The 45,841-nt window shown below is 58.7% G+C and carries 63 protein-coding genes and 1 other RNA gene; 16 read left to right on the top strand and 48 right to left on the bottom strand.

Annotation, left to right across the window (positions count from 1 at the left end; translation table 11 throughout):
• From ACIGDJ_RS14770 to ACIGDJ_RS14740, 7 genes are all read left to right on the top strand, one after another.
• On the top strand, window positions 1-949 hold a 949-nt coding region (locus ACIGDJ_RS14770; protein WP_397504566.1), incomplete at its 5' end, for an LUD domain-containing protein.
• Window positions 946-1,617 (top strand): lactate utilization protein C, encoded by a 672-nt coding sequence (locus ACIGDJ_RS14765; RefSeq protein ID WP_397479538.1) that lies wholly within the window; start codon window positions 946-948, stop codon window positions 1,615-1,617. The genes ACIGDJ_RS14770 and ACIGDJ_RS14765, both read left to right, overlap by 4 nt.
• A complete protein-coding gene (locus ACIGDJ_RS14760) occupies window positions 1,614-4,445 on the top strand; it encodes an FAD-binding and (Fe-S)-binding domain-containing protein (protein WP_397479537.1) in 2,832 nt (943 codons plus the stop codon). The genes ACIGDJ_RS14765 and ACIGDJ_RS14760 overlap by 4 nt, the downstream gene beginning before the upstream one ends.
• A 91-nt stretch (window positions 4,446-4,536) precedes the next feature.
• A complete protein-coding gene (locus tag ACIGDJ_RS14755) occupies window positions 4,537-4,818 on the top strand; it encodes a hypothetical protein (RefSeq protein WP_101158107.1) in 282 nt (93 codons plus the stop codon).
• Between the two features lie 206 nt (window positions 4,819-5,024).
• Window positions 5,025-5,300 carry a hypothetical protein gene (locus ACIGDJ_RS14750; protein WP_101158109.1) on the top strand — a complete coding sequence of 92 codons (276 nt, stop codon included), beginning with the start codon at window positions 5,025-5,027 and terminating at the stop codon, window positions 5,298-5,300.
• 95 nt (window positions 5,301-5,395) lie between these two features.
• Window positions 5,396-5,784: a transfer-messenger RNA gene (gene ssrA, locus ACIGDJ_RS14745) on the top strand.
• A 277-nt stretch (window positions 5,785-6,061) separates the two neighbouring features.
• Window positions 6,062-6,868, top strand: a complete 807-nt coding sequence (locus ACIGDJ_RS14740) for a tetratricopeptide repeat protein (RefSeq protein ID WP_397478857.1) — start codon at window positions 6,062-6,064, stop codon at window positions 6,866-6,868.
• A 445-nt stretch (window positions 6,869-7,313) separates the two neighbouring features.
• On the opposite strand, the gene ACIGDJ_RS14735 is transcribed toward ACIGDJ_RS14740, so the two are convergent.
• The 30 genes from ACIGDJ_RS14735 to ACIGDJ_RS14590 all read right to left on the bottom strand — a co-directional run bounded on the left by ACIGDJ_RS14735 (window position 7,314) and on the right by ACIGDJ_RS14590 (window position 30,391).
• Window positions 7,314-7,817: a lysis system i-spanin subunit Rz gene (locus ACIGDJ_RS14735; RefSeq protein WP_397478856.1), complete on the bottom strand. Its 504-nt coding sequence runs from the start codon at window positions 7,815-7,817 to the stop codon at window positions 7,314-7,316.
• Window positions 7,817-8,239, bottom strand: a complete 423-nt coding sequence (locus ACIGDJ_RS14730; protein WP_397478855.1) for a cell wall hydrolase — start codon at window positions 8,237-8,239, stop codon at window positions 7,817-7,819. The genes ACIGDJ_RS14735 and ACIGDJ_RS14730 overlap by 1 nt, the downstream gene beginning before the upstream one ends.
• A gap of 59 nt (window positions 8,240-8,298) precedes the next feature.
• Window positions 8,299-8,628 (bottom strand): phage tail protein, encoded by a 330-nt coding sequence (locus ACIGDJ_RS14725; RefSeq protein WP_397478858.1) that lies wholly within the window; start codon window positions 8,626-8,628, stop codon window positions 8,299-8,301.
• Window positions 8,629-8,660: 32 nt separating this feature from the next.
• Window positions 8,661-8,990: a hypothetical protein gene (locus tag ACIGDJ_RS14720; RefSeq protein ID WP_101158940.1), complete on the bottom strand. Its 330-nt coding sequence runs from the start codon at window positions 8,988-8,990 to the stop codon at window positions 8,661-8,663.
• Window positions 8,990-9,943, bottom strand: coding sequence for a hypothetical protein (locus tag ACIGDJ_RS14715; RefSeq protein ID WP_397478854.1), 954 nt, complete (start codon window positions 9,941-9,943; stop codon window positions 8,990-8,992). Before ACIGDJ_RS14715 ends, ACIGDJ_RS14720 begins: the two co-directional genes overlap by 1 nt.
• Window positions 9,944-9,997: 54 nt before the next feature.
• Window positions 9,998-10,723 carry a hypothetical protein gene (locus ACIGDJ_RS14710; RefSeq protein ID WP_397478853.1) on the bottom strand — a complete coding sequence of 242 codons (726 nt, stop codon included), beginning with the start codon at window positions 10,721-10,723 and terminating at the stop codon, window positions 9,998-10,000.
• 8 nt (window positions 10,724-10,731) lie between these two features.
• On the bottom strand, window positions 10,732-11,028 hold the full coding sequence (locus ACIGDJ_RS14705; RefSeq protein ID WP_397478852.1) for a hypothetical protein: 297 nt from the start codon (window positions 11,026-11,028) through the stop codon (window positions 10,732-10,734).
• Complete coding sequence (locus ACIGDJ_RS14700; RefSeq protein ID WP_397478851.1) at window positions 11,028-14,669, bottom strand: host specificity protein J; 3,642 nt, start codon at window positions 14,667-14,669, stop codon at window positions 11,028-11,030. The genes ACIGDJ_RS14705 and ACIGDJ_RS14700 overlap by 1 nt, the downstream gene beginning before the upstream one ends.
• 55 nt (window positions 14,670-14,724) lie before the next feature.
• The gene (locus tag ACIGDJ_RS14695) at window positions 14,725-15,312 is read right to left on the bottom strand and encodes a tail assembly protein (protein WP_397478850.1); all 588 of its coding nucleotides are present in this window, start codon (window positions 15,310-15,312) and stop codon (window positions 14,725-14,727) included.
• Window positions 15,309-16,091 carry a C40 family peptidase gene (locus tag ACIGDJ_RS14690; RefSeq protein ID WP_397478849.1) on the bottom strand — a complete coding sequence of 261 codons (783 nt, stop codon included), beginning with the start codon at window positions 16,089-16,091 and terminating at the stop codon, window positions 15,309-15,311. The genes ACIGDJ_RS14695 and ACIGDJ_RS14690 overlap by 4 nt, the downstream gene beginning before the upstream one ends.
• Window positions 16,092-16,094: 3 nt before the next feature.
• Window positions 16,095-16,796 carry a phage minor tail protein L gene (locus tag ACIGDJ_RS14685; protein WP_397478848.1) on the bottom strand — a complete coding sequence of 234 codons (702 nt, stop codon included), beginning with the start codon at window positions 16,794-16,796 and terminating at the stop codon, window positions 16,095-16,097.
• 53 nt (window positions 16,797-16,849) lie between these two features.
• Entirely contained in the window at window positions 16,850-17,194 is a 345-nt protein-coding gene (locus ACIGDJ_RS14680; RefSeq protein WP_397478847.1) for a phage tail protein, read from the bottom strand.
• Entirely contained in the window at window positions 17,194-20,601 is a 3,408-nt protein-coding gene (locus tag ACIGDJ_RS14675) for a tape measure protein (RefSeq protein ID WP_397478846.1), read from the bottom strand. The genes ACIGDJ_RS14680 and ACIGDJ_RS14675 overlap by 1 nt, the downstream gene beginning before the upstream one ends.
• 54 nt (window positions 20,602-20,655) lie before the next feature.
• Window positions 20,656-20,991 (bottom strand): hypothetical protein, encoded by a 336-nt coding sequence (locus ACIGDJ_RS14670; protein WP_397478845.1) that lies wholly within the window; start codon window positions 20,989-20,991, stop codon window positions 20,656-20,658.
• A 42-nt stretch (window positions 20,992-21,033) separates the two neighbouring features.
• Window positions 21,034-21,189 carry a hypothetical protein gene (locus ACIGDJ_RS14665; protein ID WP_397478844.1) on the bottom strand — a complete coding sequence of 52 codons (156 nt, stop codon included), beginning with the start codon at window positions 21,187-21,189 and terminating at the stop codon, window positions 21,034-21,036.
• A 92-nt stretch (window positions 21,190-21,281) separates the two neighbouring features.
• Entirely contained in the window at window positions 21,282-21,611 is a 330-nt protein-coding gene (locus ACIGDJ_RS14660) for a hypothetical protein (protein WP_397478843.1), read from the bottom strand.
• 39 nt (window positions 21,612-21,650) lie between these two features.
• Entirely contained in the window at window positions 21,651-22,151 is a 501-nt protein-coding gene (locus ACIGDJ_RS14655) for a phage tail protein (protein WP_258450320.1), read from the bottom strand.
• A gap of 54 nt (window positions 22,152-22,205) precedes the next feature.
• Window positions 22,206-22,592 carry a DUF3168 domain-containing protein gene (locus ACIGDJ_RS14650; RefSeq protein ID WP_252885332.1) on the bottom strand — a complete coding sequence of 129 codons (387 nt, stop codon included), beginning with the start codon at window positions 22,590-22,592 and terminating at the stop codon, window positions 22,206-22,208.
• Complete coding sequence (locus ACIGDJ_RS14645) at window positions 22,585-23,163, bottom strand: HK97-gp10 family putative phage morphogenesis protein (protein ID WP_258450322.1); 579 nt, start codon at window positions 23,161-23,163, stop codon at window positions 22,585-22,587. Before ACIGDJ_RS14645 ends, ACIGDJ_RS14650 begins: the two co-directional genes overlap by 8 nt.
• A 3-nt stretch (window positions 23,164-23,166) precedes the next feature.
• Complete coding sequence (locus ACIGDJ_RS14640) at window positions 23,167-23,334, bottom strand: hypothetical protein (RefSeq protein ID WP_397478842.1); 168 nt, start codon at window positions 23,332-23,334, stop codon at window positions 23,167-23,169.
• A 10-nt stretch (window positions 23,335-23,344) separates the two neighbouring features.
• Complete coding sequence (locus ACIGDJ_RS14635) at window positions 23,345-23,677, bottom strand: head-tail adaptor protein (RefSeq protein ID WP_076565740.1); 333 nt, start codon at window positions 23,675-23,677, stop codon at window positions 23,345-23,347.
• On the bottom strand, window positions 23,677-23,976 hold the full coding sequence (locus ACIGDJ_RS14630; RefSeq protein WP_397478841.1) for a head-tail connector protein: 300 nt from the start codon (window positions 23,974-23,976) through the stop codon (window positions 23,677-23,679). Before ACIGDJ_RS14630 ends, ACIGDJ_RS14635 begins: the two co-directional genes overlap by 1 nt.
• On the bottom strand, window positions 23,977-24,165 hold the full coding sequence (locus ACIGDJ_RS14625; protein ID WP_353188540.1) for a hypothetical protein: 189 nt from the start codon (window positions 24,163-24,165) through the stop codon (window positions 23,977-23,979).
• Window positions 24,166-24,201: 36 nt separating this feature from the next.
• Window positions 24,202-25,365, bottom strand: coding sequence for a phage major capsid protein (locus tag ACIGDJ_RS14620; RefSeq protein ID WP_397478840.1), 1,164 nt, complete (start codon window positions 25,363-25,365; stop codon window positions 24,202-24,204).
• A gap of 3 nt (window positions 25,366-25,368) precedes the next feature.
• Window positions 25,369-26,031 (bottom strand): HK97 family phage prohead protease, encoded by a 663-nt coding sequence (locus tag ACIGDJ_RS14615; RefSeq protein ID WP_252885325.1) that lies wholly within the window; start codon window positions 26,029-26,031, stop codon window positions 25,369-25,371.
• 18 nt (window positions 26,032-26,049) lie between these two features.
• Window positions 26,050-27,321 carry a phage portal protein gene (locus ACIGDJ_RS14610; protein WP_397478839.1) on the bottom strand — a complete coding sequence of 424 codons (1,272 nt, stop codon included), beginning with the start codon at window positions 27,319-27,321 and terminating at the stop codon, window positions 26,050-26,052.
• A complete protein-coding gene (locus ACIGDJ_RS14605; RefSeq protein WP_353188537.1) occupies window positions 27,321-29,108 on the bottom strand; it encodes a terminase TerL endonuclease subunit in 1,788 nt (595 codons plus the stop codon). The genes ACIGDJ_RS14610 and ACIGDJ_RS14605 overlap by 1 nt, the downstream gene beginning before the upstream one ends.
• Window positions 29,062-29,520, bottom strand: a complete 459-nt coding sequence (locus ACIGDJ_RS14600) for a phage terminase small subunit P27 family (RefSeq protein ID WP_353188536.1) — start codon at window positions 29,518-29,520, stop codon at window positions 29,062-29,064. The genes ACIGDJ_RS14605 and ACIGDJ_RS14600 overlap by 47 nt, the downstream gene beginning before the upstream one ends.
• Window positions 29,521-29,664: 144 nt before the next feature.
• On the bottom strand, window positions 29,665-29,985 hold the full coding sequence (locus ACIGDJ_RS14595) for an HNH endonuclease (protein WP_353188535.1): 321 nt from the start codon (window positions 29,983-29,985) through the stop codon (window positions 29,665-29,667).
• Between the two features lie 229 nt (window positions 29,986-30,214).
• Window positions 30,215-30,391, bottom strand: a complete 177-nt coding sequence (locus tag ACIGDJ_RS14590) for a hypothetical protein (protein ID WP_397478838.1) — start codon at window positions 30,389-30,391, stop codon at window positions 30,215-30,217.
• Between the two features lie 70 nt (window positions 30,392-30,461).
• On the opposite strand from ACIGDJ_RS14590, the gene ACIGDJ_RS14585 reads away from it, so the two are divergent.
• Window positions 30,462-30,650, top strand: coding sequence for a hypothetical protein (locus tag ACIGDJ_RS14585; protein ID WP_353188533.1), 189 nt, complete (start codon window positions 30,462-30,464; stop codon window positions 30,648-30,650).
• Between the two features lie 49 nt (window positions 30,651-30,699).
• Here the strand turns inward: ACIGDJ_RS14585 and ACIGDJ_RS14580 are convergent, their stop codons facing one another.
• From ACIGDJ_RS14580 to ACIGDJ_RS14505, 16 genes are all read right to left on the bottom strand, one after another.
• Window positions 30,700-31,038, bottom strand: coding sequence for a hypothetical protein (locus tag ACIGDJ_RS14580; RefSeq protein ID WP_397478837.1), 339 nt, complete (start codon window positions 31,036-31,038; stop codon window positions 30,700-30,702).
• Window positions 31,038-31,409: a hypothetical protein gene (locus tag ACIGDJ_RS14575; protein ID WP_042559985.1), complete on the bottom strand. Its 372-nt coding sequence runs from the start codon at window positions 31,407-31,409 to the stop codon at window positions 31,038-31,040. Before ACIGDJ_RS14575 ends, ACIGDJ_RS14580 begins: the two co-directional genes overlap by 1 nt.
• Window positions 31,410-31,489: 80 nt before the next feature.
• Window positions 31,490-31,957 (bottom strand): hypothetical protein, encoded by a 468-nt coding sequence (locus tag ACIGDJ_RS14570; protein WP_397478836.1) that lies wholly within the window; start codon window positions 31,955-31,957, stop codon window positions 31,490-31,492.
• A 159-nt stretch (window positions 31,958-32,116) separates the two neighbouring features.
• Window positions 32,117-32,506 carry an antiterminator Q family protein gene (locus tag ACIGDJ_RS14565; protein ID WP_353188529.1) on the bottom strand — a complete coding sequence of 130 codons (390 nt, stop codon included), beginning with the start codon at window positions 32,504-32,506 and terminating at the stop codon, window positions 32,117-32,119.
• On the bottom strand, window positions 32,503-32,787 hold the full coding sequence (locus tag ACIGDJ_RS14560) for a hypothetical protein (protein WP_397478835.1): 285 nt from the start codon (window positions 32,785-32,787) through the stop codon (window positions 32,503-32,505). Before ACIGDJ_RS14560 ends, ACIGDJ_RS14565 begins: the two co-directional genes overlap by 4 nt.
• Window positions 32,784-34,157 (bottom strand): replicative DNA helicase, encoded by a 1,374-nt coding sequence (locus ACIGDJ_RS14555; protein WP_397478834.1) that lies wholly within the window; start codon window positions 34,155-34,157, stop codon window positions 32,784-32,786. The genes ACIGDJ_RS14560 and ACIGDJ_RS14555 overlap by 4 nt, the downstream gene beginning before the upstream one ends.
• Window positions 34,154-34,957, bottom strand: coding sequence for an ATP-binding protein (locus ACIGDJ_RS14550; protein ID WP_397478833.1), 804 nt, complete (start codon window positions 34,955-34,957; stop codon window positions 34,154-34,156). Before ACIGDJ_RS14550 ends, ACIGDJ_RS14555 begins: the two co-directional genes overlap by 4 nt.
• Window positions 34,938-35,744: a helix-turn-helix domain-containing protein gene (locus tag ACIGDJ_RS14545; protein ID WP_397478832.1), complete on the bottom strand. Its 807-nt coding sequence runs from the start codon at window positions 35,742-35,744 to the stop codon at window positions 34,938-34,940. The genes ACIGDJ_RS14550 and ACIGDJ_RS14545 overlap by 20 nt, the downstream gene beginning before the upstream one ends.
• Window positions 35,741-35,977, bottom strand: a complete 237-nt coding sequence (locus ACIGDJ_RS14540; protein ID WP_397478831.1) for a hypothetical protein — start codon at window positions 35,975-35,977, stop codon at window positions 35,741-35,743. Before ACIGDJ_RS14540 ends, ACIGDJ_RS14545 begins: the two co-directional genes overlap by 4 nt.
• A complete protein-coding gene (locus tag ACIGDJ_RS14535) occupies window positions 35,974-36,261 on the bottom strand; it encodes a hypothetical protein (protein WP_397478830.1) in 288 nt (95 codons plus the stop codon). The genes ACIGDJ_RS14540 and ACIGDJ_RS14535 overlap by 4 nt, the downstream gene beginning before the upstream one ends.
• Window positions 36,258-36,590, bottom strand: a complete 333-nt coding sequence (locus ACIGDJ_RS14530) for a hypothetical protein (protein ID WP_397478829.1) — start codon at window positions 36,588-36,590, stop codon at window positions 36,258-36,260. The genes ACIGDJ_RS14535 and ACIGDJ_RS14530 overlap by 4 nt, the downstream gene beginning before the upstream one ends.
• Entirely contained in the window at window positions 36,587-37,321 is a 735-nt protein-coding gene (locus ACIGDJ_RS14525; protein WP_397478828.1) for a Rha family transcriptional regulator, read from the bottom strand. Before ACIGDJ_RS14525 ends, ACIGDJ_RS14530 begins: the two co-directional genes overlap by 4 nt.
• Entirely contained in the window at window positions 37,318-37,821 is a 504-nt protein-coding gene (locus tag ACIGDJ_RS14520) for a helix-turn-helix domain-containing protein (RefSeq protein ID WP_397478827.1), read from the bottom strand. The genes ACIGDJ_RS14525 and ACIGDJ_RS14520 overlap by 4 nt, the downstream gene beginning before the upstream one ends.
• Entirely contained in the window at window positions 37,818-38,156 is a 339-nt protein-coding gene (locus ACIGDJ_RS14515) for a hypothetical protein (RefSeq protein WP_147282600.1), read from the bottom strand. The genes ACIGDJ_RS14520 and ACIGDJ_RS14515 overlap by 4 nt, the downstream gene beginning before the upstream one ends.
• A complete protein-coding gene (locus tag ACIGDJ_RS14510) occupies window positions 38,153-38,506 on the bottom strand; it encodes a hypothetical protein (protein WP_397478826.1) in 354 nt (117 codons plus the stop codon). The genes ACIGDJ_RS14515 and ACIGDJ_RS14510 overlap by 4 nt, the downstream gene beginning before the upstream one ends.
• 225 nt (window positions 38,507-38,731) lie before the next feature.
• Window positions 38,732-39,043, bottom strand: coding sequence for a Cro/CI family transcriptional regulator (locus tag ACIGDJ_RS14505; RefSeq protein ID WP_397478825.1), 312 nt, complete (start codon window positions 39,041-39,043; stop codon window positions 38,732-38,734).
• Between the two features lie 108 nt (window positions 39,044-39,151).
• Between ACIGDJ_RS14505 and ACIGDJ_RS14500 the strand changes: the two genes are divergently transcribed.
• From ACIGDJ_RS14500 to ACIGDJ_RS14465, 8 genes are all read left to right on the top strand, one after another.
• Complete coding sequence (locus tag ACIGDJ_RS14500) at window positions 39,152-39,907, top strand: LexA family transcriptional regulator (RefSeq protein ID WP_397478824.1); 756 nt, start codon at window positions 39,152-39,154, stop codon at window positions 39,905-39,907.
• A gap of 85 nt (window positions 39,908-39,992) precedes the next feature.
• Complete coding sequence (locus ACIGDJ_RS14495; protein ID WP_397478823.1) at window positions 39,993-40,370, top strand: LuxR C-terminal-related transcriptional regulator; 378 nt, start codon at window positions 39,993-39,995, stop codon at window positions 40,368-40,370.
• 91 nt (window positions 40,371-40,461) lie between these two features.
• A complete protein-coding gene (locus tag ACIGDJ_RS14490; RefSeq protein ID WP_397478822.1) occupies window positions 40,462-40,899 on the top strand; it encodes a tellurite resistance TerB family protein in 438 nt (145 codons plus the stop codon).
• A gap of 269 nt (window positions 40,900-41,168) precedes the next feature.
• The gene (locus ACIGDJ_RS14485; RefSeq protein ID WP_397478821.1) at window positions 41,169-41,582 is read left to right on the top strand and encodes an Arc family DNA-binding protein; all 414 of its coding nucleotides are present in this window, start codon (window positions 41,169-41,171) and stop codon (window positions 41,580-41,582) included.
• Between the two features lie 453 nt (window positions 41,583-42,035).
• Complete coding sequence (locus tag ACIGDJ_RS14480) at window positions 42,036-42,773, top strand: hypothetical protein (protein WP_397478820.1); 738 nt, start codon at window positions 42,036-42,038, stop codon at window positions 42,771-42,773.
• The gene (locus ACIGDJ_RS14475; RefSeq protein WP_397478819.1) at window positions 42,770-43,030 is read left to right on the top strand and encodes a helix-turn-helix domain-containing protein; all 261 of its coding nucleotides are present in this window, start codon (window positions 42,770-42,772) and stop codon (window positions 43,028-43,030) included. The genes ACIGDJ_RS14480 and ACIGDJ_RS14475 overlap by 4 nt, the downstream gene beginning before the upstream one ends.
• A gap of 159 nt (window positions 43,031-43,189) precedes the next feature.
• Window positions 43,190-44,386 (top strand): Arm DNA-binding domain-containing protein, encoded by a 1,197-nt coding sequence (locus ACIGDJ_RS14470; RefSeq protein WP_397478818.1) that lies wholly within the window; start codon window positions 43,190-43,192, stop codon window positions 44,384-44,386.
• Window positions 44,355-44,828 (top strand): HNH endonuclease, encoded by a 474-nt coding sequence (locus ACIGDJ_RS14465; protein WP_397478817.1) that lies wholly within the window; start codon window positions 44,355-44,357, stop codon window positions 44,826-44,828. The genes ACIGDJ_RS14470 and ACIGDJ_RS14465 overlap by 32 nt, the downstream gene beginning before the upstream one ends.
• Window positions 44,829-44,979: 151 nt before the next feature.
• Here the strand turns inward: ACIGDJ_RS14465 and ACIGDJ_RS14460 are convergent, their stop codons facing one another.
• Both ACIGDJ_RS14460 and ACIGDJ_RS14455 read right to left on the bottom strand, forming a co-directional pair.
• Window positions 44,980-45,150: a hypothetical protein gene (locus ACIGDJ_RS14460; protein ID WP_212544149.1), complete on the bottom strand. Its 171-nt coding sequence runs from the start codon at window positions 45,148-45,150 to the stop codon at window positions 44,980-44,982.
• A gap of 21 nt (window positions 45,151-45,171) precedes the next feature.
• The gene (locus tag ACIGDJ_RS14455; RefSeq protein WP_397478816.1) at window positions 45,172-45,810 is read right to left on the bottom strand and encodes a hypothetical protein; all 639 of its coding nucleotides are present in this window, start codon (window positions 45,808-45,810) and stop codon (window positions 45,172-45,174) included.
• Window positions 45,811-45,841 lie beyond the last annotated feature (31 nt).

Genomic DNA, 45,841 nt, shown 5'->3' with positions numbered 1-45,841 from the left:
GGTCGCGTCCTTGTTCCACGACAAACTTGGCGTGGAATACACCAAGGACGTTGAACAAATCATACAGATCGGTCGCAGGGTCCTGCGGCAGAAATTCTTCGAAGCCGACATCGGCGTCTCCGGCGTCAACTTCGCCGTCGCCGAAACCGGCACCCTGCTGCTGGTGGAAAACGAAGGCAACGGGCGCATGACCACCACCGTTCCCCCGGTGCACATCGCCGTCACCGGCATCGAAAAGGTCGTGGAAAACCTGCGCGACGTGGTGCCGCTGCTGTCACTGCTGACGCGCTCGGCGCTGGGCATTCCGATCACCACTTACGTCAACATGATCTCTGGCCCGCGCAAGGAACATGAACTCGACGGCCCGCAGGAAGTGCATCTGGTGTTGCTCGACAACGGTCGCAGCCAAGCCTTCGCCGACAGCGAATTGCGCCAGACCCTGAACTGCATCCGCTGCGGCGCCTGCATGAATCATTGCCCGGTTTACACCCGCGTCGGCGGCCACACCTATGGCGAGGTCTACCCGGGGCCGATCGGCAAAATAATCACCCCGCACATGGTCGGCCTGGCCAAAGTCCCCGACCACCCGAGCGCATCATCATTGTGCGGCGCCTGCGGTGAAGTCTGCCCGGTGAAGATTCCGATCCCGGCGATCCTGCGCCGCCTGCGCGAGGAAAACGTCAAAGCCCCGGACGCACCGAATCAGGTGATGCGCGGTCAGGGCAGCAAGTATTCGCGCAAGGAGCGCTTCATCTGGAACGCCTGGGCCAGACTCAACAGCTCGCCGACGCTGTACCGCTTGTTCGCTTTTTTCGCCACGCGCCTGCGCGCCCTTACGCCGAGCAATGTCGGCCCATGGACGCAAAACCACAGCGCACCAAAACCGGCCGCGCGTTCGTTGCATGACATGGCCCGCGAACATCTGGGCAAACAGGGAGAGCGTCGATGAGCGCCAAGCAAAACATCCTCGGCAAGCTGCGGAAAAGTCTGACCGGCACCACGCCAATTGCCGACAACTTCGATGTCGATCTGGTCACCCAGCCCTACACCTACAGCGCCGAGCAGCGCATCCCGCAACTGCGCAAACTGATGGAAGCGGTGCACACCGAAATCCACCTGACCTCGGGCGCCGAGTGGCCAGCATTGCTGGCGCAACTGCTGCGTGACCGCCAGTTGCCGAGCCTGCTGGTCGCTCCGACAACAACCCACGGACAACGCATCACACAGCACTGGGCGAACAAGCCCGAACTGCCAGCACTAAAGTCCTACGACCGGCCAATGGAAGAGTGGAAAGCCGAGCTGTTCAACGACACCCCGGCCAGCCTCACCGGCACCCTCGGTGCGATCGCCGCGACCGGCAGCCTGATCATCTGGCCAACCCGTGAAGAACCGCGCTTGATGAGCCTGGTGCCGCCGGTGCATTTCGCCCTGCTCAAGGCCAGCGAAATCCGCGACAACTTCTATCAGGTGCAAGAGGAATTCGAATGGGCGCAAGGCATGCCGACCAATGCGCTGCTGGTCTCCGGCCCGTCGAAGACTGCCGATATTGAACAGGTGCTGGCGTATGGCGCGCATGGCCCGAAAGATCTGGTCGTGCTGGTTCTGGAGGATCAATGAGTCTTCCTGCTGCTTTCCTGCGAGATGCCGAGCGACTGATTCCAGCAGACCGGCGCTTCGACGATCCGCTGTCGACCCTGGCCTTCGGCACCGACGCCAGTTTCTATCGACTGATTCCGAAACTGGTGATCCGCGTCGAGTCTGAAGACGAAGTCGTGGCGCTGCTGCAACTGGCCCAGCGCGACAAGGTGCCGGTGACCTTCCGCGCCGCCGGCACCAGCCTGTCCGGGCAGGCGATCAGCGACTCGGTGCTGATCGTGCTTGGGGATAACTGGAACGCCCGCGAAATTCGCGGCCAGGGCACGCAGATCCGCCTGCAACCAGGGGTGATCGGCGCGCAGGCCAATGCCTGGCTGGCACCGTTCGGGCGCAAGATCGGCCCGGATCCGGCGTCGATCAATGCCTGCAAGATCGGCGGCATCGTCGCCAACAACGCCAGCGGCATGTGCTGTGGCACCGCGCAAAACACCTACCACACGCTGGCCGGGATTCGCTTGGTGCTGGCCGACGGCACGCGCCTCGACAGCGAAGACCCTGCCAGCGTCGCGGCATTTCGTTCAAGCCACGGTGAACTGCTCGAACGCCTGGCGACATTGGGCCGCGAGACCCGCGCCAACGCCGTACTGGCCGCAAGAATCCGCCACAAATACCGTCTGAAAAATACCACCGGCCTGTCGCTCAACGCCCTTGTGGATTTCGACGAGCCTGTGGATATCCTGAGCCACCTGCTGGTCGGCTCCGAAGGCACGCTCGGCTTCATCAGCGCGGTGACTTACGACACCGTCATCGATCACCCGAACAAGGCCTCGGCGCTGATCGTGTTCCCCGATGTCGAGACCTGCTGCAACGCGGTCACCGTGCTGAAAAGCCAACCAGTGTCAGCGGTGGAGTTGCTCGACCGACGCAGTCTGCGCTCGGTGCAAGACAAAAAGGGTATGCCGGCTTTCGTACAGCGGCTGTCGGAAAATGCCTGCGCGCTGCTCATCGAATCCCGCGCCGCTTCGTCAACATTGCTGCAGGAACAACTGGCGCAAATCATGGCGTCCCTGCGCGATTTCCCCGTGGAGAAGCAGGTCGATTTCACTGAAGACCCAGCGGAAAACGCCCGACTCTGGGCCATCCGCAAAGACACCTTTCCCGCCGTCGGCGCCGTGCGCCAAACCGGCACCACGGTGATCATCGAAGACGTGACCTTCCCGGTCGAACAACTGGCCATCGGCGTCAATCGCCTGATCGAGCTGTTCGACAAACATGCCTACGACGAAGCGATCCTTTTCGGACACGCACTGGAAGGCAATCTGCACTTCGTCTTCACCCAAGGCTTCAACAGCCCGGAAGAAATCGCACGCTACCAAGCGTTCATGGACGACGTCGCGCAACTGGTCGCGGTGGAATTCGGCGGCTCGCTGAAGGCCGAACACGGCACCGGCCGCAACATGGCGCCGTTCGTTGAGCTGGAATGGGGCAGCGACGCCTATCAACTGATGTGGCAGCTCAAACGCCTGCTCGACCCCAACGGCATTCTCAATCCGGACGTGGTGCTCAGCGAAGATCCGCAGATCCACCTCAAGCACCTGAAACCGCTGCCGGCGGCTGACGAGATTGTGGACAAGTGCATCGAGTGCGGTTTCTGCGAACCGGTCTGCCCATCGAAAGGCCTGACCCTGAGCCCGCGCCAGCGCATCGTGATCTGGCGCGATATCCAGGCGAAAAAGCGCGCCGGCGTCGACACCACCGAACTGGAAAAAGCCTACGACTATCAAGGCATCGACACCTGCGCCGCGACCGGTCTGTGCGCGCAACGCTGTCCTGTAGGCATCAACACCGGCGAACTGGTTAAAAAGCTCCGTGGCCGACACGCCACGCACCAGAAAACCGCTGACTGGATCGAAGAAAATTTCGCCAAGACCCTGCAAGGCGCGCGCTTCACCCTGCACGTCGCCAACGGCGCGCGGATGATGCTCGGCGCGCCGCGTCTGGCGAAACTGTCGGCAACGCTGACGCGCTTGTCCAAAGGCCAGGTGCCGCTGTGGACCAACGCCATGCCACAACCGGAAAAAGCCATTCGCTTCAGCCCGAGCGTGGCGGACGAGCGCCCGCGCGTGGTTTATCTGGCAGCTTGCGTCTCGCGGGTCATGGGCCCGGCGGCAGGCGACAAAGAACAGATGTCGCTGTACGACAAAACCCGTGGCCTGCTGGAAAAAGCCGGCTATCAAGTAGTCTTTCCCGACAACCAGGACAACCTCTGCTGCGGTCAGCCGTTCGCCTCAAAAGGCTACGCCGAACAGGCCGAGCACAAACGCCAGGAGCTGATCAGCGCTCTGCTCCACGCCAGCCGCGGCGGCCTCGATCCGATCTATTGCGACACCAGCCCGTGTACGCTGCGGCTGGTTCAGGACATCGGCGAAACGCGCCTGGATCTGTACGATCCGGTGCGTTTCATCCGTACGCATCTGCTGGATCGTCTGGACTTCACACCCCAGGAAGCGCCGATTGCCGTGCACGTGACCTGCAGCACTCAGCACTTGGGCGAGAGCCAGGCACTGATCGATCTGGCACGCAAATGCAGCAACACCGTGGTGATTCCCGAAGGCATACATTGCTGCGGTTTTGCCGGCGATAAAGGCTTCACCACACCGGAGCTGAACAGCCATTCGCTGCGAACGCTCAAGGACGCCGTGCAGCACTGCAGCGAGGGTATTTCCACCAGCCGCACCTGCGAAATCGGCCTGACCCAGCACGGTGGCATTGACTATCACGGGCTGGTTTATCTGGTGGATCGGGTGACACGGGCAAAAGCCTGCAGAGGAAAAAATCAGAACCCTTGAGCGAGGCGGTAGTCCACTGCACATGCCCCGGACCATTCGGGGCCTGTTCAACGGTCAGCGAAGTCTGAACCCTCAGTTCAAGGAGATACACATGAACCGCTCTGTAATGTTAGGTCTGTTTGTCACTGCCTCGATGATGGCGTCCACTTCGTTCGCCGCTGAAAAACCTGCCGATTTGTGCGATGCCAATCTGCAGAGAATCGATAGCGCCAAGACGCAATATCAGACGTCATCGGATCTGAATGCGCGCGTCTCGGCCAGTGTCAGCAAAGCTCGCGCGCTGAAAGCACAAGGCAAGATTGACGACTGCCTCGCTGAAACCCAACAAACCCTGCTGGACATCCAGAACGCTACCGGTGACACCAAAAAATGATTCATGCGCCGACCTGTTACAGGTCGGCTGCATCGGCACCTGGCCGACCGATCTGGCCATTTGATATTCGTTGCAAATAAAACCGAATTCCTGCGCAGCGAAGCGGTCAACCAGACAGGTCCTATACTGACCTCGCTTGTCTTGACCTCGGCATCGCGGCCAGACCGTCCGGCAGCACCGAGCCCCCATCGTTCAAGGAGATACCCATGAAGCATTCTGCAATTGCTGGATTGTTTATCACTGGTGCACTTCTGGCCTCGCCGGTGTTCGCGGCCGACAAAGACCTCTGTGCCGGGAATCTTCAAAGCATCAAAGACTTCGTCACCAGCCAGCCGTCCCTTCCTGAAAGCTCCATGAATAACATCAAGGAAGCACAGGAAAAAGCCACTGCGGCCCAGGCGTCCGGCAACGACAAGGATTGCATCGAGATCACCAACGGCATCATCAGCAAGATGCAGATCCGTAACCCGACGCGTAACTGATGTCCCAAAGGCCAACCTGCGGGTTGGCCTGCAACCCTTTTTGACGTACACTGTGCACGCTTGTTGCCCGAACAGATTCACCGGGCAATGAGTTCGGGGCCGTTTAGGATTCGACGCCGGTTGCGAAACTCTAGGTGCATGCCGACTTGGTAACAGAAGTCGTAAATCCACTGTTGCAACTACTTATAGTTGCCAATGACGACCAATACGGTGTTGCTCTCGCTGCTTAATTGCAGCTGACAATGCTCCTGGTACCTTCGGGTCCAGCAATCATCAGGGGATGTCTGTAAACCCGAAATGATTGTCATATAGAACAGAATCGCCGTGCAGTACGTTGTGGACGAAGCGGCTAAAACTTACACAACTCGCCCAAAGCACCCTGCCCGTCGGGTCGCTGAGGGTTAACTTAATAGACACGGCTACGCATGTAGTACCGACAGCGGAGTACTGGCGGACGGGGGTTCAAATCCCCCCGGCTCCACCAAATAAGCATTACAAATCAGGCACTTAGCTACCACGCAAAGTGCCTTTTTTGTGCCTAAATGGGTTGTTTTGGCTCGGCTATGACAGGTTAATGACAGCTTCGGGCTGTACCTGCGAAGCTCAGCAGGAATCGTTTTGGAAAAAAAAAGGGCTTGGTCATTCGTACAGCATTGCTTGTTACGAGGGGCAAGGCTAACGTCGTACACACGGATGCTCGTTCACACGGACGAGAGTGGTGGAAAACGCCGTAGCGATGGATGCTTGCCAGGAGCACAGGAATGGTTTTACCGCAGACGCTGATGGGGACAATTCTAGACGAATTGAATGTCTACTCTCGCACAGAGCAGGACCCTGACCCGTTCACTAAGAATAGGCTGCGCCGCGAGATAAAAAAGCTGGCTAATGTCGACCTCGTTGGATCGATGCTATGCGAAGCAATCCTTTATACGCTCGAAAGAAACTATGTCGGGGTTGCGTCGAAGTTCAAAAGGATTTTGGAACTTTCGCCTAACGATGAAGATATGCACGAGAACTTTGCGAACTCTCTTAGCAGACTTCACAGATTGAACGAAGCTCAAGTCGAATACATGAAGGCAATGCGCTTAACTCGGGTGTCGGAAAGCCTGCTAAGAGAAGTGGCTAACAACGCGCAAATCACTTTCAAGCTTGATGATCTTGAAGAGGCTGTTGAACTTTTCGCTAAAGCGACGGGGAAGACTGATTATTCGGGCATGCCCGAGGTTCGATCCGGCCTTAAACTAATAAATCTTTTCGATTGGCACGAAATAGATTATCAAGATGCAAATAAATTTTATTCGGCAGCTGAAATAGTTTGCATTGAACACGGAATGTCGATTCATGATGGCCAGTTCAGACACACTGGAGCTTTTGGCGGATCTACTCTGACGTTTTATGCGGGCATCGACGCCTCTGCTGATCTGATTGCAGACATGAATTTCGCGTTGTGTGACAAGATTGTTGACGACGGTCTCTCCCCGCTGATGGCAGATCTGTCTTTCGTATTTGTCGCATCTGAAAAAGCCGAAGAGGTCGCCAAGGAGGAACATAATGCCTATAACGTCTGAATGCTTTCTTACTTGGTGCTCCAATCTTTTGAAGCAGCAGGACCTTGGCGAATTTGACTATAGAACGATCGTTAGCAGATCTTATTATAGCGCTTACCATGCGACCTTATCATTTGCCGAACAAACTCTTGAGCTGCCTATAAGCAACATAAAAGGCTCCACCCACCTTAAACTCTCTGAGTCTCTCGCAGAATTTATTTGCGAAAACAAAGATAGAGAGAAAATCATTCGGAGAATTGGAGCTAGAATCAACGCACTCCATACGCTGCGTATTAGAGCTGATTACTATTTGGACGACACATTGTCTGAAAGAGATGCTGTGGGCCTTGTGAAGAACACGAACGAATTGCTTAGCATTATAAATTCCATCCAACGAGAACTTGCGGCATAGGACTCTAAACCCCGCTGATGTCTGATATCTCATTTTCGTTACCGCAAGCGACGGTCACTGGGCCATCGTTTTTATATACGCCTGACAAGCCTGCAACGCGATCAGTCCTCGATCACCGGTGTCGGTTATGGCGATAATTCTTTGAGCATGCGCTGGGTCAAGTCGGGCTCGTACGGTTGCATGATCCACGCCGCCGGCGCCGGTGGCTTTTGGCACGTCACAGCCACTGGCTGAATCCGCGTCGATGAGGACTGACAGCCGGAGATCAGCAGTGGCAAGGCGATCGCGCAGACGATCTTGGTTCTTTTGAGCATCGGTCATTTTCTCGAAGTGGGTTTTCTCACTTGCCGCCAGCCTCTGCTCAAGCGCCAGGCGCCTGTCCTGCTCGGCCTTCTGCGCATTGGCGCCGGCTGTGGCAAGTTGGTTAAGCGCCTCGCCGTGCAACTTGGCCTGCACGGCTAACTGCCGGCCATAGCGCCAGTCCTGAAGCTGCCATGCGCTGCCGAAGCCAGCGAGCACCAGCGCCAGCACGCCGAGCGATTTCCACGGTGCGACCATCACGGTACGTCCTTGAAGAAGATGTGGTGCCCGAGCTTCAGTGTCTGTTTGGCCTTCGCCGCCCACGCCGGCGCCTTGATGCTGGTCGCGTAATAGTGGGTGGCGCCTCCGGTAGGGTCTGCCACCTTGCCGTCGATCACCTGGTCAGCAGCAATCCGACATTGCGCCAGCTCGCGGAACGGGATCTGCTTCACGCCGAGCAGGAACTGATAGTTCGGGTCGGTCTTGTTCCAGCAGCTGAACTGGTACTTCGCCTGGCAGACTCCGGCGTAACCCTCGCCCCACCACGACTTTTCCTTGCCGTCGAACACGCGATTTCGGATCGTCCAAGCGACGGCCACTTGGCCGGCCGTTCCTTCCCCGCGCGCCTCACCCCACAAGGTACGGGCGAGGATGTCGCGGTCTCTTTCGGTAACGGTCATAACTTTTCTCCAGGCAAAAATAAACCCGCTCGATGGCGGGTTTCGGTGTTCGATGAGGTTCAGGCTGCGTCGGGGCCGCTAAGCAAAGGCGCGGCGATGATTTCCGGAATCGACGGCTCAACGGGCCATACCGGCGCCTGATACCAAGTCGGCTGAACGGTCACCTTGCCCAGCGCGAACTTATAGGTTTTCCACGCTTTGAGCGTGACCAGCAACGCGGCCTGCTCTGCCTCATCCTCAGCCGTCGCCTCTCCCACTTCGATACCGAATCCGATCGTGTCGATTCGATCCTGAATGCGGGCAATTTGCGACACCGCTGCACTGTTGCGAGCGGCGAGCTCAGCTTTTGCCAGCGCCAGCGCTTCGGCAGCCTGAACAGCATCCTTCATCGCCTTGGTGATCAATTTGCTCCAATCGATATTCACTTGGCTGCCTCCGTGGGTTGCTCTGGATCCGCCAGTGGTTGCGGCAAACTCACCACACCCTCAGGAACACTCAGTAAAGGTTCCGGGTACGCCTGCTCTGGACTGAAATTGATGGGTAGCGGAAGGAAGATTGTGATCTCAAGCTCCCCGCTCTTTCGATCAACCTGTCCCGCGAACCAGGATGAGCTGATCGCCGTGGCCGGCAAGGTATCGCCCTCTTGAATGGGGGAAAAATCGAAGGTCTCGCCGTTTACCACAAGCGCGTCACCGATGCGGACAACGCTCAGTTCAGCATCACTACGGATGGGTTGCAGATCAATCCTCATCAGAACCATCTCCCAATCGAAAAAATATTGAATGCCACGCTCGAAGTAACAGTCGACGATGCCGGGGAGGCGAGAAACAGACTGAACGTGTTGCCGTTGGTGGCTTCTGCCAAGGGGCACCATGCTGCACGTCCCGCTGCAGCAGGGTCTCGCACTTGAACAAAAAGCAGCGGTGCGGCGGAAAACAATGCGGGCATATTGCCGACTATTGGCCCGGAAAAGCGGTTCGCTGCCACTGCCGACCAGCCGGGGGTTAGGCTGAGAGTTTGCGCAGTGATCATCAGACCTGACGCAAACTTCACCCATGATCCGGCGCTGCTCGAGCCGGATTCAAAAATTGCACCAGTAGGAACGCCGGCGTTTTGTGAGACCGTGCCAAGCACTGCCGCTACAGCAGCAGTTCCCAGCCCGAGCCCGGTGCGAGCGTCAGGAGCATTCTTACCGCCGGTTCCGCCTTGGGCGAGAGACAGTGCTGTCGTCAGATTTGACAAGGAAGTGATGTCACTGTTGGCGCCCGACTTCGCAGCGCCTAATGTTTGCCTAGCGGCACCATCATCAGCATCATTGAGTAATCCCTGCATGAATATCGACAGGTCTGTAATGCCTGTGCCGCCTTTTTGCGTGGGCAGGACGTCATAGTTGCCAGTGGTTCCGAGCGCGGAAAGAGTCGCGCCCCATTGCCGATTGATTTCGCTGAACGCGTCAGCGAGCGCCTTCGGATACCCTTGAACGGGCATGATCGCGTATGCCGCACCACTTGCTGTTGGCCCTTTATAAGCCGGAATGATGGAGATGACAGTGGCGCTGGCGACGTTGCCAATTTCATAGTTCGCACCGTCCGGGCCGACAAATGCGTCACCATTTTTTGCATTAGCAGCAAAATCTGCATTCGTGCCGACAACGGTCGTTGATCCGTTGGTGACGGCAACAGTTCCACCTCTAAGCCACGGCATGGAAGTATCCTAATTCTGGTCAATAAAAAACCCGCACTGGGCGGGCCCGGGTTCTCATAGCGAACGCATGGGTCGTGCTGCAAAAGTGGTTCTGCCGTTTTTGGCAGTGCCTCCCTCAGAACTGACCATCGCCCCGACGTAGCCGTTGAGTGTTGTGCGGATGCCGGCATGGAAGCCGCAAGGCGTCTCAAGCGTCGAGTTGCCGTTGTAGATTTTCCCGCCAAGCAACGTAGAGGCGAGGAAATAGTCCTCGTACGACCCCGTCCATGGCATCTGGCACCCACTCCAATAAACCCCGGATACCTCGCCCCCGCGATTGTCCAGCGACCATCCCTCGTTGATAGGGAAGCCGGTCATCACCAGAAGATTGTCCGCACCGACAAAAATCTGCTCATTTGCAGCATTGCGTAAACGCAGATCGTATTCATTGGGTGGTGAAGTGGACCGGAATGTAGCGACCAGCCAACGCCCACTGCAGTCGGTACTGTTGAAGGGCGCCATCAGGTGCAATTTGAAGTAGAACCCGGTCCAGTTGCCCGGGCCGCCGGTCTGCATCAGCGTGTGATACATGCCGTGGTTGTTCGGATTCAAGAACACGTGTGGCGCTTCGGCAGTTGTTATTGGTGCTGGGTAAGTGATCACCGCCGTGGTGATCGTGGTCGATGACGTGGGGGTTTTCCCGATGGCGTAGCTGCCAGATGCCGCCACGTTCAAGACTTTGTTGTCACTGTCGATCTGGAAGAAATCCTGGCCGTTACGCGACCTGAATCCATAGTCCATGCCGCCTCCTATTGGTAAGTCAGAATAAACACGTTGAGCACCAGACCCGGACCCCGCCGAACTCTGAGCTGCCCTGCCGACCAGAAAACAGCGGGCAAAGCGAGGTTTTCATTCGTGTGGCTGGCGAGGGTCACGCATACAAACGACTGCGCGGTGATCTCAGGCATGCTGATGAAGCTGGTGAAGTCGCTGGTGATGGGCGGCACGGTGACTTGCCTGGTCACAATCGACCGGACTGTCATCGTTGATGACTCAAGCGTCACCCGACCCATCGCGTCTTTCGTTCTCGCACCGTAGTAATCCATCACGTCATCTTCCCGAGCGCTGCACGCTCGATGTAGTTCAAGTCGTAGACGTAGATGCCGTTGTTGTTCAGCAACGTATAACCGGTGCTGGACTGGCCACGAAGCGTGAACGTACCCGCCGGTATATTGATCTCCAGCAGCGGCAACCCTTGCGAGTTGAGAGCCGCCGATCGCAGCGTCATGCCCAGGACCAGCTCCTTGATGAAGGCTTGGCTGATGATTGCAGTGTTCATGAACACCTGGCCACCCTGCACAACAAATGGCGCAATCATTTGGCCGCTCACCTCATCGAGGATCGCGAACCGTTGGGCGAAGGCAAGGATCTGCGACTCTTGCTGTTCACCTTCCACGCCGATGGCGAGGCCGGCCATTACCGTCCTGTTCCCAACAGTGGTGGATGTTTTGATGGTCGTCAGCGCAGACACTTTGCCGTTCAAGCCGGAAACAGCGGTGCTCGCGGTTTCGGCTTTTGCAGTGGCATTGTTGGCAGTGGCCGAGATCGTCTCGATGCGCTGCGCAGTCGCTTCCTTGTCCGTTGCAACCGCAGACTCAAGCGTTGAAAGATTGGCGGCATTCTTCCCCACCGCAGCATCGAGGGACGTAAAGCGCGTCGCTGACGCAAGCTTCTCCTCCGCTATCACCTTCTCACTCGTCACGATGCTGGCCGTGTTCTGATACGCCTTGAGCGCCTCGCTCATTGCGCCGGTGCCGTCATCCTCTCGCCACGCCGCTTGCAGGGCCTGCATCGTTGACGCCTGCGCGGTGACCTTGCCGTCGATGGTTTCGATTTTGGTCGAATGCTGCTGGATCTGCAGCGCCATCGCGTTGGTGGTCTCGGCAATCGTCCCCATGTCGTACCAGAACTCGGCATTCGGAGGAGCAGTGCCGACCGGCACCGCCTTCACCGCCGAGAACAATCGTCCATCAAGCCGGACCACCTCGCCTTTGCTGTACGGTTTGGTCGGGTCATACGCCATGGCGTCGGTGATTTCGCTGATCAGGTCTTGCAGTTCCTGCTTGGCCTGCTCAAGCCGCTCATTCACCGAGCCTTCACCGTCACCAGAAATCTTCCCGATTTCCTCAAGCAGCTTTTGGCCGAGCGCCGACTCCTGGATCTTGCCGAGGAAATATTGCTCGTACTCGGATTGGTCGATGCTTACCTGCCCATTGATACCGTTCACCGCGGGGAACCATGGGCCGACATTTCCAGTTCGATCGACAAGCCGAGCCCAGAAAAACAGGCTGGTACCGGGGACGACGTTCTGCATTTCGTGGTTTGCCTGTGGGTAGGCAAAGTCTGCCAACTTCACAGCAGCGGCGAGGTCGTTGGTCTTGCTGTTCCAGATCTCGGTGCGCTGAGTATCTTCCGCACCAGGTGGAAACCCCCACTCAAGGCCAATGCCGTAGACCTTGCTGACGGTACGTAGGAACGACACTGCCGGCGGCAAACCGGTTTTGCCCAGCAGGTCCGTCAGCACCGAGTTTGTCGGCACCGATGAGACATTCATCGCGCTGACCGCGCGTACCCGCGCCAAGTACTGCCCTGAATAAATCCCGCGAACATCCACCATCAGCTCTCCGGTTCGCGGAACCTTGATCCACTCCCGAGCACCCCAGCGCCATTCGACGTCATACCCTACCGCGCCGGGTGCGGCGTCCCATGCGATGCTCATGCTGGTGACGGCAATGCCCTGCTCAACCACCACGTTCTGGCTGATCAGCACGCGCGCCGGAGCTTCTTGCGTACCGATCGGGATGCCACTGATTGGGCGGGTATCGACGACGGCGCCGTTGTCGATGAACGCGAACTTGCTCGGCTCATGCTGGATGACCTCAAGCTGGTACTGATGCCACTCGGGACGCGTAACGTTGCGGACGTAGAACTGCATGACCTTCAGGTCGTCGAAGTCGATCACCCAGCCGCACTCCGGCTCTGGCACTTCGCTGTAATTCGCGGCCACGGTGACTGCCCGGCCGTTGACCGAACTGATTACCCGCGCTTCGGACTTGCCGCTGGGCAGGTTGACGTAGAGCCTGGCGCCCGTCGGGACGGTCACATCGCGATCGAGGGTGATGACGCGACCGGCCGCCGAAGATACCCGTCCGCCATTCGCTCGCCCCGCCAGCATCGGATCACCGACGGAAATGATTTGGCCGGGTTTGGGGATGCCGCCATCAAGACCTACGCGGAACGTCCCCCCGCGGGTCTGCAGCTGCTCAGTCACCAGCGCCCACTGGCCTGCGCGTTGCGCTTGACCAAGAGACGTGCAGCCAAACGCGTCCACGCTGAGTTCGCGAACGGAGCCAAGCTCGCTCATCGCTTCGTTATCGAATACCGGCTCCTTGTCGGTTTCGAAGCCCTGCGCCGGGTTGTCCCAGGACACCATCGCGGTGGTGTGCCGATCGCGCCAGCGGGTGCCGTCGTATTTGATGGCGCCGTTGTTGAGGATCTGCGACGGGCTGTAGCTGAAAACGGGGTCGCCCGGCATATCCGCATTGACGACGATCTGGCTGCCATCCCAGTACGCCATGCCGTGAAAGATCGAAGCCAAGTCCTGCAGCACTGCGTACGCTTCGGCCTGCTTTTGAAAATACAGGTTGCAGGTGAACCGCGGCTCCTGCCCGCCCTTCCCGTCCGGCACCATCTGGTCGCAGTACTGGGCGATCCGGTACAGCGACCAACGATCAACCATCGTCGCATCGATGCGCTCGCCGAGACCGTAATACGGATGCAGCACCAGGTCGTAGAAAACCCAAGCCGGGTTGTTGGTGTAGGCCTCCTTGAAGGTGCCGTCCCAGATCCCGCCACTGGTACCTGTGCCGCCGGTGGCGTATGTGCGCGTTACCGGATCATAGTTCGCAGGCACGCGCACGATACGGCCGCGCATCAGCACAGCGATTTTTGCGATATCGCCGCCAAATTGCTGGGCGTCGTACTCAATACAACCGACGGACGTGAGCGGGTATTCCTGATCGCTGTCGACCAGTTCGGCGACAGCCTCGATGAACATGCTGTCCTGCACCAGCGAACTGTTGGCTTCCGGAGTGAGCCGGCGCGCCCGCAGCGTCCACTGGTTGCCGTCCGGCAGCTCGATCCGGTGGGAGCGCTCGTACTTGGTGACGTTCTTGCGATCGACAAACGAGGTCAGCACCGTCACGTAGGGGCCGTTGTCGGTTGAAACATCGATGGCGTAGTCGATCCGTACACCGTTGATGTTGCCGCTGGCGTCCTGAGATTGAAGCGTCGGCCAGCTCAGGCGCACGCGCGCGGCGTCGATCATGGAGTTGTTGATGCTGTACAGCCAAGGCGTCGACGTGCGCAGCTCTTGGCCGACGGCTATTTCATTGCTGGACTCGGTGACCCCTGCCAAGCGCTCTTGGTGAAGCTCGCCGGAGCGGAACTGCCATTTCACGCCGGGGTAGTTGATCGTCCCGTCTTGCGCCTGGATCGGCGTCCCGTCCAGCCGCACGGAGCGCAGGCCGTCGACCGGCCCAACAATCGGGCCCCAGCTCCAGATGTACACCAGCCGGGCGGTGGCCAGCGACGGAACGCTGTTGGACGCAATGCTTGGCTGCTTTGGCTTGGACTGCCCGCCCTTTGCCCCGCTGACGGCTCTCCGCTTCTTCGCAACTGCGCTCATGCGCTTCTCCAAAAATGCAAAAACCCGCCGAAGCGGGTTGGTTGTTCCTGATGATTCAGGCGTTGTCCTGGGTGTAAATGCCCCCGGACTCTACGGCGCCGCCGATCTCACGCTCGCCGTACAGCAACGGGTACGGGTTCCCCTGAGCAATCGTCGTCACTGCCGAGCCAAAGCCGTAACTGGGGTTGTTGCCGTCCTCGTTCTTGTCGGCGGTGTTGGCTTTGGTGGTCGGCGACAGCATCTGCACCACGCCGCCCAGGCCGACAGCCGCACCGGTGGCGAGCAGCCCCATGCCGAGCGCGGAGGTGGTGCCGCCAGTGAACAAGCCGGCCACGATCAGCGCCACACCCAAAATCGTTTGGAACACACCGGCCGACTTGCTGCCCTGAATGATCGGCATGATGCGAATCACTTTGGCGCCAGCACCTCGCAAATCCAGCTCTTCCTCCCCGATGTTTCGCTCGTCGAGGAACACGGCGAAAACCAGCCCTCGCTCCTCGGCGGTGCGCAAGAACTTCTCGAACCCCGGCTTCATTTGGCAGAGCGCGCTCATCGCGTCCCGGAACCCGAAGAGATCCAGCCGGTACTCGCGACCGAAGCGCTTGCCCAGAACGCCGCCGAGTTTGATGGTCGTCATGGTCATGGTCGGTAGTCCCTGTGTCGCAGGATCAGTTTCACGCGGTTGGCCATCGACCAGCCGTAAACCTCTCGGCTGGCGAGCCGGCCAGGCATGTGGTGGTAAATAAATGGGCCTGAGCCACCGAGCGCCGGTGCTTGCTCGCTGGCAAAGTGCGGATTGTCACCGAGATAGATGGCAGCGTGATTTGGGTGAAAACACGGCCGCCCGATCGTCGGCACCTGCAGCACCAGCATGTCGCCGCGCCGCGCCACTTCAACTTCGTAAAAGCCGGTGGCCTTGAAGTTGTCCTCGTACAGGCTCGGCCCGTTCTCGTCTTCCCACCAAAGGTCGTGGCGTTCAAAATTCGGAAGCCGCAGCCCGCCCTCGCGCGCGTACCAGTCGCGGCAGGCACCCCAGCAGTCCAGAAGGCCGTGGGAGAAATCGCGACCCAGCAACGGCGCTTCGAAGCCCGACGGCTTGAACCACTCGAACTCTCCGCCAGGCCAGCCGACGATACCCCACGGCAGTTCGTGCAACTCACAACTGACACGGTCGGCCATGCTCGGCATGGGCGCCTTGTCTGGGTGGCTATGGATGATGGCCAGCACCTCGCCCAAGTCCTCGGCGGCAGCCTGGTCGCGCTCGTCGATCTGGAAATTCTCCCGATCCGACTTCGCGCGATTCGTGCACGGCACGTACTGGCGACCGGTCGAGGTTTTCACCAGCAGCCCGCACGCTTCGCCCGGGTAAGCGCGCTCCGCATGGGCGCGGATTTCGTCCTGCAGCTTTTGATTGATGCGCATTGGCTACCTCGAACTTGCGATAAGGCTTGCACCCATGGAACCGCCGAAGCGACGCGTGTTGCCACGCAGCTTGCAGCTGCTCCACCACCCGCCGCACTGGTCGAGCGCGGGGTTGTCGGTGGTTTCGTTTTTCTTGGTGAACATCGCAGCTCCCATGTACGCGCAGGCCTCACCGCGATAACCACCACGGCACGCCCACCGGCAAAGCTTGGTGATCTGCTGGGACGGCAGCATCTGCCCTTCCATGTCGGTAGGACTGGACATCGAGAACGTCAGCGAGTCGAACGTCTCCTCGGTTTTCTGCTCGATGTACCAGATGTTTTTCCGGCTCTGATTGCCCGCCGTGGGGTTGCCGTCGGCAAAGTTGGCGGCGTCCAGGTAATGGCGGAAGGTCTCGATGACGGTGAACTTCGCGCCAGCGAGGTCGCGGAACTGCAAGCACAGGGCCGTGATCGCGCCGCGCACGCCGCCAAGCTCGTTGGCGATTTGCAGCGTCGGCGCGGCGGGCCGCCCGTCGCCGCGAATGTCGAATCCTTTCGCTGTGATCTGCAGCGGCGAGTAGAGCTGCCCCTGCCAGACAATGTCGCCTTCCTGTGCATGACCGTGGAACCGCCAGAGGTTCGCACCCAGGCGTGTAGCGTCGAGCTCGAACAGCCGGATCTGGTTGCCCGGCTCGAGCTTTTGAATATCGGCGTTGTAATTCATGGGACTCCAGAAACAACAAACCCGCACTTGGCGGGGTCAGTCATTGCGTTCAGTCAGGGGGTGTAGACCTGCTTGAAGGCGAAAGTGAGGGTGAATAGGCCGGGTCCAGCAGCGCGTGGCTTGTACCCGTTGCACCGATACCGCCCACGGACGCCACCAGGCGGCGTCCAGAGGAACGACTTGTAGCCTTCATGGCGATCGAGGAACGCCCAGATCAGCGGCAGCTCCTCCCCCTGCTCCATCGAGCCGGTGTGCGTGAGATTCCAGACTTGGCTTTTCGTGTTGATGCCAATGCCGCCGGCCTGCACATAACCGTCGCCAAACTCGTTTTCCCACGTCCGCTGGGAGACGTCGCCATCGGCGCCCACCTCAACATCGTAGATAAATTCCTCGGCCATCAGCCTCGCCTCCAGAGTCGCCCGCCTTGGCGCATCTCCCGATCAAGAAACTGTCCCATTCGAGCTTCAAGCGCCGCGCCAATCGAATCGCCCTGCGCCTGTGCTTCCTGATTGCTCATGCCTGGCTGAGCCTGAACGGTCACTGGCGCGCTGAAAATGATGGGCGCCGGCGCAGACGCGGGCGAACCACTACCCGCGCTCGAACCGGATTGCCCGACCAAAGCAGCTTTCCCGTTGCTCAGCGCTTCAAGCGTGCCCACGCCAATACGTGCCGTCGCGTCGGCATTGAACACGTACTCGCCGCGGTGCACCGGGCCGGCGATCTCGTCTCGTCGACCGTCGCCGGTGTAGCCGCCCTCCATGAAGCCAGCGCCAGCCATTGCGGTCATGCCAACGGCGGACGCTAGCGGTCCAGTAACGCTCAGGGCTGTGGCCATTGCCGCCGGCGCAGCGGCCGGGCCGATGATCGGGATTGCGGCTGTCGCGGCATAAGCGTTCAGACCCGCCTGCAACGACATCGCCGCGGCGTTCGCGCCGAGCGTGCCCGCAGCACTCGCTTGCGTGGTTTTACCGACAAGCATTTGCACGCCCTGGTAGATCAACCACTGCGCCGCCATGTCGCCCAGCGCCTTGAGCATCGACTTCGCGAAGTTGCCGACCATATCCCCCAGCGCATCGCCGGCGTCTTCCGCGCCGCTCGCCACGTCAGCGAAGAAGCTGCCCAGCTCACTCGTCCCGGTGCTCAGCGCGGTCGAGGTCACATCGGCAGCGATCTGCGAGTAGTCCCTGGCGGCGTCCGCGTAGTTCGCCCAAGCCTCGTTGACGCCATTCATCCAATTGGCTTGCTGCTCATCGGTGGCCGCATAGAAGGCTTCCTGAGCGAGCAGCCGTTTGTCCAGCTCATCCTGCAGGACCTGCGTTTCCTTGGCGTACAGTTCCGGCAATAGCTGCCCGGTGTTGCGCTGCTCATTGAGCGCAGCCACGTCGGCGGCGTACTTCTGGCGCATGGCCAAGTCCGCGCGCATCCGGTCGCGCGCCTTGTCGCCCATGCCTACGCCAGCAAGTTCCTGGTCGAACCCGTCCCGGGTGGTTTGAGTAGTCAGCGCCTGCGCGTTCTTGAACGCCGTCAGCTTCAGGTCGTCTTCGTTGGCCTTCTTCAGCTTGTTCAGCGCGTCGAGCTCGGCGGCCATTCCCATCAGCCGCTTCTTTTGCGCCTCGCTGAGTTTCCCCAGCTTGCCTTCCTGAAGCTCGAACGAAAGCTTATGAACTTCGGTGGCGTCCTTCTGTTTGTCACCGGTGGTGTTGATCAGCTCGATCTGACGCTTGTAGCCTTCCTCGGCGGATTCAAAGTCCTTGAGCTGCTGCTTCGCAGCAGACTCGGACGCGCCGGCGTTCTTGCGCGTTGCTTTGGCAGCGGCATCGTCTGCGGCCTTTTGATCATCAACAGCTTTGGCGCGCGCACGAATAGAAGCAGCTACGGCGCTCTGGGTATCGATATTCTCTTTGAGAATTACTCGTTCCGCCGCTTGAGCCGCTGTCTTGTCTTGCAGCGTAGCCAGCTGTTTGTCGAGCTGTTCAAGATACTTTTCGCCTGCTGCGGTCGCCTCGGCCGCAGCTGCTGCGTTACGGCCAAGCCCATCGGCTGACTTGTTGTTCTCCGCTGAGAACGCAGAGAGCGCGGCTTGGTTTGAGGAAAGCGACGCCGTCAGCTTCTCTACATTGCCAGCGCTTTCCTCGATCCCTTGCGCCATTGATTCGGAAACGACATTCGGGAACGCACGAACCTTGTTCGCTACTTCAGACCAGTCAACAGCGATGCCGGCCGCAGAGTCTTTGGACGCCTTCTTGACGATATCAAGTGCAGCCTGTGCATCTTTTGGCAGGTTGACGAACCCGGCGGCAAGTCCCGCGTCTGGTCCAGCGGCACCAGCTCCCCGCAAACTATTTTCAAACTTGTCTGCGATCGCACCGGCAGACTCTTCGACCTTGCGCTGGGTCTCTTCGATTTCAGACCGAAGTTCGCGCAGCGTAACCGCCTGAGTCGCTCGACCCAGTTCGTTAAACTTCTTGATCAGAACGTCAAGTGGCGCCGAGAGATCGCCGAGTTTTTTCTCAAGGAAGCCAGTATTGTCACGCAAAGTCAGAAACGCAGTAGCTGCGCCAATTGCCAGCATCGCTACGCCAGCCGGACCGCCGAGTACGCCGAGCAGTGTCGTCGATGCGCTTCGAACTCCAGCTTGGGCGATCGCGACCGCATTAGTTGCGCGGGCTTCGACGGCACGAGCCTCAGCCAGTTGCAGTGACATCTGAGTTTGAACAGCAGTACCACGAGCGGCGAGCGCTTCTTTCTCCGCCAAAAATACAGTCGTCTGTGCTTTTTGCTGCTCAGCTTGAGCGACCAACAATACAGACGCCGCCTGCGTTCTTCGCGCGGCGGCATCCTGGATCGCTGATTTGACAGCCACCGCTGCGTTACCAACTGCAGCCCTGCCATATCCCGCCAGCGCACCGATGGCAGCAAGGATCGCGACATCCGCGAGGGTTTCGAAGTTTTCTCCAATTACCCCTATACCACTGGCCAGAATGCCAGTTGCGTCTGTTGTCTCGTTTAATTTTCCAACATAGGAAGTGAACGCATTTTGCAGATTCTGCACTGCATCGCGCACCGCGACGCTCATTCCATCGGCAAGGATGCCGTTTGCCTCTGCAGACTTTTGAAGGCCTGTCGTGAGAATGTCTAGACTGAGTTTCCCCTGCGCTCCAAGACTACGGATTTCCTCCGATGTTTTGCCGGTGGACTTCCCGATCGTGTCGACCACAGTGGGCATAGCTGCCAAGATAGACTGCCAGCCGTCAGCCTCCACCTTGCCCGTCTGTAGCGCTTTTGAATAAGCATCGATGGCTGAACTGGCTTTATCAGCCGAAGCCGAGTTGGTCACCAAAAGGAAACTAAAGCTGTCCATCACGTCCAGCGCTTGGCTGGTGCTGTAACCCATCGACTTCAGGCTGTCTGAAGTTCGGATGTAAAGCTCTTGAGCTTCAGCCAGCGGACGATATGTGCGCTTGGCAGTTTCCAGTAGCCGCTGCTGGACGAGCTCATACTCGGCCACGCTACTGGTAGCCATGCCGATACGGTCAGACATCTGACCGTATGAATCGGCTGCCTCGATTATCTTCCCAATACCCGCAGCCCCGATAGCTGTCGCCAGCGCGGTCTTTATCATTCCGGAAGCATGTTGGGCCCGCTCGCCAGCCCGATCGAAAGCCTCGTCAATGCGGCCCAGACTTTTATCGATCTTGCCCGACGCCTGAGCAACGCTGGAATCCGCGCGCGCCATTTCCTGACGCAACTGGGCAGTGGTCGCCTCGATGCGGACGAGCATCCCATGAACGTCGGTATCGGCCATGCTTTTCTCCAGACATAAAAAAACCCGCCGGAGCGGGTGGTAAAGTTGATAACACTAATGACAAAGCTTCGACCAAGCCGCCTCAAATTCACTTGAGCTCATGCGGTTGTCGTTCTCGAAAACAACCATTTCTTTGGTTGCGGCGATAAACCTTCTGAAACCTGCATAACCTCCGAACGAATTCTTCGAATTCACTTCACCGCAAAAGCCACGCTGATTACGAAACTGCGCGCTGTCAGGATCCTTCAAAACCCCTGACACAAACTCCCTTGCCACTCGCTGATATCGTATTTCGGTCATCTCCGCTTTATGCCTGGCTTTTTCCGCCTCTGACTGCCCACAAGCAGCCAACGTAAGCAATATCGGAACCATCGCTATCAGTTTTTTCATTCGTCAATCCCTCGCCCGTAATTGGTGGAGATTATCAAAATGCTACGCAGCCTGCCGCCCCGTCAGCGCCTGGCGTAACTTCGCCGCCACGGTCGAGGGCTTCGGCTTCTCTTTCTTCCCGCCAGGCTTGCCGCCGAAGGGGTTGGTCATTTGCGTCCATTCGAGCTTCGCGTCCATGGCCAGGAACAGCTCAGGCATGGGCGTGCGCCAGGCCAGATCCGGCGACCAGCCGAGCCAGCCAGTGGCTACCGCATACAGCCGGTCGACGTAGCTGCCATCCTCGACAGCACTTACGCCGCCGCCGGCTTCGTCTTTCCCGGAGCGGTACCGCGCGGGTTGTACAGCGCCACCAGGTAAGCGTTGAGCTGCACAGACACTTCCAGAACGCCGGCCTGCCAGACCTGTTCAGCGACAGCCTCGGCGTCCTTGCCCTTCAAGCCAGCGCCGCCGGCGATGATCACCGCGCAGCCGTCAACACTCAGCGCGTTGATTGCCTGGGACGCGCCGCGCAGCCCACCGAAGTGCGCCTCGATCGCGCGAACGGCCTCGAGCGTGGGTTTCAGTGTGTAGGTCTCACCATCCAGCACAACGTCGACGGTACCGTAGAGGGTTTTGCTCATGCGTCAGATCCTTGTAAAGCGGGGCCGAAGCCCCTCAGATTACGGCGCAACGGCGGCCGGGAGGATTTCGAGGATGTCGGAGTTGATGCCGATCGTGACGTTGCGGCGAACCACGTTGTCAGCGGCGCCAGCGGCGACGGTGTTGTTCATGACCTTGCCACGCATGTAGAACGTGGTCGGCAGCACCGCTGGCGTTGCGTCGGGGTCGCCATCGTTCAGGGTGATCTTGATGTTGTAATCGCCCTTGCTGCGGTCCTTGTGCGCGACCTTCAGCGCAGCCTGGCCGGCGTCGCCATTGTCGAGACCTACGGTCAGGGTCATGTCGCCGGCGTCCGCGGTGCCCTTGTACTTGCGCACCCGGCCGTCGCGCAGCGAGGTGAAGGTCACCGAGCTGAAGGTGTCGCCGAACTCGCCGAGGTCTTCGATCTCGCCCACTTCGACGTAGGTGTCAGCTTTGTAATCCGTTTCGGTCGTGGCGCCGGACTTGGTGCCCAGCGAGAATCGGCAGCCGGCGGCTGTGTTGAGGTTGTCATCGGCCATGGGTAATCCTCCAAAGGCACATTGGATAAAGCCGCGGTGCGGCCGGTGTTGGGTTTAATGGGTGGTGATGACGCGGACCGTGATCGATCCCTGGTACGTAACGCCGTCGGCGTCACGCTGCGCATCTGCTTGCTCAACCCTGACCGATACTGCCCGGCCAACAGCCAGAGGCAGGCGGCGCTCGTCCAGTGCTGAAACGACCTCGCCTATGATCCGCTTTACCTCGGCCTGGCCATGGGCGTCTGACCAGACCGAAAGGTAGATCAGTCGTTGCTCGCGCTTGCGGCCCGCGATCGGGGAAGTGTTGGTCGAGATCTCGCGGTCGATCGAGACATACGGCATGTCGGTGTCCATTGGCGCGCCGTCGTAGACTGGGCATGAAACTTCAGCCTCAAGCCTGGCGAATACCGCTTCCTGCAGAGCAACAGACGGATCACTCATTTCCAGCTCCCATGCTGGCTTTGCGCAGCGTCCTGGATACTGCGGCGCGGATGTTGGCCAGGACGAATTCGCGGTTCACGTCCTTGGCTGGCCGCAACCATGGATGAGCCGGCCGGGCTGGAATGTCCGGGTACTTGCCGTAGAAGGTGGAGCCGTCGGACTTGTTCTTCGTGTCGCGCGCGCGCAATGCGTTGCGTCGACCGGACAGCTTGGACTTGTCGCGGTTGTTGGTGTGCTCACCGCCCACGGCGTTACTGTCCGCTCGACGGTATAGCGTGCCGCTGTACCCTTTCGTCCCGTACTCCAGGAAGCGCAGGTAGAAGAAGCGCTGCGTGTCACGCTTGCCCCGGATGCCGATCTCGGCGTTCAGGCCGCTCTTGGAGACGAACACCCTCAACGCAGCGGAAGCGGCGCCGGTGTCCTTCGGGATGAGTTGCCTCATCGTAGCCAGGATCTGATCGGCACCTTCCCGCATCACGCCGACCAGCTCGTTATCCATCGTGGCGTGGATGTTGCGCAAGGTTTTGCGCAACTTGAAATCGCCGGACATGCGCGACCGTCTGGCAGCCATGGGCTACTCCTTGGCCTTGGCCGGCTTATCTGCCGGAGCAGCATCAGCCACTGGCTTCACCGCCCCGCGCTGAATGAGCGCGGCGCCGAGCTTGGCGTCGACCACAAACTCTTCGCCTCTTTCCCGATCGCCAGTGGCGCCTGACAAGGCACCCAGTGCAATAACTTTCATAAATTCACCCTCAAGGGTTGGGGACGTTTGAGCAGAGCAGCCTGAGCATGCTGTGCTCGTTGTCGATCAGCGCGGCGCCGATCAGGTAGGTGGTGGTGATTCCTTTCGCCGTGTGCACGATGCGATTTCCTGCGACGGCATCGGCCCTTGGCCGGACGCGGATCTCGGCGGTGACCACAGCCTTCAGCTGCTCGGCCACCGGCGCAATTCGCCCGGTCGGGATGGTTATCTCAGCCCACAGTTTTCCAACTTCAGTCCAGACGACTTTGAATCCGCCGGAACCGTTCGGGGTGCGCACCTCTTTATGGATGGCGCACCGGTGACGCATCGGGCCTGCTCTCATCAGAAACGCTTCCTTGGCCAGAGAAGTCGGTCAACGGCCAGCGGAACAGCCGATGAAATAGTGCCGATCACCACGGCCTCGCGGTTGGCGTACCAGTGCCCAACGAGCAGCAGTACCGCCTGCTCGACGTCCGGGGTGAAGGCCATTTGCTCAGGACCGGTCGGCGCCGATTCGACGAGCTCACGATCGCAGTGCATGGCCACGTGCGCCTTTGCGGCATCGAGGTAACCGGTGATGATCGAATCTTCGTCGTCGCCGTCCACTCGCAGGTGGAGCTTCACGCGTGCCAGATCGATCATTTAGGTTGCCTTCGCTTTCTTGACCGAGGTCGGCTTCTCTTTTGGAGCGCCGCCGGCTTCGACTTCCTCGGCCAAATCCATACTGATCAAAGCCTCGGCGATGTCATCCGTTACCGGGCGCTCCTCGAATTGATCGAAGTGGCCGGCGTGATAGTGCGAGAACTGACGCAGAGCGCGAATCGTCTTCATGCTGTGATCGGGGCAGTTACCTGCCCCCTCCCGTGGTTATGCTGCAGGGGTGAAAGTGCCTTTGATGATCGCGGTCGGACGATAGTGGGTCACCGCCAAACGCTCTTCGCACAGGATGGTCAGCATGTTCTTCACGAAGTTGTCGCGATCCTGGTTGCTGATCTCGATAGTCGCGTCCATGCGGTCCCAGATTTGCGATGCCAGGTCGAAGCCGCCGACGGTGAATGTACCTTGTGCCTGAGCCTTGGTTGCCACCACCGGCAACCCCCACATGACCTTGGCCGCGAAAGCCGCCGGGCCACCGAAGATGTAGCGACCGTCGGCGTCTTTCAACAGCGCGATCGCGTGCCAATCACGCGGGTTCAAAATCAGTCCGGACGCTTCAAACTCGGACTCGCTGGTTTGGAAGATTGCATGGGCAATCTGGTCTGCGCGGGTGTCACCGGCCGCATTGAGCGCGACGTCGTAGGCGCTGGCCACTTGGTTCAAACCGATCAGGTTATCGCCGGTACCGTCACCGTTGAGCAACTGACCTTCTTCGACCAGATCCAGACCGAACAGCAGGCGACCGTTTACGTAGGACTCGAGCATCGGCGCATCGTCCATGATCTGGCGCGAGGCCTGAATCCAGTGGGCGATGGTTTTGACGTTGGCCGTTTCCTTCGTGAAGGTCAGCTGCGACTCCGGCTTGAGCGCGCCTTCAGCCACCGGTGCGGCGCTGTTGGTGAATACGTTCTCGCGCACGTACTCGATGGCATTGGATGTAGTTCGACCCTGCGCCAGCAAGTCACGGATAGTCAGGCGCCGCAGGCCTGGCATCAGGATGCCGGCGTTCTGCTGCGGCTGAACCAGTGCGCCTGCCGAAGCAGCGCCAGCGCCCAGGGCTTTGCTGAAGCTTTTCACGTCAACCTTGCCGGACGTGGAACCGTTCCAGCCTTTTTTGAGGTCTTCGGCGGCACGTTCGGCAAACGACTTTTTGGTTTCCGGGTTGTCGAGGTTGCCGGTAGCGAGCTTCGATTCGAGATCGAACAGACGAGTGCCGGCGGTTTTCAGTTCGTCCTGGACGGTTTGCAAATCGGTCTGCAGCTTTTTGCTGATCTCGCCGGTGCTGCTGATTTCTTTCTTCTGCGCATCGAACAGTTCGGTCATGTTCTTCTGCGCGTCTTCGATCGCCTTTTGGATTTGGGCCAATTCGGACATGGTTTATTTTCCTACAGATGGGAAGGACTTGATGCGCTGCAAGAGCGCGGTGATTTCGCCACCTTCGGAATCACTCCGAACTGCGGACTTGAACCGGGCGATGAAGCCCAGGGCTTGCGACTTCGAAAGCCCAGCCGAATCCCTCAGCCAGTGCTCAACGTCGCGAATCGTGGTGATCGATTCCATGCTCTTCATGGACTCGACGGTTGCTTGTTCATTGGCCGGGAAGGTGCAGATGCTGATCTCACGAAGGGCTTGCACATTTTTGAAAGCACGGCCGGTATCGATCATGTCGAAGTCGTCTTTGAGGACGGTGAATCCGACGGACATACCTTCGACTGTCTTGTGCTCCATGGCCGCGCGTAGATCGGTGGACACCGACAGGCCCGGGGTCAACTCGCCGTGCGTCAGCAAGCCTTTGCTGTCCTCTTCGAGCGACAGCCATTTGCCCACCGGCAACTCCCAAGTGCGATGGTTAAAAAACATTCCAACCTGACGGCTTTGGCTCGATAGCGCTTTTTTGAAAGCGCCGGGCAGGATGATGTCGCCGTCGCTGTCGACCACGCCGAAGACGCTCGCGTAGCCCTCGAAAGTCCCCTTTTTTCCGGACGAATCGAACTTGATCTCGACCTGATCAAAGGCCAAGGTCTTTTGAATATTTGACATTGGGTAGCTCCAGAAAAACTAAACCCCGCTAGGTGCGGGGTTCGTTTGGCCAAGTTGGGTAAGCGGCACGTTCTGAGACTGCCGGGTTGCGACATCACCACCAGGCAGTGGTGGCCGGTTATCAATGCGGCGTCCTTCGTTGATCGTTAGAAGCCCCGTGTCCACTTTGGTCTTCATGTAATTCGCCCGCGCAGTCGAGTCACCACTCAACAATCCGTCGCGGTTGTGCTCGGCGTGGATTCGCCCAAGGTCTGCCGGTTTGACAAGCCATCGTAGGATGCACCCCTCCCAGATCTCGAGGTATGCGTCGAGGCTGTACTGGAGGAATCCAAGGTTCTGCTGCTCGATGCCAGAGCCCCAGCTTGTAGACTTTTCAACGTCGCCCACCAGATGCGGTGGCACGCCGAAGAAACGGGCCAACTCGCTGACCTGGAACTTGCGGGCGGCCATCGTTTCGGCGTCTTGAGGGCTCACGCCGATGGGCTGGGTCGTAAACCCGCCCTCCAAGATCCATAGGCGTTTCTTTACCGGGCCGCCGGCGATCTCCTTGAAGTTGGCCTCCGTCTGGTTGCGCTGCTCAGAGGTGAGCAACTTCCCATCGCCCGTCATGAGCAACTGAGGCGATTTCGCGCCATTGGCGTAGAAGTCGCGCTGCTGATCCTCCATCGCTACAGCGACGCTCGCTGTCTTGGCGGCGAAGGCGATCGGCGAGAGGCCGACCAGACCGTTGAAGCCGAAGCCCTTGAGATGGAATATCTCGGCTTGCTTGAAGTCGGCGTACTCGGTATCCCTTCGATACCGGTAAACGATTCGCTTCCCCTCAAGGCGAACGTCCATGTTCACCGACATCAGAGGCACAAGGCTGATGACATCACCGACGCCGTTGCGCTCGATCAGGGCGTACGCGTTGCCGTAGTAGCAGAGCTGCATGGTCATCGCGACGCGAAAGTCGAAGGCCGTCATGAAATCGTTTGGTCGGTACTTCAACAGTCTGGCCAGCGGTTGGTCCAATCCCACCTTGGTCCGGTCCTCCCCTTTCGTTTCAAACACATCCAATGGCATGCACGCGGTGACGCTGGAGATAAGCCGAACACAGGCGAAGACTGTAGCGATTTGCAGGGAGCGCTCGTCCGTTACGGCCGAGTCGCCGACCTGGCCTGTGGCGGATACTGGCCCCGTTTGCGAACCCTTCTCTGACGTCGACAAGCGACCGCCGACAAAGAAGCTCGCCAAGCGCGCCCAGAATGGGCTGCGAGTGCGCAGGTCAATGCTGTAGTCGGTATCTGCCATTACATGCTCATCGGTCGATTGAGGAAGTCATCAAGGTTCTGCGTCACGGTTCTTTGCTCTGCTGCGCCCACGGCCATAGCCAAGGCAACTGCGCCGTCGATCCGGCCAGTTCGTTTTCGCTTCGAAAAGCATCTGTTTTCCTGAGCGTCGGCCTCCATTACGGCTGACGCGACGTTCCAGGTCAGGCATGGGTTTTCCAATACCTGAATCTGCCCGGTGAGGATCAGGTCCTCCACCAGGTCAATGGAGTGGGTCATCCAGAGGTTCGACTCGCGCGCCGGCCGGAAACCTTGTCCATGGGGGACCAGGTTCAGCTCAATCCCCTGGGCCTCCAGCTCTATCTCCAGATAGGTCATGTGGTACGGGTCAAAGGCCAGCGCCTTTATGTCGTACTTCGCGGCGAGCTCGCCCAGGCGTTTAGCGACGAAGGCATAGTTGATTGCCTTCCCCGGCGGTGCGTGGATGTGTCCATCCTCAAGCCAGACGTCATACGGGACGCCATCGATCGCGGCGCGGTCGAGCATCGTGTCCTTGGGCGTCCAGAACTCAGCGATTGATTTCCCTTGTTCCGGGAAGTACAGGTTCAGCGCCGTGAGGTCGCGCTTGCCTGAAAGGTCGAGTCCCGCATAGCAGGCTTCGCCGGCCAGCTTCTCGGGGTCAAACTTCGCACAGCAAGACAACCAGGTGTCGATATCAACCCATGGGTTTGCTGCGTCCACCCACTGACAGAAATTCAGGCGGCGGACAGTGCTCGCTTTGGCCGGCATACCCTTCGCATCGGTCACCTGCTCACGCAGATACTTCGGCTGAAATGTGTGGCCCAGCGATGGGTTGGCCTTGCCCCAGCACTTCTCATCCTTGAACGGATCGTCGCCTTTATCCAGCGAACAGATGAAGGCAAAGAAACCGTCGTTGAAGTGCCGGTGCCGCTTGGTCACACCCTTGGCACCAGCCTCGCAGACGTTCACGCCGAGCTGGTGATAGCTGTAGCAAACCGAATTACGGTCGTGCCCGCTGTTGGTGATCATCAAGATCAACGCTTGGCGCCGGCCCTTGGTGCCCGCCCGCATGAACTCGACGGTCTTGTTGTTCTTGTGTTCGTGGACCTCGTCGATCAGAGCGCAATGCGGACGCGGACCAGACTGCCCATCGTCGGAGCTGATCGGGCGAAAGAACGATCCGGTTGCCAGGTAGGCCAAGTTCCAGACCTTCTCATCTCGGCCCGACTTCTTGATTTTCTTCATCAGCGCCGGCGACTGATCGACCATCGCCACCGCATCCCGGAACAGGATCATTGCCTGATCACGCTTCGTTGCTGCGGCATAGACCTCAGCGCGCGGCTCGTTGTCTGAGGTCAGGCAGTAGAGCCCGATGCCTGCTGCCAGCGGCGACTTGCCAGAGCCTTTTCCCGACTCGATGTACACGGTGCGGAATCGCCGGAAGCCGTCGGGAGCCATCCAGCCAAATATCGAACCGACGATGAACGCCTGCCAAGGCAGCAAAACGAACGGCAAACCTTCGTGCTCGCCGCCGTTGAGCTTCAGCACTGTCTTGAAATACCGGATAGCCCGGTTGGCTTTTTCGAGATCCCAGGTCAGCCCGCGCTTCGGCCCATCTTCAAGGTCTCGCAAGTGGCGACCACAGGCGTTTCGAATATCTGGACCGGCCAACACCTTGCCGGCGTAAACCTCCTGAGCCCAAGCCGTTACTGGGTCGACCGCATAGGAAACCTTCTTGACCTCAATTGAAGAACTCGTCTTCCGGGTCTTTGCTTGGAGGTTCGCCAATGGCCTGGACCTTGGATCGGGCGGCGGGTGTCATGCCGAAATGGGTAAGGTAAGAGAGCAGCCGGCGGTCGGCGTCAGCCGCCATCGCGACGGCCGGGTGCGCTTTTATAAGCCCGGCATCGGTCGAATAGGTATGGCCCTCTTCGGAAATAACTTTGGTCAGGCGGCGAACCTCGGCGGCGACTTCGCATAGCCGCTCAAGCGTTTGCAGATCGGCTTCAGTGAGCACACCCATCGACGCGGCGAGCGGGCAGAATATTTTCCAAACCGCCTGGCCCTCGGCCGTCATCGAGACGGGCGCCGACTGATATGATGCGACCGCGAGCTGAGGCTCCCGCTTGTTTTCCCGACTGGCACGCAAAGTGCCGGTGACCTTTTTTTGGGTCGTCGGGGCGGGGGTTCTTCCCTTCAAAAAAAACTCTCCAATTCTGGCTTTTTGCGTAAAGAGGGTCGAGGGCGGTCCTATGTGGGGAAATCCTGAACTTTTCCCCTCCCCCCATGGGGCAGTGACGTGCCGCACCATTCCGAGGCGTCATCGCCGAGATTCATTCTCGTTTCACCGCTTCGACCGATTCCAATGATGGTTAGGGTCGATGGGCAATCCGTTCACGTCACAGCCGACCACAACACCTGACTTCTCTTCTCTCTGCTTGGCGCTGTCGTGGCAGAGCTTGCACAGGCTTTGCAGGTTCGTCCCATCGAAGAACAGAGTGACGTCGCCACGGTGCGGCTTGACGTGGTCGGCGATGATTGCGGCGACAGTCCTTCCCTGCGATGCACAACGACGACACAGCGGCTCAGCCTGAAGCTGTGCCCAACGGAGCCTGTACCACTCTTTGGTCTTGTACAGGTGGTGCCACGGTGAGGTATTAGCCACTACCAGCCCCCTGCCATCTTGGCGCCTACCGCTACACCAATGAGGAAAACCAGCCCGACCCACAATGACCCAGCACTCGGCATCACCGGTGCGTTAGGATTGCGCAGCGGTGGCGACGGAGGCATCAGCGACCGTCGGCAGGATTCGCACATCAGGCCGCTACCGTAGTACGGCACCGCCTCTGTCTTGATGTGATGACACCGTGCGCACTCAAAGGTGTGGCCCATGATCACGACTCCAGCGAAAGCTTGATCGAGGCAAGGATCACACCGAGAGCCGCTGCCGGTGAGGACTTGGCGATCTCGATTACCTGAGCTTCGACGCGCGCAACCTTCGCCTGTTCATCGGCAGGCATGTCACTGACCATGCCCTTGATCTGGTAATACTCGGCGCTGATGGTGCTCATGATTAAAGTCCTGATGAATCGGGTTTCGGCGTATGGTTGGGGGTGACACTCACTTGCAAGGAGCTCCGCAATGACCGATCGCACCGATGAACAATTGATCGTCCAGGCCGCACGTGAATGGGCTGCCCGATCTAACAAAGACGCGGAAACGGTTGTGGGCGGTGCCCAGGAAGTGATGGCGGCATTGAAGGACAAACTCACTCCGATCCAGTACGAGAACGCGTTGAGCGACTTGCTTCGTCAGTACAACAATCAGTAGCCGGATGGTGTCGCGACACAATTTGCACTCTCGCGAAACGTGTCGCGACCTATGGTGTTTGCCGATCGACGGCTTCGTTGACCTTCTCCGCTGCCTTGCTCGCCGTGTCGGCGGCCTGAACTGCTGAGTTCGAGGCTTCCTGCACTTTCACGGCTGCATCCTGCGTCTTCTCGGCCAAGCTGTTGAGACGAACATCACGCTTGCCCAGTGCGGCGTCATACGCGGCGCGCACCTCGGCGAGCTGCTTGGTCTGCTCACTGCTGGCTGACCATACGCCGGCTTGGTAGCCAAGGATCAGGCCGCCGGCGAGCAGCAGCGCGGCGATCACCCAGATCTCTGCCCGACGCCACCAGCGGCGAGCAATGAATTCCATAGCGCATCTGTCCATCAGTTGATCCCTCCCAGCTTGGTACGCAGGCGGGCGATCTCTTCGCTCTGCGAGGTAACCGTTGCGGTGAGTTGTGCGACCTGGCTGGTGAGGGCTTCGATCTTCCCCTCCATCCGCCCTACTGCTGCGGCAAGCTCGTTGCGCTCTTTCGCGAACTGGTCAGCACGGGCTTCAGCTTCCTTTCGCGCAACACGCTCGGAGTCCAACAGCTCATTCAGCCGGCGAAGCGTGAAGATGTCGGCGTTATCCATGGCCCGATCTGCAGCATCCTTCGAGAGGAATTTGCGCAGCCAGAGGAATCCTCCGAAGAGGGTTAAGCCCGTACCGCCCAGCCAGGTAGCTGTGCCTGGGCCGAGGTCAGTAGGGTCCATCCGATGCTCCAGAAACAAAAAACCCCGGCGAAAGCCGAGGTTTGAGTGGGGTCAGCAGCTGTACAATCTGCTGTAATGATTTAATGAGTAGCCTTACCCGCTTTTTCCAAAGCGTTTTGATACATGGCGTCGAACAAACGGGTCATGTCCTCGGCAGTAATCTCGAACTCCTCAAAGTCGTTGAGCCAAACCTTGTACCCCTTGCCGAACTGCTCAAGCTGTAGATGAAAGGTTATCGAGCCCTGAGTCCGCGGTTTCGGTTCAGGGTCGTAGGTGAAACAAATGTCGAACTGGATACGGTCTTCGGATACCCGGGGGAACTCCTTTTTGGGGACTCCTCTGAAGTACCCACTTTGATCGAGGTGCCCAATCGCTACGTGAGGGGCCTCAGCGCCATTGATCATTATCGGATTACCGGTCGGTACTCCAAGGTACTCTGCAAACTTCTTCCGCAGCTCAGAGGCGACTTCTCGCAAATCTTTGAGCTTTTCCGCATCAGCTTCGAGAGCTTTCTTGTAAGTATTTGCCACTTCCAAAAACTTTGACATTCCAGGCACTCCATTAGTCGGAGTAGCAGATTGCCATAACGAAAAAATCAATCCAACAAAAAGCCCGACGCAATGGCCGGGCTTTGTCTGCTGTGTCGCGCTTGAAAAGCTGAACACGGTGCCATGAAAACAGGTGTTTATCCGGCAGGAAAGAACTTTTTACGCTGCGAGGCGAATTTCCTCGATCGCGCAATCAATCCACGCTACACCGGCCTTGATCACCTCCCGCGCTGAGCGTTCGGAAATCCTCGCCGACTCGCCAACCCTGACCATCGTCCACTTCGCACCGAAGTACAGCCAGATGAAATTACCCATCTGTTCGTCACGCTGAGCCAACTTCGCCACCGCGCGGTCAACCACCAAGGCAGTGTCATCCGTGACGCAATAGTTCTTCACGCCGCCCTCGGTCACGTTATTGTCACGGATCAGCGCGTACAGCGGTGACACGTACCGAGGCACACCCATTCCATCCATGCGCCACCAGCCCCACTGCTCCAGAAGGTATTCAGTGTCACCCAATGGCTTGTCTGCGTAGGTTCGTTTTTTCATGCTGCTTTCCTCGGGTTTGGCTCATCCATGCCGAACAGCTCCCGCAGCAGCTTGTCAGCGATCTTGTTTTTTGCGTTGCCTTCAGTGATCCAGCGCCGGGCGAATTCCTCGAAACCCAGGTTGGCCCGGGACGCGTGCCAGTCGGCAATAATGTCCATGAACGCCGCCGAGCCGATCCGGCCATTGGTCTTTTCCAGCAGCAGGCGATTGCCCTGCTTCAGGAACTGGCACTCGACCGGGGTCAAGCTTTTGCGCGGCAGTGCCGCCATTACGTTACTCATCGAGATTTTCCTCTGTACTGACTGGCGAACGAGCGGCCCATTTCGACCTCCTCGTTGCTCGGCTCACGGTTACCGGCGAAGTTGACGAAGCGGGCGTACTGGCCCTGCTGCTGAACGAGGCACGACCCGACTGGCGCGTGTCTGCACTTGGGCATGATCAACTCTGTGACGCCGTTCTGGCCCTCCTCCGAATCCATGTCGCGGTGGACAAGGATGATGCAATGGGCGTCGGCCTCGATCTGGCCGGAGTCACGCAGATCAGAGGCGATCGGCTTCTTGCCCGGGCGCTTGGTCGAGTCGCGGTTGAGTTGCGCCAGCAGGATCACCGGCACCTCCAACTCCTTGGCGATGTTCACGATGCCGGTCGAGATCTTCCCAAGTTCCGAAGTGCGGTTGAACGCTTTGCCGTCCGAGCCGATCAGGCCGATGTAATCGATCACCACCACGTCGAGACCATGAGCGCGTTGCACCTGGCGGGCGATGCTGCGGATTCGTGCCACCGTGAGCCCGGACTTGTCACTGATGAACAACGGCTTACCCGTGATCTTGCTCACCGCTGAGGTCAGTCGCGGCCAGTCGTCGTCCTGCAGCTGGCCGTCATCAAGTTTGCGGAGATCGATCCCGCCGATTGACGCCAACACACGGTTCCCCAACTCTTCCTCGGGCATTTCCAGGGAGAACACCATGCCTACACCCGCGCCGCTGCACGCGATGTGCTGGGCGATCTGTAATCCAAGCGTGGTTTTGCCGCTCCCCGGCAGCCCGGCTACGATGGTGACGGTTTTCTTCCGCAAGCCGCGGATCAGCTTGTCGAGATCGACCAGTCCAGTTGAAAGCCCAGACTCCAGTTGCCCATTGAATTTGGAGTCGATCACGTCGATATTGCGCTCGATTACCTCATCCAATCGTTTGTAATCCGGCTCCCCGGTCTGCAGGTCCCGCAGATCCGCCATTGCCTGCTGGGCGCTGGCGATGATTTCAGCGACAGGCCGATTCTCGGTCGCCAGCTCCCGCACCGCGTCGGCGGCGTCCACCAGGCGGCGAAGAACGGCGCGCTCGGTCACAACCTTGGCATAGGCCTTCCAGTTGGCGGTGCTGGGCGTGTTGCGCGCCAGCTCGGCGGCGTAGGCCAATGTGCGAGTTCCGCTCGGCAGGTACTCGGCGAAGTCGTGCAGCGTTACCGGGTCAACCGGGCTTCCAGCGGCATGACAGCCGATCATCGTCTGGAACAGCGCGGCATTCTCCGGATCGTGAAAGTCCGCCGCCGAGACCTGGCTGGTGATGGCGTCGAACAGCTCGCTATCCAGCAGCATCGCCCCCAGCAAAGCGTGTTCAGCCTCATCACTGAACAGTTCGCGATATTCACTCATGCGGTGGCCCTCATCGAAGACCAGCTGAAGCCGACTGCTTGACCACCGTTCTGGCGCAGGCGATCGAGTGCGCGGTCGCCGATGAACTGGTCGAGAGCGTTGGCCGGCAGGTTGGACACCACCACAGTGGGCAGGACAAGCTGATACCGGCGATCGATGACTTCGTGGAGCAATCCCAATTCGTACTCGCTCCCCTTCTGCGCTCCAATCTCGTCGATCACCAGCAGGTCCAGGCTCGCCAGTTCGTTGATCACGTCGCGCTCGGTGTAGTCAGCACCGCGCACCATCGCGCCCTTGGCGATGCGGATGATCTCTGCGGCCGAGACGATCAACGCCGTGGCGCTGAACTTCCGAATGACGTGCTGAACCATGCCGGAGCCCAGGTGTGTTTTACCGCAGCCGACATTGCCGGACAGGATCAGCGAGCGGCCGGCGCGGTAGTTCTCTTCGAATTGATCAACGTACGACTGGCAGGTCGACAAGGCACGGACCTTTTCCAGCACCGCACCGGTGGTGAAATTCTCCAGCGTGCACTCGGCGAAACGCGGCGTAATGCCCGACCCGATCAGCAGCTCGTTCAGCGCCGTCGCTTTACGGCGGGCCAGAGCGTCGGTGTGAGCTTCGCTGCGTTTGTCGGCGGTGTTCATCGCCTCCCACTGGCACCGGCGGCAAGCACGCACTAGGTAGGAACCGTCGAACTGCTCGACCTCGGCGCCGTCGACCGTGCCATGCACTGAGCACTGCGCCTCGAAGAAGCGAACATCCGGCACGCGGCTGAACTTAGAAATTGGTTTGGCCATGAGGCGCCTCCGGGTACATATCGGGGGTGTGAGTCGGCAAATTGCTGTAAGTCGAAGTTCTCCCGTTCTTGGCGCCAGCACCTGGCAGAACCGAATCTGGGTATATGTCCGACCAGCTGCTGGTGGTGGACTTATCCAGGACGGCATCGGGGTCGGGATGGTTGGCCAGCTTCTTAGCGATCAGTTCACAGGCTCTCAGGGTCAACGGTGCCCGCTTCGCCTTTCGCATTTCACAGAAGTCTGCCCAGGCGTTTTCGGATGCGTTGGCTGGTTTGGCGGTCAGCGGATCAAACTTCTGAGCCTTCCCCTTCCCGACCTTCTGAGGTGCCTTGGCGCCTTCTTTTTGGTTAAGGATGGTTAATGGGTGGTTAATGGATGGATTGGGTGCACCCGGTGCACCCCGTTCGGTCGTGGCGTGCACCCCGTTCTGTTCTGGCATGCACCCCGTTGCGTCTTCAGGTGCACCCCGTTCGGAGCGGGGTGCATCCTGTGCACCCCGTGAAAGGTCGAGGTCGTAGCAGACCGGAACACGATCCCGCTGGGTTATATAGGCGGCGGCAACCGCTTGATTTCCGCGCTTTATCAACCCAATCGACTCCAGCTCACGGAGCCGATATTGAACGGTGCGGGGTGCCAGGCCGGTATCAAGCGCGAGGCTCGAAACGGCAGGGAATGCAGCGCGACCGGACTGGTCGGCATAGTTGGCCAGGCACAGCAGCACATGCCGAGTGTGCGAATCGGTGACAACCTGCTGGATAAGCGCCCAGGACATAGCTTGAACACTCATACATTCAGCTCCCGTGTGATGCGACGGATGAAGTCGTCGTAGCTCTCAGTCATGACGACGCCACGGTCCTCCAGGGCGCCGCGGGCAGCCTTGGCCATGCCATAAACCTCCCAGCGGTCACGCTCGGGAAGATGGCGGCAGTTCGAATAGCAGGGCCAGGGGCCGGCGACCACTTCGGCGGTGCTGGCGGTAACTACCGGGATTCCGGTAGTTGATGCGATAGGACGGGTCATTGCAGCGTCTCCCCAGCTGGGCGCACGCCTGCTCGCAGAGCTTCCTCAGGACCGCTGCTCAGCCTCAGCACTAGGACGCGGATGGCCATGTTTGCGTTGGCGATGGATGCAGACAAATTCCAGGCCGTGTCAGCATTTAGGCGCAGGTCCTGCGCGTGAGTCAGTTCGTCGTAGGCGTCGTCGGTCAGGTTGAAGCCCATTGCTGCCAGCGTGAGGTTGTCGAACTGCTCAAAGTAAGACTGTTCGTGGTGAGCCTGCCGCTCAGGTTTAAATTGACGTTTCATGCCTCACCCCCATCGTTTTGAATACCGAGTTGCTCGCGCAAGCGGCGCGTTTGCTCGGTCTGAATTTCACGTGGCTCTACGCCGATGATTCGGCGAGCCAATACCCTCGCGCATATCTGCGCCTCAAGAGCACTCCCGAAAGCCTCTTGCTGGTTGAAATGCCAATGCTCGCGAGAGGCTGGATCGTCTGGGCTGCCGATGATCTCGACCGTGCTGTCGAGCAGCTCCCAAATGCGATAGGCAAGCTGCTCGTTGGTGAGAAGGCTCATTGTCTCGTCGTTGATGTGCACGGTCGCTTGAGGCTGCGGAAAGTTGAGTACGTTGCTCACTGAGGCACCTTCTGGACCAGGCGGAACCGGCCCTCAAAATATGGGTGGGTCGCCTGGGTCGCAGTAACCATCGTGGATTCGGAAACAAACCGGTGGAATGCGGCCGTGACGTGGCTCTTGGACCAGACCAGGTATTGCGAGCCCAGCGCCTCCTCGTGGCCGTTGCGGACCATCCCAGCCGGGTTCGGCTGGTTTGGCCATACCTTCAGCACGTAGTCGACGACGGCACCGGACAGGCCGTGGCGCGTCAGCATCGTTTCCTTGATCCTGGTCAGCGATTGGCAGTTCTGCGGGCAGTGATCCCACACGGTCGTCTGGCTCAGGTCCTCGACGCGGCGCTCGATTCGCTCCAGCGCCACTTGCTGCTCCCGCTGCTGCCGCTCGACAGCCACCAAGTGGTTTGCATTCGCGGCGGTGATCTCGGCCTGGGTCATCGGGCGGGCGGCCTGCTCCTCCAGCACCTGCCAACGATCGACAAGCGCGGCGGTGAACTCAGGACTGAGCTGAGCCACGATGATGTAGCTGTCACGTTTGCTGACGCGATACTCCTGAACCACCACGCCATTGCCAGCCTTCGGTCCGTCCGCCATCGGCGGTTGGGAAATCACACATCGAGCTACAAGTCGATCGATGGAGCGCTTGACATCATCGTGGCGCGAGCCGACCAAATCAGCGATCTCTTGCGAGGACATGGTGACGGCATCGCCGCCTTGGAATTTGGCGATGGTCATTGGGCAGCCTCCGAGCCGAAGGCCAACCAGTTGATGTCGACTTTGCAGGCGCGGGCGATTTCGGCGATGTAAGAGGTTCGCTTCGTCTTACCGCTTTCGATCTGGCTGATTGAGGTCTGCTCAATACCTGCCAGTTTGGCCAGTTCATCCTGGCTGAGCGATAGCGACTCACGCGCAAGCAAAATCCGTTCTGCGAGGGTGGTGTCGGGGCCTTCTGGAATCCGCGCCACGTTTTCGGGTCGCACAGGTTGTGCCGCTGGCTTTGACTCGCCCAATTGCTTGAACTGGTCGATGGCGCTGTACACGCCTCCGAATCCGGTGTCGCTAAAGTACTTCGCGAGCTCGGCCAGGGCGCCAGCAGATTTACCGTCCCCGTGCAGATGATCGAGGTGGATGGCGCTGGTCAGTGCGTATTGCCATTCGAGCAGATCTTTAGCCGCGAGCAGTTGAAGCTCAGCCTCTTGAGCTGCTTCCTGCATGGTTGGAAGTTGGGAGTTCATTTGGCAGCCCCTTGATGAGGGATGTTTTGCAGCTTGTAAGCGGCCGCAGCGCCAGCATCGGCCATGGACATCGACAGCAGAGCAAGTGAGTTGATCAGCCAGCCAGCACTCATCGCGAGCTCGTCGTTGAGCTCGTTGTGGTTCGCGGCATGAGCGATGAGCTCACCAATGGCAGCGACCCCGTGGAGGGTGCTGACTTGGAAGTTGTCATTGGTATTCTCGATAGCCCTCAACCGATCTACCTGATCGGGTGTGAGTCGAGCGTTCTTGGCTGAGCACGCAGGAAATTCGCGTTCAACATCGACCAGCAACTGGTTCCACATTGGAGTACTCATTGGCGAACCTCCGCGATTTCAGCGCCCTTCTGAACTGACCAGACCAGCGCGCTGACCGTCTCGGCGAGAAACCCCAGCGCGGCCATGCCATCGCAATACGCCAGTTCGCCCATGTTCAAGCTGTCGTGCATGTGGCGGCAAATCTGGCCCAAGCCGGACGACAGCACCTTCGCGGTTTGGAGTGCATCCTCCGCGTTCGTGCCAGGTGCAACGTTGAGCAATTGGATACCGCGGTTGTCGATTGGGGTGTCGCAGAAGCCGACAAGGGCCGTGATCAGCTCTTGCGATGCGAGTGGGTTGGTGCTATTTTTTGGGTGCGTCATATCGTTCTCCAGAACGAAGAAGTACATAACCACTCGTCCTACCGAGTGGCGTGAGAAGCCCGCTTCCTACAGCGGGCTTTTTGTTGTCCGGAGAAAAGTCAGCCGGATAGCAAAAATTGGGATGGGGCGTGCTGGCTCATACCGGATTCCTTTTTATTGGGCAGGCAAAAGCCAACCATTGGAAGTCGCTGAACAGTCCCTGGCGAGGGACTTCCTTTTTCACTGAAAACGTGCGGTTCCTGAAGATATCCATTAACCGAGGGCCTCAGGAGGGGCGAGTTCTTTGGTAAGCCGAGAACTGGATGGATCCACAGGTACATCAATACCTGACGCGCCAGAGCCTGCGGGTTTATCATTTGCGCATTGGCTGGACGTGCTACGCCGCTTCTGTCCAGGGAAGGGTTTTTCTTCAAAAGCGGACAAGCTGCCGTCATCGGACACAGTCACAAAAATGGACCGCCCTTCACGGATAGCCTTACTCAGAGAGCCCTGACTCATTCCGAGTTTTTCGGCCGTCCCTGCGTGTCGCTTTGCTGCGTATTCAGCAAGAGGAATTCGTTTCACCGAAGTGACTCCACAATTTTGGTTCTATTTAAATAGTGCTGGCGGGATTTTTTAAAGTCAATGCTTGCGGCATTTGAATTTCAATGCCGCCGGCCATAGGGTGCTCGGATGAAAAAGAAAGATCTCAGCGATGTTGCTCAGCAGGAGTGCGCCGCGCTTAAAGCCATCTTCATGGCGAAGCGTAAGGACCTTGGCTTGACGCAAGAAAAGGCAGCCGCGGCCCTTGGTATGAACCAAGGATCGTTCAGTCACTATTTGAACGGGCGCAATGCCCTAAACACGCCGTTTGCCGTGCAGGTTTCTCAATTACTTCAGGTGCCGGTCGAAGCTTTTAGCCCACGAATTGCCAAGCAAATTGCGATGATGACCGCAGCGGTATCGGGTGAAGGGCTTTACGAAAAACACAAAGGGGAAAGGTCAGAGCACGCCAATTTAGAGCTTGCAGTACAACCGTGGCGAGCCCCAAGGAGATATCCATTGATTAGCTGGATAGCAGCGGGAACCAGGGCGGAATCACCAGACACTTTTGCCACGGGGAGCGCTGAGGAGTATTTGGCCTCAACCGAAAACGCAGGGAGCCACGGTTATTGGTTGGACGTGCGCGGCCCATCAATGACCTCGACGACAGTTCCTAGCTTTCCGGAAGGCACAAAAATATTAGTGCAGCCAGAAGGCTTCGATCTGATAAGCGGTAAGTTCTACGTGGCTCGCCATCGCGACGGTGAAACCACTTTCAAGCAGTACCTGAACGACGCTGGTTGCGGATATCTGATGCCGCTAAATCCGACGTTCAAACCCTTAGAAATTGACGGGGACTGGGAGATCATCGGGCGAGTAATAGACGCAAAAATCCCTGGCCTGTAAAAAATAATCCCGCGGGGATTGACACAAATAAATCCCGCCAGCACTATAGCCACCAGAAACCAACTTTGGTCATGGGTGGCCCATCATGCAATTCATCAGCAACGGTACTTGGAAAGGAAAACTCGGGCTTGGCCTCGCTGAACGCGAGCTGTCCTGCCTGCTTGCCGTTGCTGCTGGGCATACCGACAAAGAAATCGCACAGAAAGACGGCCTCTCCCCTCGTTCAATCAAAGGCCGCATCGAATCCTGCATGCATAAGCTTGGCGTATACAAGCGCCCGGCTCTCGTGGCGGAAGCATTCCGCCGAGGGCTGATCAGCCCAATGATCATCACCTTGTGCGCAATTCTCGTTGGCCAGTCGGCCACCAATGACAACTCATTTAATCGAATCCGCCGCCCAGGCGAGCGCCGCATCGAGACCCGCTTGGCCGTGCGCCGCATCGAGGCTGCACTCACCGCTTAACCCAACCTGATTTTCGCGAAAGCCAACAACGCGGCCGGGATTCGCTCGGCCTTGAAAAAGCTCCACCCCAACCCACGAAGAGGAAACACCCATGTTCGGTATCGGAAAGAAACTGTTCGGCGCCAAGCGCGCAGTGAAAAAGCTGGAAAACCGCGACCTGATGCAAGCAATCGTCGGTGGCTGCCTGCTGGTGGCTGCGGCTGACGGCGAGATCAGCAAGAACGAGGCGGCGCAGATCGACATCCAGATCCGCGCCAACAAAGCTCTGGAGCATTTTGGTACGGAGATCACCAGCACCGTGAACCTCTTCACGGAGCAGCTGCAGGCAGGCTTCCGCCTAGGCCGCATGAACATCCTGCGAGAGATCCGCGACATTAAGAACAACCCCGCCGATGCCGAGGAAGTCTTCGTCAACATGCTGACGGTGGCCGAGGGCGACGGGAATATCAGCCCCGAGGAAATGAACGTTCTTGCCGAGATCGGTGTGGAGCTGGGATTGCGCCTTAAAGACTTCGGTATCGACGCGTGAGCAGTTATCTGAAACGCGGCCTGATTACCGCAGCAGTGATCGCGGTGGTTTGCGCGGTAGGTGCCAGCCTGGCCGACCGCGGACTCTGTTCCTACTATGGATTCCAAACCGATCGTCACGTTCGATACGCAGCCTTCGTTGGCTGCTTGATCGAAACACCGACGGGATGGATACCGCGCAGCGAGTTGCGAGTCGTTCAGTAGCGTTTCACTGAAGCGCCTTCCCACGAAGGCGCTTTGGGAAGCAGATCAACATAGGAGCTTTTATCCATGAGCACTAAAGAATTCGATTCAAGAACAGCCGACAAATTTGTCGCACGCCTGCCTGACGGACTTCGCGGAGAGATTGAGGCAATTGCCACTGCCAGTGACCGCAGCATGAACGCCGTGTTTGTTCAAGCCGTTCGACAGTACACAGATGGCCAGAAGCGCCAGCAGCTGTTGCTCGATGCTCTTGCAAATGCTGCCCACCCCTCTCTTCACATTGATGAGCGCGTGCGAATGGCGGCAAACGCTCGTCGCTATGAATGGTTGCGCGACGTCGCGTTCAACACTCCTCGGCAGGATCTGCTGCCGCGAGATCGACAGGGCAACATGCTGACGGAGCGAGATCTCGACGCCGAGATCGACCTCGCGATGCGCCAGAACCCAGGTGAGCAGGAGTTAGCGCCATGCGCGGAATGATCACCGCCGCCGTGCTGCTGATTGCCGGCCAAGCCAGCGCCAGCGAGCAAGTCATCAGCGTCCAGCACGACTCTACCCGGGCTGTTACGTGCTTCATCACGGCTCAGGGCGGTATCAGTTGCCTACCAGATTCGCTCCTACAGAGCGGCACTACCGAGCGTGAGTCAGGCCGGGCCTCTCAGGCCAGTTCAGTGACTGAGAAAGGGTTTTCGGTGGCCACTCCGCTCCCACAGGATGAGAGGTTCAACCTATGACGAGTCCGAACAGTTTCCTAGAACGCGACCGTGAGCACTCGCTCGGGGGCAACGAGTTCGCAAGCCTCGGCGCCCGCCTCGTTCGTTTTGGCCAGGCCCTTCAAGAGCCCAGCACCACAGTCAGCGAGCTGGCCAAGTTGGCCGGCGCCTGCGGGATCTCGCTCAAGCTGCGCGCGGTAGGTGAGTCGGGAGAGGGTAAATGACCAAGCATCTGGCAATTTCCCCAGCGTCACTGCCCGCAATCGGCCAGCCATTCGCCGGCGGCTTCTTCGCTGGACGCCTGTTCTTTGGTGGCGCTGAGCACGCCCTCATCGATGCCGGCCGAGAGTTCGAGCAGCCCGCGCAGTGGTGGGACCGGTCAGGCCCGCGCCTGAATGTGCGCGGCAGCAAGTCGTACCACGATGGAATGGCCAACACCCGGGCAATGGCCGAGGCCGGAAGCGCGATCGCCCAGAAGGTGCTGACCATGTCGATCCGTGGGCACCGTGGCTGGCACATCCCGGCGATTGAAGAGCTTCAGGTGATGCGAGCCAACCTGCTGCAGCTAGAACCTTGGGGCAAACACTGGCCAGCAGACGGCGCTGGTGGGCCTGCCCAGGCTTTCGCGTTGCGCGAGTACTGGTCGAGCACGCAGAAGTCATCCGCCGGCAGTGCCTGGTGTCTCCACATGCTGCCCTGGTGCACCCCGGACACGAACTGGACGAGCAAGGAAAAGGCAGTTCGCCCGGTGCGCACGCTTCCGATCAAGTCCGGTGCGTTCGTTCATGCGCCGTCGACCGACGCGCCGCTGACCGACACGGATCTGCATGGCTTGGCCAACCAGGCGGCCGTCGCCAGCGTGATCGAGCGATTCGTGAACGAAGACGCCGGCAAGTTCTACGGGCGCACCGATGCGCTGGTGGCAGAGCTGGCAGCAATTGCAGGAGGCCGCGTATGACTACCAGGCCGATGTTCGATGGTGAAAAGCTGGCGCTACTCAGAGCGCGGGCCGGCACCACCCAACGCGACCTTGCTGAAAACGTCGGGACAACTTCGTCCATGATTTGCAAGTACGAGGCCGGCAAGTGCCAACCCAGGCTAAAGGCGGTGCTGCGCCTGGAGGAAGCGTTTTGCGTTGAGCGCGGCGGGCTGTACGTGAAGGTCGCGACACCACTCACGGATAACGAAAACGTGTCGCGACACGAAGAGCGGTGAAGCTATGCGCTACGTGACCGTCAGGAAATTTGCCAGCGAGTCTGGCTACACAGAAGACGCGATCCGCTCAAAGATCCGTGACGGGATCTGGCGGCTCGGTGAGATATGGATCAAAGCGCCGGATGGCCGGACGCTTCTCGACATAGAAGGATATGAGTCATGGGTAGAGGCGGGCGGGGAGTTCGGGCAGTCTCCGATTCGAGCATCGAAATCACGTTCATGTATCGGGGCGTCCGGTGCCGCGAGCGGATCACGCTCAAGCCCACCGCCACTAACCTGAAGAAAGCCGAACAGCACAAGGCTGCGATCGAGCACGCAATATCGATCGGCACCTTCGACTACTCGGTGACGTTTCCTGGCTCGGCCCGGGCGGCGAAGTTCGCGCCCGAGGCGTCGCGCGAAACCATGAACGGCTTTTTGACCAGGTGGCTCGAGGCGAAGAAGAAGCACGTCGCGAGCAGCACGTTCGATGGGTATCGAAAGCTGGTCACCCTCCGCCTGATCCCCGCCCTGGGCGACACCATGCTGGTGGACCTGAAGCGGAAGGCAGTGAGGGACTGGCTGGACACCCTGGAGGTGGGCAACAAGACGCTCAGCAATATCCAGAGCTGTCTCCGTTCCGCGCTAAACGATGCGACTGAGGAGGAACTGATCGAGCAGAACCCACTGGCGGGTTGGACTTACACGCGCAAGGCAGCGCCGCCAAAGGAGGATGACGTCGATCCGTTCAGTCCCGAGGAGCAGCAGGCGGTGCTGGGCGCCCTCACCGGCCAGGCGCGCAACATGATGCAGTTCGCCTTGTGGACTGGCCTGCGCACCAGCGAGCTCGTTGCGCTGGACTGGGGCGATATCGATTGGCTGCGGGAAGAAGTCATGGTGAGTCGCGCAATGACACAGGCAGGAAAAGGAAAGGCCGAGACGACGAAGACCGCGGCAGGCAGGCGCAGCGTGAAATTGCTTCGTCCTGCGATGGAAGCGTTGAAGGCGCAGAAAGCGCACACGTTCCTCGCAGATGCCGAGGTATTTCAGAACCCGCGCACGCTTGAACGCTGGGCGGGTGACGGCCCGATCCGGAAAACAATGTGGGTGCCAGCAATGAAGAAGGCAGGCGTTCGGTATCGCCGACCGTATCAAACCCGCCATACCTACGCATCGATGATGCTGTCTGCAGGTGAGCATCCTATGTGGGTTGCCAAGCAGATGGGGCATACAGACTGGCTAATGATTGGCCGCGTGTACGGACGCTGGATGCCTTCAGCGGATGTCAGTGCAGGCAATAAAGCAGAAGAGCTTTGGAGTGCAAAACCAGATGATGGAAATAAAGTTGAAGGAAGATTTGATCCTGCTGCTGGATGACCAGGATGTTTGGGCGGCAGAGAAGTACAGCTTGGTCGCGGACCGACGCGGCAGCACCTGGTACGTCCGCGCACAAGAAAAAGGAGCCGGGGCAGCGCGGAAGCCGAAACACTATCTCCACCGACTACTGATGGGCTTTCCTGAAGGAATGGACGTCGATCACCGAGATGGTAACGGTCTAAACAATCTCAGAAGCAATCTGCGTGTCGCCACCAGGACTCAGAACAGTCTGAACCGTGATCGCTCGTCGACCAATAGCTCTGGGTACAAAGGCGTTTTCTGGAATGCCCAGAGAGGCAAGTGGTATGCCAGGCTCACCGTCAGCGGTATCGGTAGAAAGCGTGGATATTTCGCCACTCCTGAAGAAGCGGCCCAAGCTTACGATCAATTGGTTACGGCGCACGCTGCGGAGTTCGGGCGCCTGAACGCGGCGGGACAATGATAGCGAGAGTTTATGGCAGGTGGATGCCAGCAGCAGACCTTGTGGCAGGCGAAAAGGCGGAGCTAATGTGGAGCCAAACAGAAAACGAAAATAAGATAAAGCTAAAATGAAAAAACCCCTCACTTGGAGGGGTTTTTTTGAGGTTTTACGTTCAAGCGATCACGACGGGCTCGACAAGACCTTTCGCTGTACAGATCTCATGGATTTCACGAGAGGCTTGCTTGTAGCCGGCTAGTACCTGCATCGCCTTCTCTTGATTGGCTTTCCGTTCGTCGGCCGTAGCAGGCCTGAGATTACGCAACGAATTCCCCAGCATTTTCATCTCTCCACTCCGTTGTATTTCTTAGACGGGAATCAAGCAGTCTTGGTTCCCGTAATACGAATCACGCATCCTGTAAATCGCATGGCGGTAGGACAAGCCATTCTGCTCATGGATCTTGGCCTCTTCTGGGACTGCGGCCGGTTGGCCTTCGTTCCCCGAAGCAAGCATCCGTAGATACATCTCTTCGAAAAGCAAATCGAAGAGCTTGAATTTCTTCTCAAAATGGGCCTTCAGCACGTGCCCATCATCCATTTCATCTGTAAAGCAGATGTACAAGCCTTCGCCAAGACGAGGCCGGTGATACATGACTACGCCAGGCTTTCGAGGAGGAAGTGATTGCACTCTCGCAGTAGGCCACACTCGAAACCACAACCAAATAGTGGCTGCGGCACTCATCACGTATCTACTGAAAGTAATCTCAACGGACGCTTTTGTCTCATGAAGATTTTTTATCAGTTCGATCATCTGATCTACGTCGCCACCGCCATTGTGACGTAAATGTAGCTCAATTTTCTCTCCTGTCGCCGCTGCTGCCAGAGCGTCCAGGATAGGCGCCACGCTTGCAACCGAAATTTCATCAGGAAGCATCAGCTTTAACGTATTCGTATCGTCAGCTGCCTGTAGGGTATCGGCTGCTTGGGGTTCTACTTGAGCGTCCACTGCTTTATCAACCACGGCGAAATGGATGCGC

Source organism: Pseudomonas sp. NPDC079367, assembly GCF_044542195.1.
GTDB lineage: Bacteria > Pseudomonadota > Gammaproteobacteria > Pseudomonadales > Pseudomonadaceae > Aquipseudomonas.
Note: the sequence above shows the minus strand (reverse complement) of the source record. Positions and strands in the feature narration are given on the sequence as shown.

What these genes read in the sequence shown, in the direction of transcription:
- ACIGDJ_RS14765 (WP_397479538.1), top strand. Translation starts at nt 946, where the DNA reads ATGAGCGCCAAGCAAAACATCCTCGGCAAGCTGCGGAAAAGTCTGACC.
- ACIGDJ_RS14760 (WP_397479537.1), top strand. Translation starts at nt 1,614, where the DNA reads ATGAGTCTTCCTGCTGCTTTCCTGCGAGATGCCGAGCGACTGATTCCA.
- ACIGDJ_RS14755 (WP_101158107.1), top strand. Translation starts at nt 4,537, where the DNA reads ATGAACCGCTCTGTAATGTTAGGTCTGTTTGTCACTGCCTCGATGATG.
- ACIGDJ_RS14750 (WP_101158109.1), top strand. Translation starts at nt 5,025, where the DNA reads ATGAAGCATTCTGCAATTGCTGGATTGTTTATCACTGGTGCACTTCTG.
- ACIGDJ_RS14740 (WP_397478857.1), top strand. Translation starts at nt 6,062, where the DNA reads ATGGTTTTACCGCAGACGCTGATGGGGACAATTCTAGACGAATTGAAT.
- ACIGDJ_RS14735 (WP_397478856.1), bottom strand. Translation starts at nt 7,817, where the DNA reads ATGGTCGCACCGTGGAAATCGCTCGGCGTGCTGGCGCTGGTGCTCGCT.
- ACIGDJ_RS14730 (WP_397478855.1), bottom strand. Translation starts at nt 8,239, where the DNA reads ATGACCGTTACCGAAAGAGACCGCGACATCCTCGCCCGTACCTTGTGG.
- ACIGDJ_RS14725 (WP_397478858.1), bottom strand. Translation starts at nt 8,628, where the DNA reads ATGAAGGATGCTGTTCAGGCTGCCGAAGCGCTGGCGCTGGCAAAAGCT.
- ACIGDJ_RS14720 (WP_101158940.1), bottom strand. Translation starts at nt 8,990, where the DNA reads ATGAGGATTGATCTGCAACCCATCCGTAGTGATGCTGAACTGAGCGTT.
- ACIGDJ_RS14715 (WP_397478854.1), bottom strand. Translation starts at nt 9,943, where the DNA reads ATGCCGTGGCTTAGAGGTGGAACTGTTGCCGTCACCAACGGATCAACG.
- ACIGDJ_RS14710 (WP_397478853.1), bottom strand. Translation starts at nt 10,723, where the DNA reads ATGGACTATGGATTCAGGTCGCGTAACGGCCAGGATTTCTTCCAGATC.
- ACIGDJ_RS14705 (WP_397478852.1), bottom strand. Translation starts at nt 11,028, where the DNA reads ATGGATTACTACGGTGCGAGAACGAAAGACGCGATGGGTCGGGTGACG.
- ACIGDJ_RS14700 (WP_397478851.1), bottom strand. Translation starts at nt 14,669, where the DNA reads ATGAGCGCAGTTGCGAAGAAGCGGAGAGCCGTCAGCGGGGCAAAGGGC.
- ACIGDJ_RS14695 (WP_397478850.1), bottom strand. Translation starts at nt 15,312, where the DNA reads ATGACCATGACGACCATCAAACTCGGCGGCGTTCTGGGCAAGCGCTTC.
- ACIGDJ_RS14690 (WP_397478849.1), bottom strand. Translation starts at nt 16,091, where the DNA reads ATGCGCATCAATCAAAAGCTGCAGGACGAAATCCGCGCCCATGCGGAG.
- ACIGDJ_RS14685 (WP_397478848.1), bottom strand. Translation starts at nt 16,796, where the DNA reads ATGAATTACAACGCCGATATTCAAAAGCTCGAGCCGGGCAACCAGATC.
- ACIGDJ_RS14680 (WP_397478847.1), bottom strand. Translation starts at nt 17,194, where the DNA reads ATGGCCGAGGAATTTATCTACGATGTTGAGGTGGGCGCCGATGGCGAC.
- ACIGDJ_RS14675 (WP_397478846.1), bottom strand. Translation starts at nt 20,601, where the DNA reads ATGGCCGATACCGACGTTCATGGGATGCTCGTCCGCATCGAGGCGACC.
- ACIGDJ_RS14670 (WP_397478845.1), bottom strand. Translation starts at nt 20,991, where the DNA reads ATGAAAAAACTGATAGCGATGGTTCCGATATTGCTTACGTTGGCTGCT.
- ACIGDJ_RS14665 (WP_397478844.1), bottom strand. Translation starts at nt 21,189, where the DNA reads ATGCCTGAGCTGTTCCTGGCCATGGACGCGAAGCTCGAATGGACGCAA.
- ACIGDJ_RS14660 (WP_397478843.1), bottom strand. Translation starts at nt 21,611, where the DNA reads ATGAGCAAAACCCTCTACGGTACCGTCGACGTTGTGCTGGATGGTGAG.
- ACIGDJ_RS14655 (WP_258450320.1), bottom strand. Translation starts at nt 22,151, where the DNA reads ATGGCCGATGACAACCTCAACACAGCCGCCGGCTGCCGATTCTCGCTG.
- ACIGDJ_RS14650 (WP_252885332.1), bottom strand. Translation starts at nt 22,592, where the DNA reads ATGAGTGATCCGTCTGTTGCTCTGCAGGAAGCGGTATTCGCCAGGCTT.
- ACIGDJ_RS14645 (WP_258450322.1), bottom strand. Translation starts at nt 23,163, where the DNA reads ATGGCTGCCAGACGGTCGCGCATGTCCGGCGATTTCAAGTTGCGCAAA.
- ACIGDJ_RS14640 (WP_397478842.1), bottom strand. Translation starts at nt 23,334, where the DNA reads ATGAAAGTTATTGCACTGGGTGCCTTGTCAGGCGCCACTGGCGATCGG.
- ACIGDJ_RS14635 (WP_076565740.1), bottom strand. Translation starts at nt 23,677, where the DNA reads ATGAGAGCAGGCCCGATGCGTCACCGGTGCGCCATCCATAAAGAGGTG.
- ACIGDJ_RS14630 (WP_397478841.1), bottom strand. Translation starts at nt 23,976, where the DNA reads ATGATCGATCTGGCACGCGTGAAGCTCCACCTGCGAGTGGACGGCGAC.
- ACIGDJ_RS14625 (WP_353188540.1), bottom strand. Translation starts at nt 24,165, where the DNA reads ATGAAGACGATTCGCGCTCTGCGTCAGTTCTCGCACTATCACGCCGGC.
- ACIGDJ_RS14620 (WP_397478840.1), bottom strand. Translation starts at nt 25,365, where the DNA reads ATGTCCGAATTGGCCCAAATCCAAAAGGCGATCGAAGACGCGCAGAAG.
- ACIGDJ_RS14615 (WP_252885325.1), bottom strand. Translation starts at nt 26,031, where the DNA reads ATGTCAAATATTCAAAAGACCTTGGCCTTTGATCAGGTCGAGATCAAG.
- ACIGDJ_RS14610 (WP_397478839.1), bottom strand. Translation starts at nt 27,321, where the DNA reads ATGGCAGATACCGACTACAGCATTGACCTGCGCACTCGCAGCCCATTC.
- ACIGDJ_RS14590 (WP_397478838.1), bottom strand. Translation starts at nt 30,391, where the DNA reads ATGAGCACCATCAGCGCCGAGTATTACCAGATCAAGGGCATGGTCAGT.
- ACIGDJ_RS14585 (WP_353188533.1), top strand. Translation starts at nt 30,462, where the DNA reads ATGACCGATCGCACCGATGAACAATTGATCGTCCAGGCCGCACGTGAA.
- ACIGDJ_RS14580 (WP_397478837.1), bottom strand. Translation starts at nt 31,038, where the DNA reads ATGGACAGATGCGCTATGGAATTCATTGCTCGCCGCTGGTGGCGTCGG.
- ACIGDJ_RS14575 (WP_042559985.1), bottom strand. Translation starts at nt 31,409, where the DNA reads ATGGACCCTACTGACCTCGGCCCAGGCACAGCTACCTGGCTGGGCGGT.
- ACIGDJ_RS14570 (WP_397478836.1), bottom strand. Translation starts at nt 31,957, where the DNA reads ATGTCAAAGTTTTTGGAAGTGGCAAATACTTACAAGAAAGCTCTCGAA.
- ACIGDJ_RS14565 (WP_353188529.1), bottom strand. Translation starts at nt 32,506, where the DNA reads ATGAAAAAACGAACCTACGCAGACAAGCCATTGGGTGACACTGAATAC.
- ACIGDJ_RS14560 (WP_397478835.1), bottom strand. Translation starts at nt 32,787, where the DNA reads ATGAGTAACGTAATGGCGGCACTGCCGCGCAAAAGCTTGACCCCGGTC.
- ACIGDJ_RS14555 (WP_397478834.1), bottom strand. Translation starts at nt 34,157, where the DNA reads ATGAGTGAATATCGCGAACTGTTCAGTGATGAGGCTGAACACGCTTTG.
- ACIGDJ_RS14550 (WP_397478833.1), bottom strand. Translation starts at nt 34,957, where the DNA reads ATGGCCAAACCAATTTCTAAGTTCAGCCGCGTGCCGGATGTTCGCTTC.
- ACIGDJ_RS14545 (WP_397478832.1), bottom strand. Translation starts at nt 35,744, where the DNA reads ATGAGTGTTCAAGCTATGTCCTGGGCGCTTATCCAGCAGGTTGTCACC.
- ACIGDJ_RS14540 (WP_397478831.1), bottom strand. Translation starts at nt 35,977, where the DNA reads ATGACCCGTCCTATCGCATCAACTACCGGAATCCCGGTAGTTACCGCC.
- ACIGDJ_RS14535 (WP_397478830.1), bottom strand. Translation starts at nt 36,261, where the DNA reads ATGAAACGTCAATTTAAACCTGAGCGGCAGGCTCACCACGAACAGTCT.
- ACIGDJ_RS14525 (WP_397478828.1), bottom strand. Translation starts at nt 37,321, where the DNA reads ATGACCATCGCCAAATTCCAAGGCGGCGATGCCGTCACCATGTCCTCG.
- ACIGDJ_RS14520 (WP_397478827.1), bottom strand. Translation starts at nt 37,821, where the DNA reads ATGAACTCCCAACTTCCAACCATGCAGGAAGCAGCTCAAGAGGCTGAG.
- ACIGDJ_RS14515 (WP_147282600.1), bottom strand. Translation starts at nt 38,156, where the DNA reads ATGAGTACTCCAATGTGGAACCAGTTGCTGGTCGATGTTGAACGCGAA.
- ACIGDJ_RS14510 (WP_397478826.1), bottom strand. Translation starts at nt 38,506, where the DNA reads ATGTACTTCTTCGTTCTGGAGAACGATATGACGCACCCAAAAAATAGC.
- ACIGDJ_RS14500 (WP_397478824.1), top strand. Translation starts at nt 39,152, where the DNA reads ATGAAAAAGAAAGATCTCAGCGATGTTGCTCAGCAGGAGTGCGCCGCG.
- ACIGDJ_RS14495 (WP_397478823.1), top strand. Translation starts at nt 39,993, where the DNA reads ATGCAATTCATCAGCAACGGTACTTGGAAAGGAAAACTCGGGCTTGGC.
- ACIGDJ_RS14490 (WP_397478822.1), top strand. Translation starts at nt 40,462, where the DNA reads ATGTTCGGTATCGGAAAGAAACTGTTCGGCGCCAAGCGCGCAGTGAAA.
- ACIGDJ_RS14485 (WP_397478821.1), top strand. Translation starts at nt 41,169, where the DNA reads ATGAGCACTAAAGAATTCGATTCAAGAACAGCCGACAAATTTGTCGCA.
- ACIGDJ_RS14480 (WP_397478820.1), top strand. Translation starts at nt 42,036, where the DNA reads ATGACCAAGCATCTGGCAATTTCCCCAGCGTCACTGCCCGCAATCGGC.
- ACIGDJ_RS14475 (WP_397478819.1), top strand. Translation starts at nt 42,770, where the DNA reads ATGACTACCAGGCCGATGTTCGATGGTGAAAAGCTGGCGCTACTCAGA.
- ACIGDJ_RS14470 (WP_397478818.1), top strand. Translation starts at nt 43,190, where the DNA reads ATGGGTAGAGGCGGGCGGGGAGTTCGGGCAGTCTCCGATTCGAGCATC.
- ACIGDJ_RS14460 (WP_212544149.1), bottom strand. Translation starts at nt 45,150, where the DNA reads ATGAAAATGCTGGGGAATTCGTTGCGTAATCTCAGGCCTGCTACGGCC.